The organism is Streptomyces hamibioticus (assembly GCF_047946815.1).
Lineage (GTDB): Bacteria > Actinomycetota > Actinomycetes > Streptomycetales > Streptomycetaceae > Streptomyces.
Genome location: NZ_JBKKQY010000001.1, coordinates 903,178 through 960,848 on the forward strand (window position 1 = coordinate 903,178; position 57,671 = coordinate 960,848).

Annotated in this window: 40 protein-coding genes and 8 pseudogenes (1 of these 48 running past the window's edge); 21 read left to right on the top strand and 27 right to left on the bottom strand. The window is 72.4% G+C overall.

The window, feature by feature from the left end:
* Positions 1–262, top strand: the 3' end of a protein-coding gene (locus ACLGIH_RS04150; protein WP_416523847.1) for a zf-HC2 domain-containing protein. 401 nt of this gene lie to the left of the window's left edge; 262 of the gene's 663 nt are visible here — the last part of the coding sequence; the start codon falls outside the window, past its left edge; it ends in the stop codon at positions 260–262.
* On the opposite strand, the gene ACLGIH_RS04155 is transcribed toward ACLGIH_RS04150, so the two are convergent.
* The 4 genes from ACLGIH_RS04155 to ACLGIH_RS04170 form a co-directional block, all read right to left on the bottom strand.
* Positions 240–1,106 carry a SigB/SigF/SigG family RNA polymerase sigma factor gene (locus ACLGIH_RS04155; protein WP_416523848.1) on the bottom strand — a complete coding sequence of 289 codons (867 nt, stop codon included), beginning with the start codon at positions 1,104–1,106 and terminating at the stop codon, positions 240–242. The genes ACLGIH_RS04150 and ACLGIH_RS04155 overlap by 23 nt on opposite strands.
* 175 nt (positions 1,107–1,281) lie before the next feature.
* Positions 1,282–2,145 (bottom strand): Fpg/Nei family DNA glycosylase, encoded by an 864-nt coding sequence (locus tag ACLGIH_RS04160; protein WP_416523849.1) that lies wholly within the window; start codon positions 2,143–2,145, stop codon positions 1,282–1,284.
* A 47-nt stretch (positions 2,146–2,192) separates the two neighbouring features.
* Positions 2,193–4,283 (bottom strand): SpoIIE family protein phosphatase, encoded by a 2,091-nt coding sequence (locus tag ACLGIH_RS04165; RefSeq protein ID WP_416523850.1) that lies wholly within the window; start codon positions 4,281–4,283, stop codon positions 2,193–2,195.
* Positions 4,284–4,395: 112 nt separating this feature from the next.
* Positions 4,396–5,595: a DUF6777 domain-containing protein gene (locus ACLGIH_RS04170; RefSeq protein WP_416523851.1), complete on the bottom strand. Its 1,200-nt coding sequence runs from the start codon at positions 5,593–5,595 to the stop codon at positions 4,396–4,398.
* 137 nt (positions 5,596–5,732) lie between these two features.
* On the opposite strand from ACLGIH_RS04170, the gene ACLGIH_RS04175 reads away from it, so the two are divergent.
* A complete protein-coding gene (locus ACLGIH_RS04175; protein WP_416523852.1) occupies positions 5,733–7,154 on the top strand; it encodes a lipase maturation factor family protein in 1,422 nt (473 codons plus the stop codon).
* Positions 7,155–7,173: 19 nt separating this feature from the next.
* Here ACLGIH_RS04175 and ACLGIH_RS04180 read toward each other — a convergent pair whose 3' ends face one another.
* The 3 genes and pseudogenes from ACLGIH_RS04180 to ACLGIH_RS04190 form a co-directional block, all read right to left on the bottom strand.
* Positions 7,174–10,200 carry an alpha-mannosidase gene (locus ACLGIH_RS04180; RefSeq protein WP_416523853.1) on the bottom strand — a complete coding sequence of 1,009 codons (3,027 nt, stop codon included), beginning with the start codon at positions 10,198–10,200 and terminating at the stop codon, positions 7,174–7,176.
* Positions 10,201–10,230: 30 nt separating this feature from the next.
* A pseudogene (locus ACLGIH_RS04185) lies at positions 10,231–12,248 on the bottom strand (endo-beta-N-acetylglucosaminidase).
* Positions 12,245–12,477, bottom strand: a pseudogene (locus tag ACLGIH_RS04190) (glycosyl hydrolase); the annotation flags it as partial. The pseudogenes ACLGIH_RS04185 and ACLGIH_RS04190, both read right to left, overlap by 4 nt.
* On the opposite strand from ACLGIH_RS04190, the pseudogene ACLGIH_RS04195 reads away from it, so the two are divergent.
* A pseudogene (locus ACLGIH_RS04195) lies at positions 12,477–13,142 on the top strand (LacI family DNA-binding transcriptional regulator); the annotation flags it as partial. The pseudogenes ACLGIH_RS04190 and ACLGIH_RS04195 overlap by 1 nt on opposite strands.
* A 186-nt stretch (positions 13,143–13,328) precedes the next feature.
* A complete protein-coding gene (locus tag ACLGIH_RS04200) occupies positions 13,329–14,672 on the top strand; it encodes an amidase (protein WP_416523854.1) in 1,344 nt (447 codons plus the stop codon).
* 43 nt (positions 14,673–14,715) lie between these two features.
* Here the strand turns inward: ACLGIH_RS04200 and ACLGIH_RS04205 are convergent, their stop codons facing one another.
* Entirely contained in the window at positions 14,716–15,198 is a 483-nt protein-coding gene (locus ACLGIH_RS04205; protein WP_416523855.1) for a GNAT family N-acetyltransferase, read from the bottom strand.
* 53 nt (positions 15,199–15,251) lie between these two features.
* Entirely contained in the window at positions 15,252–15,425 is a 174-nt protein-coding gene (locus ACLGIH_RS04210) for a hypothetical protein (RefSeq protein ID WP_416523856.1), read from the bottom strand.
* A 472-nt stretch (positions 15,426–15,897) separates the two neighbouring features.
* Between ACLGIH_RS04210 and ACLGIH_RS04215 the strand changes: the two genes are divergently transcribed.
* Positions 15,898–16,347: a hypothetical protein gene (locus tag ACLGIH_RS04215; RefSeq protein WP_416523857.1), complete on the top strand. Its 450-nt coding sequence runs from the start codon at positions 15,898–15,900 to the stop codon at positions 16,345–16,347.
* A gap of 64 nt (positions 16,348–16,411) precedes the next feature.
* Here the strand turns inward: ACLGIH_RS04215 and ACLGIH_RS04220 are convergent, their stop codons facing one another.
* From ACLGIH_RS04220 to glgA, 6 genes and pseudogenes are all read right to left on the bottom strand, one after another.
* The gene (locus tag ACLGIH_RS04220; RefSeq protein WP_416523858.1) at positions 16,412–17,896 is read right to left on the bottom strand and encodes an SDR family NAD(P)-dependent oxidoreductase; all 1,485 of its coding nucleotides are present in this window, start codon (positions 17,894–17,896) and stop codon (positions 16,412–16,414) included.
* A 106-nt stretch (positions 17,897–18,002) separates the two neighbouring features.
* Positions 18,003–19,343 (bottom strand): wax ester/triacylglycerol synthase family O-acyltransferase, encoded by a 1,341-nt coding sequence (locus ACLGIH_RS04225; protein ID WP_416523859.1) that lies wholly within the window; start codon positions 19,341–19,343, stop codon positions 18,003–18,005.
* A gap of 251 nt (positions 19,344–19,594) precedes the next feature.
* Positions 19,595–20,374 (bottom strand): annotated as a pseudogene (locus ACLGIH_RS04230) (glycoside hydrolase family 2 TIM barrel-domain containing protein); the annotation flags it as partial.
* Positions 20,366–21,024 (bottom strand): annotated as a pseudogene (locus ACLGIH_RS04235) (transposase); the annotation flags it as partial. The pseudogenes ACLGIH_RS04230 and ACLGIH_RS04235, both read right to left, overlap by 9 nt.
* Positions 21,025–21,097: 73 nt before the next feature.
* A complete protein-coding gene (gene glgC, locus ACLGIH_RS04240; RefSeq protein ID WP_416523860.1) occupies positions 21,098–22,318 on the bottom strand; it encodes a glucose-1-phosphate adenylyltransferase in 1,221 nt (406 codons plus the stop codon).
* A gap of 54 nt (positions 22,319–22,372) precedes the next feature.
* A complete protein-coding gene (gene glgA, locus ACLGIH_RS04245) occupies positions 22,373–23,545 on the bottom strand; it encodes a glycogen synthase (protein WP_416523861.1) in 1,173 nt (390 codons plus the stop codon).
* Positions 23,546–23,938: 393 nt separating this feature from the next.
* On the opposite strand from glgA, the gene ACLGIH_RS04250 reads away from it, so the two are divergent.
* On the top strand, positions 23,939–25,168 hold the full coding sequence (locus ACLGIH_RS04250; protein WP_416523862.1) for a DMT family transporter: 1,230 nt from the start codon (positions 23,939–23,941) through the stop codon (positions 25,166–25,168).
* Here ACLGIH_RS04250 and ACLGIH_RS04255 read toward each other — a convergent pair.
* Positions 25,158–26,297, bottom strand: a pseudogene (locus ACLGIH_RS04255) (transglycosylase family protein); the annotation flags it as partial. The gene ACLGIH_RS04250 and the pseudogene ACLGIH_RS04255 sit on opposite strands and share 11 nt — an antisense overlap.
* 437 nt (positions 26,298–26,734) lie before the next feature.
* Between ACLGIH_RS04255 and gndA the strand changes: the two are divergent.
* Positions 26,735–28,174 carry an NADP-dependent phosphogluconate dehydrogenase gene (gene gndA, locus ACLGIH_RS04265; protein ID WP_416523863.1) on the top strand — a complete coding sequence of 480 codons (1,440 nt, stop codon included), beginning with the start codon at positions 26,735–26,737 and terminating at the stop codon, positions 28,172–28,174.
* A 687-nt stretch (positions 28,175–28,861) separates the two neighbouring features.
* Here the strand turns inward: gndA and ACLGIH_RS04270 are convergent.
* The 3 genes from ACLGIH_RS04270 to panD are packed head-to-tail and all read right to left on the bottom strand — an operon-like array spanning position 28,862 to position 29,883.
* Positions 28,862–29,053 carry a hypothetical protein gene (locus ACLGIH_RS04270; RefSeq protein WP_416523864.1) on the bottom strand — a complete coding sequence of 64 codons (192 nt, stop codon included), beginning with the start codon at positions 29,051–29,053 and terminating at the stop codon, positions 28,862–28,864.
* Positions 29,054–29,085: 32 nt separating this feature from the next.
* On the bottom strand, positions 29,086–29,430 hold the full coding sequence (locus ACLGIH_RS04275; protein WP_416523865.1) for a GNAT family N-acetyltransferase: 345 nt from the start codon (positions 29,428–29,430) through the stop codon (positions 29,086–29,088).
* Positions 29,431–29,463: 33 nt separating this feature from the next.
* The gene (panD, locus tag ACLGIH_RS04280; protein WP_416523866.1) at positions 29,464–29,883 is read right to left on the bottom strand and encodes an aspartate 1-decarboxylase; all 420 of its coding nucleotides are present in this window, start codon (positions 29,881–29,883) and stop codon (positions 29,464–29,466) included.
* A gap of 389 nt (positions 29,884–30,272) precedes the next feature.
* Here panD and ACLGIH_RS04285 point away from each other — a divergent pair, with 389 nt between their 5' ends.
* Complete coding sequence (locus tag ACLGIH_RS04285; protein ID WP_416523867.1) at positions 30,273–30,398, top strand: hypothetical protein; 126 nt, start codon at positions 30,273–30,275, stop codon at positions 30,396–30,398.
* A 73-nt stretch (positions 30,399–30,471) separates the two neighbouring features.
* The gene (locus tag ACLGIH_RS04290; RefSeq protein WP_416523868.1) at positions 30,472–33,933 is read left to right on the top strand and encodes a hypothetical protein; all 3,462 of its coding nucleotides are present in this window, start codon (positions 30,472–30,474) and stop codon (positions 33,931–33,933) included.
* 1,912 nt (positions 33,934–35,845) lie between these two features.
* Here ACLGIH_RS04290 and ACLGIH_RS04295 read toward each other — a convergent pair.
* Positions 35,846–37,180, bottom strand: coding sequence for a YopA family protein (locus ACLGIH_RS04295; RefSeq protein ID WP_416523869.1), 1,335 nt, complete (start codon positions 37,178–37,180; stop codon positions 35,846–35,848).
* A 330-nt stretch (positions 37,181–37,510) separates the two neighbouring features.
* Here ACLGIH_RS04295 and ACLGIH_RS04300 point away from each other — a divergent pair, with 330 nt between their 5' ends.
* The 3 genes and pseudogenes from ACLGIH_RS04300 to ACLGIH_RS04310 all read left to right on the top strand — a co-directional run bounded on the left by ACLGIH_RS04300 (position 37,511) and on the right by ACLGIH_RS04310 (position 40,775).
* Complete coding sequence (locus ACLGIH_RS04300) at positions 37,511–38,641, top strand: hypothetical protein (protein ID WP_416523870.1); 1,131 nt, start codon at positions 37,511–37,513, stop codon at positions 38,639–38,641.
* Positions 38,638–39,015: an AAA domain-containing protein gene (locus ACLGIH_RS04305; RefSeq protein WP_416523871.1), complete on the top strand. Its 378-nt coding sequence runs from the start codon at positions 38,638–38,640 to the stop codon at positions 39,013–39,015. The genes ACLGIH_RS04300 and ACLGIH_RS04305 overlap by 4 nt, the downstream gene beginning before the upstream one ends.
* Positions 39,016–39,589: 574 nt before the next feature.
* A pseudogene (locus tag ACLGIH_RS04310) lies at positions 39,590–40,775 on the top strand (IS701 family transposase).
* Positions 40,776–41,089: 314 nt separating this feature from the next.
* On the opposite strand, the gene ACLGIH_RS04315 reads toward ACLGIH_RS04310, so the two are convergent.
* The 3 genes from ACLGIH_RS04315 to ACLGIH_RS04325 all read right to left on the bottom strand — a co-directional run bounded on the left by ACLGIH_RS04315 (position 41,090) and on the right by ACLGIH_RS04325 (position 43,508).
* On the bottom strand, positions 41,090–41,785 hold the full coding sequence (locus ACLGIH_RS04315) for an HNH endonuclease (protein WP_416523872.1): 696 nt from the start codon (positions 41,783–41,785) through the stop codon (positions 41,090–41,092).
* Between the two features lie 704 nt (positions 41,786–42,489).
* Complete coding sequence (locus ACLGIH_RS04320) at positions 42,490–43,149, bottom strand: nucleotidyl transferase AbiEii/AbiGii toxin family protein (protein ID WP_416523873.1); 660 nt, start codon at positions 43,147–43,149, stop codon at positions 42,490–42,492.
* Positions 43,146–43,508, bottom strand: a complete 363-nt coding sequence (locus ACLGIH_RS04325; protein ID WP_416523874.1) for a hypothetical protein — start codon at positions 43,506–43,508, stop codon at positions 43,146–43,148. The genes ACLGIH_RS04320 and ACLGIH_RS04325 overlap by 4 nt, the downstream gene beginning before the upstream one ends.
* 1,033 nt (positions 43,509–44,541) lie before the next feature.
* Between ACLGIH_RS04325 and ACLGIH_RS04330 the strand changes: the two genes are divergently transcribed.
* Genes ACLGIH_RS04330 through ACLGIH_RS04340 form a run of 3 tightly spaced genes read left to right on the top strand, consistent with a single transcriptional unit; the run spans position 44,542 to position 45,859 of the window.
* Positions 44,542–44,877 carry a DUF262 domain-containing protein gene (locus ACLGIH_RS04330; RefSeq protein ID WP_416523875.1) on the top strand — a complete coding sequence of 112 codons (336 nt, stop codon included), beginning with the start codon at positions 44,542–44,544 and terminating at the stop codon, positions 44,875–44,877.
* On the top strand, positions 44,874–45,593 hold the full coding sequence (locus tag ACLGIH_RS04335; protein ID WP_416523876.1) for an MGMT family protein: 720 nt from the start codon (positions 44,874–44,876) through the stop codon (positions 45,591–45,593). The genes ACLGIH_RS04330 and ACLGIH_RS04335 overlap by 4 nt, the downstream gene beginning before the upstream one ends.
* Positions 45,590–45,859: a hypothetical protein gene (locus ACLGIH_RS04340; protein ID WP_416523877.1), complete on the top strand. Its 270-nt coding sequence runs from the start codon at positions 45,590–45,592 to the stop codon at positions 45,857–45,859. Before ACLGIH_RS04335 ends, ACLGIH_RS04340 begins: the two co-directional genes overlap by 4 nt.
* A 121-nt stretch (positions 45,860–45,980) precedes the next feature.
* Here ACLGIH_RS04340 and ACLGIH_RS04345 read toward each other — a convergent pair whose 3' ends face one another.
* On the bottom strand, positions 45,981–47,384 hold the full coding sequence (locus ACLGIH_RS04345; protein ID WP_416523878.1) for a DEAD/DEAH box helicase: 1,404 nt from the start codon (positions 47,382–47,384) through the stop codon (positions 45,981–45,983).
* A gap of 361 nt (positions 47,385–47,745) precedes the next feature.
* On the opposite strand from ACLGIH_RS04345, the pseudogene ACLGIH_RS04350 reads away from it, so the two are divergent.
* A pseudogene (locus tag ACLGIH_RS04350) lies at positions 47,746–47,922 on the top strand (AMP-binding enzyme); the annotation flags it as partial.
* A 141-nt stretch (positions 47,923–48,063) separates the two neighbouring features.
* On the opposite strand, the gene ACLGIH_RS04355 reads toward ACLGIH_RS04350, so the two are convergent.
* Positions 48,064–48,924 carry an endonuclease/exonuclease/phosphatase family protein gene (locus tag ACLGIH_RS04355; protein ID WP_416523879.1) on the bottom strand — a complete coding sequence of 287 codons (861 nt, stop codon included), beginning with the start codon at positions 48,922–48,924 and terminating at the stop codon, positions 48,064–48,066.
* A gap of 140 nt (positions 48,925–49,064) precedes the next feature.
* Here ACLGIH_RS04355 and ACLGIH_RS04360 point away from each other — a divergent pair, with 140 nt between their 5' ends.
* Positions 49,065–50,408, top strand: a complete 1,344-nt coding sequence (locus tag ACLGIH_RS04360; RefSeq protein ID WP_416523880.1) for an MFS transporter — start codon at positions 49,065–49,067, stop codon at positions 50,406–50,408.
* 54 nt (positions 50,409–50,462) lie between these two features.
* On the top strand, positions 50,463–51,626 hold the full coding sequence (locus ACLGIH_RS04365) for an anhydro-N-acetylmuramic acid kinase (protein ID WP_416523881.1): 1,164 nt from the start codon (positions 50,463–50,465) through the stop codon (positions 51,624–51,626).
* Between the two features lie 142 nt (positions 51,627–51,768).
* Here ACLGIH_RS04365 and ACLGIH_RS04370 read toward each other — a convergent pair whose 3' ends face one another.
* Positions 51,769–52,659: an endonuclease/exonuclease/phosphatase family protein gene (locus ACLGIH_RS04370; RefSeq protein WP_416523882.1), complete on the bottom strand. Its 891-nt coding sequence runs from the start codon at positions 52,657–52,659 to the stop codon at positions 51,769–51,771.
* 263 nt (positions 52,660–52,922) lie between these two features.
* Between ACLGIH_RS04370 and ACLGIH_RS04375 the strand changes: the two genes are divergently transcribed.
* The 3 genes from ACLGIH_RS04375 to ACLGIH_RS04385 all read left to right on the top strand — a co-directional run bounded on the left by ACLGIH_RS04375 (position 52,923) and on the right by ACLGIH_RS04385 (position 57,245).
* Positions 52,923–54,611 (top strand): BCCT family transporter, encoded by a 1,689-nt coding sequence (locus ACLGIH_RS04375; RefSeq protein ID WP_416523883.1) that lies wholly within the window; start codon positions 52,923–52,925, stop codon positions 54,609–54,611.
* Positions 54,612–54,923: 312 nt separating this feature from the next.
* A complete protein-coding gene (locus tag ACLGIH_RS04380) occupies positions 54,924–55,553 on the top strand; it encodes a TetR/AcrR family transcriptional regulator (protein ID WP_416523884.1) in 630 nt (209 codons plus the stop codon).
* A gap of 33 nt (positions 55,554–55,586) precedes the next feature.
* Positions 55,587–57,245 carry an acyl-CoA dehydrogenase family protein gene (locus ACLGIH_RS04385; RefSeq protein ID WP_416523885.1) on the top strand — a complete coding sequence of 553 codons (1,659 nt, stop codon included), beginning with the start codon at positions 55,587–55,589 and terminating at the stop codon, positions 57,243–57,245.
* 117 nt (positions 57,246–57,362) lie between these two features.
* On the opposite strand, the gene ACLGIH_RS04390 is transcribed toward ACLGIH_RS04385, so the two are convergent.
* The gene (locus ACLGIH_RS04390) at positions 57,363–57,491 is read right to left on the bottom strand and encodes a hypothetical protein (RefSeq protein ID WP_416523886.1); all 129 of its coding nucleotides are present in this window, start codon (positions 57,489–57,491) and stop codon (positions 57,363–57,365) included.
* Positions 57,492–57,671 lie beyond the last annotated feature (180 nt).

Sequence of the window (57,671 nt, forward strand, 5' to 3'; positions counted from 1 at the left end):
GCAGGTCACCACCGAGGACGAGGTCTGGGGCAGCGATGTGCGGCTGACGGTGCAGGACGGCGCGGGGCCGCGTGACTGCCTGCTCGTCGCCGTCGCCCACGACGGCTCGGAGCAGACGGTCACCAGCTGGAACGCGCCGCGGGGCGACCCCCCGCCGAGCACCATGCGCGGGGGCGCCGCCCTGCACCCCGACCAGATCGCCCGCTACGAGGTCCGCACGGCGGACGGGGAGCGCCTGGTCATCCTCGAACCGCCGCGCTAGCGCGGGCGCCGGCGGCCCCGGGCGCCGGGTCGAGCGTCTCCGCCCGGATGCGGGCGCAGGTCTGGCCGAGCAGGCGGGAGACGTGCATCTGGGAGATCCCCAGCCGCTCGGCGATCCGGCTCTGCGACCACTCCTCGAAGAAGCGCAGGTAGAGGATGGCCCGCTCGCGCGGGGGCAGCCGGCGCACCGCCGCCTTGACGCTCTCGCGGTCGACCACGAGCTGGAAGGCGGGGTCCGGTTCGCCGAGGACGTCCAGCAGGCTGGTCCCGTCGGCCTCCGCGCCGCCGTCACCGCCCACCGCGTCCAGGGACAGCGCCCGGTAGCTCTCCAGGGCCTCCATGCCCCGGGCGACCTCCTCCTCGGAGAGCCCGGTGTACCGGGCCAGGTCGGTGACCGTCGGGCGCGGGCTGCCCGGCGTGAGGGCGAGTTCGACGTAGGCGGCGCGCACCGTGTTGCGCAGTTCCTGGACCCGGCGCGGCACCCGCACGTCCCAGGTGCGGTCGCGGAAGTGCCGCCGCAGCTCGCCCCGGATCGTGGGTATCGCGAAGGGCTCGAACGGCCCCCGGCCGGGATCGAACCGGCGGATCGCCTTCAGCAGCCCCAGGGCGGCGATCTGGCGCAGGTCCTCGGCGGCCTCGCCCCGGTCCCGGAAGCGTCCGGCGAGGCGGTGGGCCATCGGCAGCCACGTCCGCATCAGCTCCTCCTGGAGCCGGTCCTTCGCCGGGCCGTCGTCCAGGGCGGCGAAGCGGACGAAGGCGGCGGTGACGTCCTCCGGAGTGTCGGGTCCGGGCCGCCGGAGGGCGGCTGCGGACGAGTGCGGGCGTGCGGCGACTTCGGTCGGCATGACTGGGGTGTTCCTCGCTGTGAGCCGGGTGGTGTGCTCTCACCGACCTTTTGTGCCCAAGCTCACCCTTGCCCCATTCGGGACTTTGGTCCTTTTTGTTATCTTTATGTCTGCGCCGCTACCCATCTGCCCCGTGCCCGGGCGTCCGGCGTCCGGCGTCCGGCGTCCGGCCGGTCTACTTCAGCAGCCGGGACAGCCTCCGGTCGGCCAGCGGCCTGCCGCCCGTCTGGCAGGTCGGGCAGTACTGGAGCGAGGAGTCGCTGAAGGAGACCTCACGGACGGTGTCGCCGCACACCGGGCAGGGTTCACCGGTGCGGCCGTGCACCCGCAGGCCGCTCTTCTTCTCGGCCTTGAGACGGCCGGCGGCGAGCCCGCGCGAACGCTCGACGGCCTCGGTGAGCGTGGCGCGCAGGGCGGCGTACAGATGTGCCGTCTCCTCGGGCGTGAGGGACGAGGCGAGCTTGAACGGGGACATCCTGGCCGCGTGCAGGATCTCGTCGCTGTACGCGTTGCCCACGCCCGCGATCAGGGTCTGGTCGCGCAGGGCGCCCTTGAGCTGCCGCCGCTCGCCGTCGAGCAGGGCGGCGAAACGCGCCTCGTCGAAGTCCCCGGCCAGCGGGTCCGGGCCGAGCCGGGCCACCCCCGGCACCTCGTGCGGGTCCCGCACGACGTACACCGCGAGCCGCTTCTGCGTGCCCGCCTCCGTGAGGTCGAAGCCGGCGCCGTCCTCCAGGGCGACGCGCAGGGCGAGCGGCCCCCTGCCCGGGCGGGGGACGCCGTCGGGGAGGCGGTCCTTCCACTGCAGCCAGCCCGCGCGGGCCAGGTGGGTCACCAGACGCGGGCCGCCGGCGGTCTCCACGTCCAGGAACTTGCCGTGCCGGTGCACGGCGGCGACCTCGTGTCCCTCCAGGGCGGTGAGCGGAGGGTCGTAGGTCTTCAGGACGCTGACCGCCACCGGCAGCACCCGGACGATCTCATGGCCGGCGAGATGCTCGGTGAGGAACTCCCGCAGCGCCTCCACCTCGGGCAGTTCGGGCATACGTCCAGACTGCCACCGAGGGCGCACGGTGGCAGCGGGAGGGGCTCTCAGGGCTCGCGTTCGGGCACCACGAACTCCGACCAGACGCACTTGCCGCCGCCGCGTGCCTCCACCCCCCACGCGTCGGCGAGCATCTCGACCAGCATCAGGCCCCGGCCGGAGACCCCGGACTCCCCCGCCTCCCGGCGGCGCGGCAGGGCGCTGGAGGAGTCCTCGGCCTCCACGCGCAGCCGGCGGTCGGTGCCGCCCAGCATCCTGAGGGTGACGACCGCGGAGCCCTCGGTGTGCATGAGCGCGTTCGTGACCAGCTCGTCGGCGACCAGTTCGACGGAGTCGGCCTGGTCCTCGGCGCCCCAGGCGCGGACGGCGGCCCGGATCATGTGCCGCGCCTCGGTGAGGGCCTCGGGGTCGCCGGGGGCGACGTGCTGCTGGAGCCGGCCGGCGGTCCGCGGGGCGTCCGGCTCCCGCCGGCGCAGCAGGAGCAGCGCCGCGTCGTCGTCGCCGCGGCGTTCCTCGGCCACGGCGATGAGGCGGTCGGCGAGTTCCCGGACGTCGTCCGGACCGGACGCGATCAGCGCCGTGAGGACCTCCATCCCCTCGTCCAGATCGGCGCCGGGCTGTTCGACCAGCCCGTCGGTGCACAGCAGCAGGGTGCAGCCGGCGTCCAGCTCCAGGGTGGCGACCGGGTAGTCCAGGCTCCCGAACTCGGCGGACAGCCCGAGCGGCAGCCCGCCCTCGACGGAGACGCGGCGGCAGGTGCCGTCGGTGCCGCGCACCAGCGGGTCGATGTGCCCGGCCCGGACCACCTGCACGACGCCGGTGGCCAGGTCGGCCTCGGCGTACAGGCAGGTGGCGAAGCGGTCGGTGTCGAGTTCGTGCAGGAAGACCGAGGCCCGCGCCATCACGGTGGCCGGGGTGTGGCCCTCGGCGGCGTAGGCGCGCAGCACGATGCGCAGCTGGCCCATGACCGCGGCGGCGTGCGTGTCGTGGCCCTGGACGTCGCCGATGACGGCGCCGACCCGGCCTCCGGGCAGCGGGATCAGGTCGTACCAGTCGCCGCCGATGTCCCGGCCCAGCATGCCGCCGATGCTGGCGGCACGGTAGCGGACGGCGACGTCGCAGCCGGGGACGCTGGGGATGGTGCGCGGCAGCATGGCCTGCTGGAGACCGGCGGCCAGGTCCATCTCCTGCTCGTAGAGCATGGCCCGTTGCAGGCTCTGCGCGATGCTGCTGCACAGGGCGACCAGGACGTTGCGGTCCTCGGGGGAGAAACCCCTCCGGTCGCTGTAGAGCAGCCCGATCGCGCCGATCGGCCGGGCCTGGGCGATCAGTGGCAGATAGGCGGCGGAGGTGATGTCCAGGCCGGTCAGGTGCGGCCAGAGGACGGGGTAGCGCTCGGCGAACTCCTCCGGCGACTCGATGTACCGCGGGCTCAGGGTCCGCACCGCCTCGCTCATCGGGTACGGCTCGTCGATCCCGGTCAGGTCGGTGCCGGGGACGAAGCTGCCCTCCGGACCCTCGGCGATCAGCCGGATGCGGCCGGCCTCGACCAGTCCCACGACGATGCTGGCGACGCCCAGGTGGCTGAGTCCGTGGGTGTCCTTCAGCACGTCGACGACGTCGTCCACGGTGCGGGCGTGGGCGAGGGCGGCGGTGGTGAGCTGGACGATGCTGGTCTGCTGCCGGCGGGCCGCGTCCTGGTCCTGCTGCGCGCTGCGTGCCTCAATCTCGGCGAGTTCCTGGGTGGCGTCGCGGACGATGCCGACGATCCGCCGGGGGCGGCCGGTCGCGTCGCGCCGGATGTAGCCCTGGGTGTGGGTCCAGCGCAGCGTGCCGTCGCGGCAGCGGAGCCGGAAGTACGTGCCGTAGTTCTCGCTGCCGTCCTTCATGGCCTGGGCGACCAGCTCGTCCAGGCGGTGCGCCTCGGCGGCGGGAACCCGCAGCGACAGCGACTCGGGGCGCCCGTCGTATTCGTCGGGGCGCAGGTCGAACACCTCGTGGGCCTGGGCGTCCATGTGGAACGCGCCGGTGTCCAGGTCCCAGTCGAAGCTGCCCATGCGGTTGAGCGCGAGGATCGGGTCCGGGTGGGCGGGCCAGTCCTCCGGGGGTGACAAGGCGCTCGCTCCCCGATCAGCCATGGGCCCACCTTGCCAGGATTCGTCCGATTCTTCGACTTGTTCTGCGGCTTGTTCTGCGGCTTGTTCCTCGGCTGCTTCGCCCCTCGAGTACATCGGCCCGCCGGGGTGTTCGTCAGCCCGTGAAGACGTCCACGGGACTGCCGAAGATGCTGTCGGCCGCCGGGTCGTCGGCGTCGGGGATCAGTCCGCCGCCGTCGGGCCGGTCGGGAGTCTCCGGCAGGGACTCGGGTCCGACCTCGTCGGCGGGGTCGGGGGCGGGTGCCTCCGCGGGCGGGGACGCGGCGGCGTCCTGCGGTCCGGCGGGGTCGGCGGGCGGTTCGGCGGGCTCGGCGGCCTCGGCGGGCGGGGGCCCGGTCGGCGGCGCGTCCGGAAGGGCGCTTCCCCCACCGGCGTACACCCCGTTCTCACTCGGCTCCCCGCTCTCACTCGGCTCCCCGCTCTCGCTCGGCGCGCCGCCGTCCGGGCTCGCGGTCGGTGCACCGGTGGCCCACTCGGGCGGCGGGACGCGGCGGTCGCGGCGGGCGTCGGGGCCGATCGGCCGCTCGATCCAGGAGTGGTCGGCGACGTCGACGATCGTCAGCTCCTCGATCGCCCGCGGCGCCGGGGTGACGACGATGACCTCGGCGGACCGGTAACCGGGCCAGGCCCGCCCGCGCACGGCGGCGTCCGGCCGGACCGGTGCCGGTGGCTTCAGCGGGTTGCCGCAGGCACAGCGCACGCGCGGGACGCCCCGGTCGTCGACGAGGACGGCGGTGCCCGCCTGGAGGACGGACTGCCGGCCGGTGGCCCGGCCGTCCCGGAAGCCGTGGTCGGTGACGCGGGTGTCGGCCCGCAGGACGACCGGCGTCAGCCGTCGCAGGTATGCGGGGACCGCGGCCGGGGAGACCTCCACGGCCTCGGCGAAGGCACGGGACCTGGCCCGGTCCGCGGTCAGGTGATGTATCTGCCGGCCCACGTCACAGCTGTCCCGCCGGGCGGTGCCGCCGTACAGGCCGGGTGTTCCGCCGGACAGTGAGCGCAGCTCGCCCGGGACGGCGGGGGCCCGGCCGCCCGAGGGCGGCCGGTGCGGCGTTCGGGTGACCGCGGAGGGGGTAGCCGTCGGGGTGGCCGTGGAGTCCGTGAAGGGGTCCGGCCCCCGGGCCGCGACCGGCTGGAGGCGCAGGGTCGCGGCGGCGGCCCCGGCGTCCTCGTCGGCGCCGGCCACACCGCAGCCCGTGGCGGCGGCGAGGACGGCAACGGTGAGGGCACAGGCCGGCGCGCAGGTCGCGAGGAAGGACCCGGTCGAGGTCCGCACCGCCTTCTCCCGTCTCATCTCGTTACTCCCGCCTCAACGATCACAGTCATGACATTCCGGACAACCAGCCACTATTGTCTGCGTCACTCGCTTGGGTCACGCAAGCGGAACGGCCGCACACGGAGAGTGACACGAACGGAAGGGAGGGCGGCAGCGTGGAGTGGTTCACCGCGCCCGACTACTGGCTGAGCCGGCTGGTCTTCCAGAAGGCCTTGGCGGCGGTGTACCTGGTGGCGTTCCTGACGGCGGCCCTGCAGTTCCGCGCGCTGATCGGTGAACGCGGCCTGCTGCCCGTGCCCCGCTTCGTGGAGCGGGTGCCGTTCAAGCGGGCGCCGAGCCTGTTCCACTGGCGCTACTCCGACCGTCTGTTCGCCGGGTGCGCGTGGGCGGGCTGCGCGGTCTCGGTCGCCCTGCTGGCCGGTCTGGACGCGGTGCTGCCGCTGTGGGGCGCGATGCTGCTGTGGCTGGTGCCGTGGGCGCTGTACCTGTCGATCGTGAACGTCGGGCAGACCTGGTACTCCTTCGGCTGGGAGTCGCTGCTGCTGGAGACCGGGTTCGTCGCCGTCCTGCTCGGCAACGACGAGGTGGCGCCGCCGATCGTGGTGCTGTTCCTGCTGCGCTGGCTGCTGTTCCGCGTCGAGTTCGGGGCGGGGCTGATCAAGATGCGGGGGGACGAGTGCTGGCGCAAGCTCACCTGCCTGGACCACCACCACGAGACCCAGCCGATGCCGGGCCCGCTGAGCTGGTTCTTCCACCACCTCCCCCGGCCGCTGCACCGCGTCGAGGTGGCCGCGAACCACGTCACCCAGCTCGTGGTGCCCTTCCTGCTGTTCACCCCGCAGCCGATCGCCACGGCCGCCGCCGCCCTGATGATCGTCACCCAGCTGTGGCTGGTGCTGTCGGGCAACTTCTCCTGGCTGAACTGGATCACCATCGTGCTGGCCCTGTCGGCCGTCGAGTTCCCCGCCGATCCGCCGTCGGTGCCCGCCGCGCCGCTGTGGTACGAGATCGTCGTGCTCGCCGTGGCCGCCCTGCTGGTGGCCCTCAGCTACCGCCCGGTCGCCAACATGCTCTCCCGCCGCCAGGTGATGAACCGCTCCTTCGACCCGCTGCACCTGGTCAACACCTACGGCGCGTTCGGCAGCGTGAGCCGGGTGCGGTACGAGGTGGTGATCGAGGGCACCGACGAGGAGGTGCCCCGCGAGGACTCGGACTGGCGGGAGTACGAGTTCAGGGGCAAGCCCGGCGATCCGCGCCGCTGGCCGCGCCAGTTCGCGCCGTACCACCTCCGGCTGGACTGGCTGATGTGGTTCGCGGCGCTGTCCCCCGCCTACGCCGGGGCGTGGTTCGGCACACTGGTGGAACGGCTGCTGGAGAACGACCGGGCCACGCTGAAGCTGCTGCGCCGTTCGCCGTTCCCGCCGGACGCGCCGCCCCGCTTCATCCGCGCCCGCCTGTTCCGCTACCGGTACACCACCTGGCGCGAGCTGCGGGAGACGGGCGCCTGCTGGCAGCGGACGTACGTGCGGGAGTACCTGCCGCCGACCCGGCTGGCGAGGGCCCGGCCCACGGAGTGAGCCGGGCCCCCGACCGCGCCTAGGCCCGCTTCAGCCGCAGCGTCATCAGCTGGAAGGGCCGCAGCCGTACGGCGATCCGGTCGCCGTCGGCCCGCGGCGCCCCCTCCTCGCCGGGCAGCGGGCGCTCCAGCAGGTCCGTCGCCGTCACGCGCGCGACCGGGAACGAGGCCGTGAGGGTGGCCCGGGCCCGGCCGCCGTGCGCCTCGTGGAAGCGGACCACCACGTCGCCGCTGCCGTCGTCGGCCAGCTTCACGGCGGTGATCACCACCGCGTCCCGGTCGACCGTCACCAGCGGCGCGACCTCCCCGGCGCCGGTGAGGCGCCGTTCGGGCACGTTGATCCGCCAGCCCTCGCGCACCGCGTCACCGATCCCGGCCCCCGGCACCAGCGCGTGCCGGAAGCGGTGCACGCCCTGGTCGGTCTCCGGGTCGGGGAAGCGGGGGGCGCGCAGCAGGGAGACGCGGACCGTCGTGGTCGTACCGCCGCCGGCGCGGACGGTGCGCGTGACGTCGTGCCCGTAGGTGCTGTCGTTGACGATCGCCACGCCCCAGCCGGGCTCCTCCAGGTGGACGAAGCGGTGGTTGCAGGCCTCGAACTTGGCGGCCTCCCAGCTGGTGTTGGTGTGGGTGGGCCGGTGGAAGTGCCCGAACTGGGTCTCGGAGGCGTAGCGTTCGGCGTGCACGTCGAGGGGGAAGGCGAGCTTGAGGAACTTCTCCGTCTCGTGCCAGTCCACCTCGGTGTCCACCTCCAGGCGCCGCTCCCCCGGCGCCAGTGTCAGCACCTGGGTGACCTTCGAGGACCCGAAGGACCGCACGACCCGCACCGATGCCCCGGTCTCCCCGGTCTCCCCGGCCGTCACCGACTCGGCGTCGGTCAGGTCGGTGACGGTGTTGCGGTAGAAGGCGTCGACGTCCCAGGCGTCCCACATGTTCGGGAAGTCGGGGTGCAGCTGGAGGAGGTTGGCGGCCCGGCCGGGGGCGATCGTCTCCCGGTCGGCCTCGATGTCGTGGGCGGAGACGACCAGGCCGCGTTCGTCGATCTCGACCCGCAGCAGGCCGTTGTCCAGGATGTGGCCGCCGTCGGGGCGGGGCCGCAGCTCGGTCCGGCCGTCGGCGGCCGCGGGGCGCGCGCCGCCGGCCGGTACGCCGGCCCGGGCGTGCGGGGCGGCGTTGAAGACGAGCGGGGTGTCCCCCTCGCCGGCCAGGGCGCGCTGGGCGGTCTCGACGATCGCGGTCAGCTCGGCGGCGACCCGCTCGTAGGCGGCGCGGGCCTCGCGGTGCACCCAGGCGATGGAGGAGCCGGGCAGGATGTCGTGGAACTGGTGCAGCAGCACCGTCTTCCAGATGCGGTCCAGGTCCTCGTACGGGTAGGGGAAGCCGGTGCGCACGGCGGCCGTCGCGGCCCACAGTTCGGCCTCGCGCAGCAGGTGCTCGCTGCGCCGGTTGCCCTGCTTGGTCTTCGCCTGGCTGGTGAGGGTGGCGCGGTGCAGTTCGAGGTACAGCTCGCCCACCCACACCGGCGGTTCGGGGTTCTCGGCCTCGGCCTTCTCGAAGAAGGCCTGCGGGGTCTCCCAGGTGACCGTCGCCGAGCCCTCGAGGTCGCGCAGCCGGGCCGCCTTGGCGATCATCTCGCGGGTGGTGCCGCCGCCTCCGTCACCCCAGCCGGTGGGGGCGAGGGAGTGCCGGGCGACGCCCTTGTCCTTGAAGTTGCGGGCGGCGTGGGCGATCTCGCTGCCCTTCATGGAGCAGTTGTAGGTGTCGACGGGCGGGAAGTGGGTGAAGATCCGGGTGCCGTCGATGCCCTCCCAGCGGAAGGTGTGGTGCGGGAACCTGTTCGTCTGCGACCAGGAGATCTTCTGGGTCAGCAGGTACTTGGCCCCGGCCGCCTTGATGATCTGCGGCAGGCCCGCGGCGAAGCCGAAGGTGTCCGGCAGCCACGCCTCGTCGTTCTCGATGCCGAACTCGTCGAGGAAGAACCGCTTGCCGTGCACGAACTGCCGGGCCATCGCCTCCGATCCGGGCATGTTGGTGTCCGATTCCACCCACATGCCGCCGGCCGGCACGAACCGCCCGTCGGCCACCGCCTTCTTCACCCGCGCCCAGACCTCGGGCCGGTGGTCGCGCACCCAGGCCCACTGCTGGGCCTGCGACATGGCGAAGACGAACTCGGGCTCGTCCTCCAGCAGTGCCGTCATGTTGGAGGTGGTGCGGGCCACCTTGCGAACGGTCTCGCGCAGCGGCCACAGCCAGGCCGAGTCGATGTGGGCGTGACCGACGGCGCTGATGCGGTGGGCGGAGGGGACGGCGGGGGCGGAGAGCACGCCGGTCAGCTCCGCGCGGGCGCGCTCGGCGGTGCCGCCGACGTCCTGGAGGTCGATCGCGTCCAGTGCCCGGTCCACCGCCCGGAGGACCTCCCAGCGGCGCGGCGACTCCACCGGCAGCCCGGCCATCAGCTCGCCGAGCACCTCCAGGTCGATCACGAGCTGCCACACCGTCTCGTCGAGGACGGCGAGGTCCATCCTGGTGAGGGTGTACTGCGGCTCGCCGCCCGCGGTGTCCTTGTCGCCGAGCGGGGTCGGCACGAAGGGGTGGTAGTCGAGGATGACGGGGTTGGAGGCGGCCTCGATGTGCAGGCGGACCTCCTCGCCGCCCTCGACGGGGGCGCCGATGCGGACCCACTGGTTGCGCGGGTTGAGCCCCTTCACGGGGGTGCCGTCGGGCCGGTGGACCAGGCCCTCGCACTGGAAGCCGGGCATGTTCTCGTCGAAGCCGAGGTCGAGGATCGCCTCGACGGTCCTCCCGGCCCACTCGGCCGGCACGGTGCCGGTGACGCGGAACCAGCTGGTCCCCCAGGGAGCACCCCAGCGGGCGCCCACCGCGATGGGCTCGGGTTCGGCCGCCAGTCCCTCGGCGACCGGCACGGGTTCGCCGGGCGCGTGCCAGACCGCGACGTCCAGCGGCACGGACTCGGGGTACACGGCGGGGCGGACGCGCTCGTCGAGGACACGCTTGAGGCGGGCTTCGACCAGGTTGCGGTCGTCATGCATGCGGGATGCTCCGTGGTCGGGTGCGGGTGGTCACCAGGTGTGGGTCACGACGGCGGGGGCCGATGTGGTGTACAGCTCCCCCACGGCACGCAGTTCGAACCGCGCCCCGCGTTCACCGGCCTCGGGCCGCAGCCCGTCGGCGAAGAAGGCGCGCTGGCAGGTACCGCCGAGGAAGCGCCGGGTGCCGTCGGCCAGGACGCGGTGGAGGGCGTAGTGGCGTACGTCGTCGCGCCGGCCGCGGCCCCAGGCGAACCGCAGGTCGCCGCCGCTCGCGCCGGTGATCCGCAGGCCGGCCGGGGCGGCGGGCACCGGCCGGGCCGCGCCGCGCACGGCGAGGCCGCCGAGCCGCCAGCGCACGGGGCCCCCGGCGGCGGTGAGCCGGACGCCGAGGGCGTGCACGGTGCCGGTCAGCCCCGTCAGCGGCACCGTCACCGTCCGCCAGGAGCCGCCGGCGGGCACCGGCAGGTACGTGTACGACGGCGGTGCCCCGGCGCCGTCCGGCTGCCGCGTGGCGACCGCCAGCTCGACGGTCAGGTCTCCCGCGTCGGCGCGGTGCGTCACCTCGACGACCGTGTCCGCGCCGAGAGGCAGGCGGGTGGCGTACAGGTCCACCTCGGCCGGTGCGTCGAGGGCGCCGTCGACCAGCAGGCTGCTGCCGCCGCGCCAGGCGTCCGCGAAGTCGAAGCCGACCGCGGGCCGCTCCCCCGCCGTGCGCACCACCCAGCGGCGGGACGGCAGCCGGTCCTGGAGCCCGAGGTGGTTCCAGGGCGCGTCCGAGGTCACCGCCCCGTCCTCCCACCAGCGCAGCCCGTGCCCGGTGTTGAACACGGTCGCGAAGGGCACGGACGTCACCGTCGACCGGTCGGCGACCGACACGGCCGGTGCCCGCCAGCCGTCGGTGTCGTCCGGGCGGGACGGGTCCAGGGAGCGTCCGGTCCAGAACCGGTCGTCGGCGGCGTGGAAGTCGCCGGGCGCACGCCGGTCGGCGGGGAGGTGGTTACGGGTCCACTCGGGCCGGTACAGGCCGATCGAGGTGACGTGCGGCCGGTCCTCCGGCACGATCGCGTCCCAGTTCTCGGACGTGTTCCAGCCGTTCGCCTCCACGTCCACGCCCGCCCACAGCTCGTACCGGCTGCGGCCGAGGCGCTCGGCGGTGCGGCCGGAGGAGACGAGGCGGTCCGGCGTCCAGCGGAAGTCCACGAACATGTCGTCGGCGGCCTCGAAGAACGGCTGGTTGTGGTCGGTGAGCCCGCCCTGCCAGCGCACCGCCCCGTCCACGGTCATCGAGTCGTACCAGGTCACCCGCTGCCCCTTGGCGCGGGCGAGGGCCTTCAGCTCCCGCACGAAGCCCAGCATGTCCGCGCCGAGCGCGGCGTCGCCGCCGCCGGTCTCGGCGTTCACGAACCAGCCGTCGAAGCCGTGGGCCTCCGCGACCGCGACCAGCCGCTCCGCCAGCGGGTGGCGCCCGGCGGGATCGCGCTGTACGAGGTCCCGGGTCCAGCGCAGCTGCCCGCCGTAGGCGACGGGCGGCAGGAAGACGTTGCCGAGGACGGGCACACCGTGCCGGTGGGCGGCGTCGACGACGGGCGCGTTCGGCGCGAGGATCAGTCCCTCGCCGGACGATCCGCCCAGAAGACGAGTTCGTCGATGTACGCCCAGTGGGTCAGGGCGTAGAAGTCGGCCGTCGCCGAGCCCTGCGACGGGTTGCCGGACGTCGGCCCGAAGGAGACCAGGGCCTGGACGCGGGCCTGCCCGGAGCGGGCCGTGGGGGTGGCCGGGACCGGGGTGAAGCGGTCGGCGAGCGGCACGGTGGCCGCGTTGAAGGCGAGGTCCGGGTCGGTGTCGGCCCGCCATTCCGTCAGGCTGCGCCAGGTGATGCCGGGACCGGGGCGGCCCGCGGGCAGGGAGTCCGGGTACCAGTAGGCGGCGTACGGCCGGGGTGCGGTGGCCCTGGGGCGGGCGTGTGCCGGGGCGGCCTGGCCGGTCAGGGCCAGGGCGGCGCCGGCGGCGAGCAGGACGGTGCGTCGGGTCGGTCCGTCGGGGTTCACGAGCGGGTCCCTCCTTGGTGGGTGGGGAGTACCTGTTCGGGAGTGACGACCTCGGTGATGCCGCGCGCGGCGAGGTGACCGCCGTCCTGCGCGCGGGTGTCGAGGACGGTGGTCGGGCGGGCGCCGTCGGCGACCAGCCGGAAGAAGGCCTCGAAGACGGGGCCGCCGGGCGCGCAGCGGGAGCGCCGCCCCGGGTCGGCGGGACGACGAGGGCGGTGCTGCGAGCCGCACCGGGTGGACGGTGTCCTGGTGGTCGACCCGCGCTCCGCGGACCCGCGGCCGGACCTGCTGGACGAACTGGGCCTGCCCGCCGTGGTGATCGGCGGCGCCCCGGCCGAACGGCACCCCGGGCTGTCGACGGTGTGGGCGGACGACGCGGGCGCGATGGCCGCCCTGGTGGACGGGCTCTACGCGCGCGGCCACCGGCGGATCGCGCACATCGCCGGGCTGCCGGGCCTCGCGCACACCGAGCGCCGCATCCGGGCGCTGCGCGCCGAAGCGGGGCGGCGTGGCCTGACCGAGGTGCGGTCGGTGACGACCGACTACTCGGACGCCGAGGGCGCCGCCGTCACCCGGCGCGTCCTGCGGGGCGCCGCTCCCCCGACCGCCCTGATCTACGACAACGACGTGATGGCCGTGGCCGGGGTCGCCGCCGCGGCCGGCCTGGGGTTCTCGGTACCGGCCGACGTGTCGGTGGTGGCCTGGGAGGACTCGGCGCTGTGCCGCATGGTCAAGCCCTGGCTGTCCGCGCTGTCCCGGGACAGCGTGGAGTTCGGCCGCACGGCCGCGACGGAACTGACGGCGCTGCTGGACGGCGGCCCCGCCCGCACGGTCCGGGTGCCGGTGCCGCGGCTGATCGAACGGGACAGCACGGGTCCCGCTCGGGGGACGTGAGCACCGCCCGCGACACCGGGCCCGGCCCGGCCGGGGACGCCTCGGCCGGCACGGCGTGGGCCCGGCGGCCGATCACGGCGATGCCCCGGACCCGGGTCGCGGTCTCGACGCGGGCCCCCTCCCCCAGGCACAGTGCTGTCTGCGTACTCACCAGTAGCCGCCGTACCGCACCCCGAGGAGCCTTCCGTGACCCACTGGGCCGGCCGGACCGCCGTCGAGATCGCCGCCGCCGTACGCGAGAAGCGGGTCACACCCCGGGAGGTGGTGGCCGAGCACCTCGCCCGGATCGAGCGGCTTGACGCACGCGTCGGCGCCTTCCGCACGGTGCGGGCCGGCGCGGCGCTCGCCGAGGCCGACGAGGTGGGCGCCCGGGGCGACCTGGCCGAACTGCCGCTGGCCGGCGTGCCGGTGGCGGTGAAGGACAACCTGGCGGTGCGCGGCGAGTCCAGCCGGGTGGGCTCGGCCGCGACGCCCGGCACCCCGGCCGGCGCCGATCACGTCACCGTGGCCCGGCTGCGGGCGGCCGGGGCGGTCGTGGTGGGGCTGACCAACGTGCCGGAGCTGTGCGTGTTCGGCACCACGGAGGGGGTGCACGGCACCGCCCGCAACCCGTGGGACCCGGCGCGCACCGCGGGCGGTTCCTCGGGCGGCAGCGCCGCCGCGGTCGCCGCCGGCCTGGTGCCGGTCGCGCTGGGCAACGACGGCATGGGCTCGCTGCGGATACCGGCGGCCAACTGCGGTCTGGTCACCCTCAAGCCGGGCCACGGCGTGGTCCCGGCCGGCATCGGCGCGGGCGACTGGTTCGGCATGGCGGAGAACGGGCCGCTGGCGACGACGGTCGAGGACGCCCGGCTGCTGCTCACGGTCCTCGCCGGCGACGCCGCCCCCCGGCGCCGGGAGCCGGGCATGCGCCGGGTCGCGGTCTCCCTGCGCAGCCCGGTCGCCGGGGTCACGGTGAGCAAGCCGTACGCGGCCGCCGTCCGCGAGGCGGCCGGGGTGCTGATGAAGTCCGGCCACCAAGTACGGCGGGCCGACCCGCCCTACCCGGCGACGCTCGGCCTCACCGCGCTCGTCCAGTGGACGGCGGGCGCCTCCGAGGACGCCCGGGGCCTGGACCCGCGGCTGCTGACCCGGCGCACCCGGGTGCACACGGCCGTGGGCCGGCGGTTCGTCCGCGCGGCGGCGGCCGGCCGGGGCCGGGAGCGGCTGCGCGGCCGCCTGGAGCCGTTCTTCGCCGAGTACGACGTGCTGCTCACCCCGGCACTGGCCCGCCGCGGCCCTCGCGCGGCGCCCTGGCACGAGCGCGGCTGGCTGCGCAACATCGCGGCGAACACGGCGTACTCGCCGTTCACCCCGCCCTGGAACCTGACCGGCTGGCCGGCGATGTCGGTGCCGCTCGGCGCCCTGCCCTCGGGTGCGCCCTGCGCCGTACAACTGGTGGGGCGGCCGGGGTCGGAGGGGGATCTGCTGGCGCTGGCGGAGCAGATCGAGCGGCTGCGTCCGTGGCGGCGGACGGCGCCGCTGGACTGAGGCCGCCCGGCCGGCAGGGGGCGTCCGGCCGGGTGGCCGGGGCTCACAGCGCCCGGTGCATGATGTGCAGCCCCACCGGGCCGAGACGCGGGTGTTCGAAGGCGTCCGGCACCGTGCCCAGGATCGTGAAGCCGAGGGAGGTCCAGAGCTTCACCGCGGGGTTGGTCTCGACGACGGCGTTGAACACCATGCCCCGGTATCCGTCCACCTTGGCGGCGGCCAGCACGTGTTCCGCGAGGGCACGGCCGGCACCGCGGCCCGCGTGGTCGGGGTCGACCATGAAGCCCGCGTTGGCGATCCGGGCGGCGGGGCCCGCGTAGTTGGGGGTGACGTAGGCGGAGGCGACCACGGTGCCGGCGTCGTCCTCCACGACGAAGACCCGCTTGGCGGGGTTCATCCACAGCTCCCGGGCCTGCTCCTCGGGGGTCTGCGGGTCCCAGGCGTAGGTCTCACCGGCGGCGACGATGCGGTGCCAGAAGGGCCAGATGCGCGGCCAGTCGTCGGCCGTTGCGTCCCGGATCAGCATGGGCGTGAGTCTCCCACGCCCATGCCGCCGGCGACCGCTGGGGGCGGCGGCTGTCAGTCCACGCTGGGCAGGATGTGGGGCTCGGCGAGGTCGTCCTCGTAACCCGCCAGGCGGATGGGGGCGGACCGGGCCCACACGTCGAGGCTGCCGATCTCCCCGGGCCGGCGGCCCGCGCGTTCCGGGCGTTCCTTGGGGCGCTGATCGAGATTCGTCTTCTCCGGTGTCACCGCGCACTCCTTATGTGTCGGTCACCCTCGGGCTTCGCCGGCCAGTCTGCTGTCCGGCGTCTGACGCCCGCTCGGGTTTCGGTCAAGAGCAGTTCGGACGCGGTGGCGCCGGTAACTCGACTGGGAGCAGGCCGTTGTGCCCCGGCTCGTCCCATGACGGGCCGTGGGTGTGGGTAGGACCCGTACTGCTGCCCGTCCGCTCCAGATTAACCAAATGAGCGGGGGTCCGCTCTATGGGGCTGAAAACTCGGTGTAACCATTACACGTCCTACCGCGCACAGTTGGGCGCGTTCCGCCCTGGTTCGCTCCGGAATGCCCAGGATTCGACTCACCCGTTCGGCCCACACCGCCGCTCGCGTCTTCGAACGCCGCCGGGGCCTTGGCCGGGCCGTTCAAGTGCCGTTGGCCGCGCCGCAAGCTCGTCATGGTCTGCTGACGGACCGCAACGGCTGTCTCGCGGGAGGACCGACGCATGGAGCTGCGCAGCGTCGAGGAGCTGATGGACCTGCTGTACGCCTGCCGGGGCTCGCGCGGCCCGGCCGGGCACAGCGGCGGACCGGTCGATCTGCACGACCACGCGCTGCGGACCGCCGCGCTGCTGCGCCGCAGCCGCCCCGCCGACAAGGAGCTCCAGGTGGCGGGACTCGTCCACGCCGTGGGCAGGCTGCTGTGGCCCGGTGATCCGGCCGGCGGTGCGGACCGGGCGGCGGAGGCGGTACGCCCGCTGCTCGGCGAACGCGTCGCCGGTCTGCTGCGCCGTCACGCCCGCACCGACGCCCCGGCCGACGACGACCTGCTCCGGCTGCGCGAGGCGCGCGAGGAGGGTCGCGTCACCGTCTTCGACGCCGGGGTCCTGGAGGACTGGCGCACGGTACTGGAGCTGCTGGCGGCACGGCACTCACGGCTGGGCGCCGTCGACTGACCGGTCCGTCCCCCTACCCGCCCGAACGGGACGGGCCCCCGGCGCCGTTGGGGCGTGACCGCCCCTACCACTTCCCGGGCGCGTAGTCCTTGAGGAAGACGCCGTACAGGTCCTCGCCCGCCTCGCCGCGCACGATCGGGTCGTAGACCCGGGCCGCGCCGTCGACCAGGTCGAGCGGGGCGTGGAAGCCGGCCTCGGCGAGGCGGACCTTGTCGGGGTGCGGGCGCTCGTCGGTGATCCAGCCGGTGTCGACGGCCGTCATCAGGATGCGGTCCTTGTCGAACATCTCCTGGGCGCTGGTGCGCGTGAGCATGTTCAGGGCGGCCTTGGCCATGTTGGTGTGCGGGTGGCCGGCGCCCTTGTAGCCGCGGGCGAAGACACCCTCCATGGCGGAGACGTTCACGATGTAGGTCCGGCGGGCCGACGAGGCCGCCATCGCCGGGCGCAGCCGGCTGATCAGGATGAACGGCGCCGTGGAGTTGCAGAGTTGGACCTCCAGCAGCTCCACGGGGGTGACCTCGTCGACGGTCTGGATCCAGCTGTTGGTGTCGTGCAGGTCGGGGACGAGTCCGCCGGCGTCGATGGCCGTGCCGGCCGCGATGCGCTCCAGGGAGGCCGAGCCGGAGACCAGCGCCAGGTCGGTGACGTCCTGCGCGGTGAGCGCGCCGCCGCCCGCGACCGGCAGCTCGGTCACCGCGCCGGAGCCGAAGGTGCCGATCACCTCGGCGGCGGGCAGCTCACCGGCGGGCAGCGGCCCTGACTCGGCGGCGACCAGCTCGCTGTAGGCCTGCGGGGAGCGCCGTACGGTCTGGGCGGCGTTGTTGATCAGGATGTCCAGCGGGCCCTCCGCGGCGACCGAGTCGGCGAGGGCGACGACCTGGGCGGGGTCGCGCAGGTCGATGCCGACGATCTTCAGCCGGTGGATCCAGTCGGCGCTGTCCGGCTGGGCCTTGAAGCGGCGGATCGCGTCGTTCGGGAAGCGCGTGGTGATCGTGGTGTGGGCGCCGTCGCGCAGCAGCCGCAGGGCGATGTACATGCCGATCTTGGCCCGGCCGCCGGTGAGCAGCGCCCGCTTGCCGGTGAGGTCGGCGCGGGCGTCGCGCCGGGCCCGGTTCTCCGCGGCGCAGGCCTGGCAGAGCTGGTGGTAGAAGTAGTCGACCTCGACGTAGCGCTGCTTGCAGACGTAGCAGGAGCGGGGGCGCTGGAGTATCCCCGCGATGGTGCCTTCCTCGGTGCGGGAGGAGGGCAGGATGCCCTCGGTCTCGTCGTCGATGCGCTGGGCGGAGCCCGTGGCCGTGGCCTCGGTGACCGCCTTGTCGTGGGCGGTCTTGGCGGCCCGGCGCTCCTGACGGCGGCGCTGCTTGACCGTGCGGTAGATGTGCGAGGTGGCCCGGCGGACCCTGACCGCGTCGGGGTGGTCGACGTCCAGCTTGTCGAGTTCCTCGAGCACGCTGAGGCAGACGGCCAGCCGCTCCGGGTCGATGCCGGGTCCGTACGCGGACCCGGTCATCCCGTCCGTGGTCGCCGAACCGTCCTGTGTCACCGTCATCGCCGCTGCCGTTCCCTGGTCACCCGTCGCGGCGCTCCGGTTCGCGCCCGCTTTCGACCGGGCGATTTTACGCGAGCCCCGCGCCGGGCCGCCAAACCGCCCGGGATCAGGGATCGCAGACGGTGATCAGCGCCGCCACCTCCTCGGACAGGGCGCGGGCGAGGAGGTCCAGGTCCGGCACCGCCCGCGCGTCGGCGACCAGCCCGAAGTGGACCCGCCCTCGGTACGTGGAGACCGCCACCGCCAGGGAGTGCCCGCGGGCCAGCGGCGCGAACGGGTAGACCTCGGTGAGCGGGTTCCCGCCGAGCCGCAGCCCGAGGCTGGGCAGCGGCACGCTGGTGACCAGGATGTCGAACCAGAGCCGGGCGGCCCCGGAGACCAGCGGTCCGCCGAGGCGGTGCCCGAGCGCCGGGACGTGGTCGGCGAGCAGCGCGACGGCACCGGCGCCCCGGCCGGGCCCGGCGTCCTTGTTGCGGTCCATGGCGGAGCGGACCGCGCCGAGGCGGCCGAGCGGGTCCGGGTCGCCGACCGGGAGCCGTATCAGGTAGCCGGAGAGCCGGTTGCCCGGTGGCTGGGCGGTGCGCGGACGGCGGTTGGACACCGGGATCAGGGCGCGCGGCGCCACGCCCTCGCTGCCGTCGCCGCGCTCGTCGAGCCAGCGGCGCAGGGCGCCGGCGACGACCGCGATGAGGACGTCGTTGACGGTGCCGCCCTCGGCCTTGCGGACGCGGTGCACGTCGTCCAGGTCGACCACCACGCCCGCGGTGCGGCGGGTGCCGGAGGGCTCGGCGGTGAACGCGGGCGAGGAGCGCACGTCGAGGCCGGACAGGGCGGCACAGGCGCCGATGTCGAGGGCGCGGCCCGCCTCGGACAGCGCGCCGCGCAGCAGCTCCGGCATCTTGCGCACGTCGGGGAGCAGACCGCGGCGGGGTTCCTCCGGGCGGGGCCGGGGCGCGGGCATGTCGAGCGGGTCGAGGATGCCCGCGGCGAGGGTGAGCGCGCGCAGCCCGTCCGCCAGCGCGTGGTGGAACTTGAACAGCACGGCGAAGGACACGCCGTCCTCCCCCGGCAGCACGTGGGCCTCCCACGGCGGCCGGTGGCGGTGCAGCGGACGTTCCATGAGGCGGCCGGCGCCAGCCTGGAAGTCGGCCGTGGGGGCGTGCAGCCGGATGTGGTCGAGCGGGTCGAAGCCGGGGTCGGGCTCCCGGGCCGCGCCGCCGAAGGAGAACGGCCGGCGCAGGGCGAGCGGCGGCTGCCAGACGTCCCGGATCCGCATCCGCAGTCCGGGCACCCCGGCCGCACGCGCGGCGAGCAGGTCCGCGGCGTGGGCCCCGGCGGTGGGCGAGCGGGCCGAGAAGACGCCGAGCGCACCGAGGTGCATCGGGTGCTCGGGGGATTCGATGTTCCAGAACGCCAGGTCGAGGGGAGCGAGCAGGTCAGGGGTCACGGGCTTGCCTCGCGTCGACGAACGGGTGGACCAGCAGTCAATCGCCCTTCGCCGATTACGGTCAAGTACGATCAGGCTACGTACAGTTAACACCAGATTAAGTGCCGCCGCCGGTGAAGGCATGGGGCTCCTGGGGCGTACGCGGCCGGATTCCGGCAGGTGGCGTCGGCGGCGGCGCGGATTCCCCACCCGGACGGCCGTCCTCCGACCGTGCGTCCGGCGGGCGCGGACCCGCCGGACGCCGGGCGTGCTCAGCCGGTCGGGCACCCGGCCGGGGCCGGGCGGGAGGCGTCCCTGATCAGCGCCTCGTGCGCGGCCCGCATCCGCTGGACGTCGGGCTTGAGGATCTCCCGGTCGTAGGTCGTCAGCCCGTTCAGCTCTCCCCCGACGTCGGATATCTGGGTGCAGACGGCGCCGTTGCCGCCCCGGCACACCAGGGCCCGCACCTCGTCGAGCTCGGCCAGGTAGTCGTCGGTGTACGTGGCCGGGTCGACGTCCACGTACGACTGCTGCACCGGCCAGGCGTGCCCGGGCACGGCCAGGCCGAGGCCGCCGTACTCGCCGCTGACCAGGGCGCGCTCGCCGTCCGGCCGGGGCGGCAGGGCGGGGCTGGGGTAGCCGTGCTCGTCCATGATGTCGCCGGCGTGCCCGTCGGCGCCGAGGTTGAGGCCGGACTGGTTGTTGACCAGGCGGGTCGGGTCCCAGCTCTTGGCCTGCTCGGCGATCCGGCCGATGTCGTACTGGCCCCAGCCCTCGTTGAAGGTGACCCACATGATCACCGACGGGCTGCCGACGTGTTCGGCGATCATCTCCTTCATCTCGCGCTCGTACTGGGCGCGCGCCTCGGCGCCCGGGTTCACCCCGGCGGTCATGGACGGCATGTCCTGCCACACCAGCAGGCCCAGCCGGTCGGCCCAGCAGAACCAGCGGTCGGGTTCGACCTTGATGTGCTTGCGCACGGAGTTGAAGCCGAGCTTCTTGTGCAGCTTCAGGTCGTACGCGAGCGCCTCGTCGGTCGGCGCGGTACGCAGTGCCTTGGCCAGCTCCCGGCGCAGTTCGCCGCGGCCTTGGACATAGAGTGCCTGGTAGACGGTTTCGTGGGTCGCGTGCGTCTCCGGCCGGTCGGGGAAGCGTGTCCGCAGAGCCTGGCAGATCTGCTCGGGGCTCCACCGGCGTTCGAGGTGGTGCTGGACGAAGTCCCGCAGTTCCGTGTTCTGGCCGATCTTTCCCGGCTTCGGCCGAGGCCGGCGGGCATCGGCGCGGGACTGCGCGGCGTGCGGGCGGTAGGCCCAGCGGGAGGCGTCCCCGCGCAGTGGCGTACCGTTGGAGCGTATCTCCCGCTGATGGTGGAAGGGCTCCGGCCCAGCTCGGAGGCGATCTGCCGGATCGACGCCTTCTCCCTCAGGCGGTCGGCGATGTGGATGCGATCGGCCTCGCCCAGATACCGCGACGGGCCGGCAGAGCTGAGCGGTCGGCGGATCGGCGGCGCACCACGCGTGCTTCCCGTGGCCTGGCGTCCGTTACGCCACCGCTTCCCGGTACGCCGGTTGATGCCGACGATCCGGCAAGCCTCCATGCTGCTGACGCCCTGGTCCATGAGCCGGGAGTGTTCCTCCCGCTCACGGACCAGGGCCTTACGGCCTGGCGCCTGCCCCCGGTCCTCCCGGATCTTGAAGTCCATCGCATCCCCTGAACTGGGGTGTTGCGACGACCACTGGAACGGAAAGCGCACGCCCCGGGGCCGCCGCCCGGCACTACGGCACCCGCTGCCCCTTGCCCAGGGCGATCACCCCGCCCTTGGAGACCGTGTACAGCTCGGCGTCGCGCTCGGGGTTGACCCCGATCGTCGCGCCCGGCGGCACCTCGACGTTCTTGTCCAGCACCGCCCCGCGCACCACCGCGCCCCGCCCGATGTGCACGTTGTCGTGCAGCACCGAGCCCTGCACCACCGCGCCCGGGTCGACCAGGACGCCCGGCGACAGCACGGACCGCGTGACCTGCCCGCGGATCAGGCACCCCGCGCTGATGATCGACTCGCTCGCGATGCCCCCGGCGTTGAACCGGGCGGGCGAGAGCTGGCCGGAGTGGGTGTAGACGGGCCAGTCCCGGTTGTACAGGTTGAAGGCGGGACGCTCGGCGATCAGGTCCATGTGGGCGTCGTAGTACGCGTCGAGGGTGCCGACGTCCCGCCAGTAGCCCTGGTCGCGGCTGGTCTCGCCGGGGACGTGGTTGTCGCTGAAGTCGTAGAGCGCGGCCTCGCCCCGGTCGGTGAGCTGGGGCAGGATCGAACCGCCCATGTCGTGCACGGAGTTCTCGTCCTCGGCGTCCCGGTGCAGCGCCTCGATCAGGGCCTTGGTGGTGAAGAGGTAGTTGCCCATCGAGGCGAACACGCACTCGGGGTCGTCCGCCAGGCCGGGCGGATCGGCGGGCTTCTCCAGGAAGCGCTCGACGGTCCGGCCGTCGGAGCCCGGGGTGATCACGCCGAAGGACGACGACTCGGCGCGCGGCACCCGGATGCCGGCGACGGTCACGCCCGCGCCGGAGTCGATGTGCTGGGCGAGCATCTGGCGCGGGTCCATGCGGTAGACGTGGTCGGCGCCGAACACCGCGACGTACTCGGGCTGTTCGTCGTGGACCAGGTTGAGGGACTGCAGGATGGCGTCGGCGCTGCCCAGGTACCAGCGGGGCCCGAGGCGCTGCTGGGCCGGGACCGGGGTGACGTAGTTGCCGAGCAGGCTGGACATCCGCCAGGTGGTGGTGATGTGCCGGTCCAGCGAGTGCGACTTGTACTGCGTGAGCACGCAGATGCGCAGGATGTCGCCGTTGACCAGGTTGGACAGCACGAAGTCGACGAGCCGGTACGTCCCGCCGAAGGTGACCGCGGGTTTCGCGCGGTCCGCCGTCAGCGGCATCAGGCGTTTGCCCTCGCCGCCCGCCAGGACGATGCCGAGTACCGAAGGACCACCACGCCGCATGGCCGCTCCCCTCACCCTCGCTGTGGGCCCATGCCTGCCCCTGGGCCGGTCCGCCTAAGCCTGTCCTGCCTGCGCCAGGACGTCCTCATAGAGCCGGACCGTGCGACGGGCCACCGCGTCCCAGCCGAATTCGCCCACCGCACGCTCCCGGCCCGCCTCGCCCATCCGGCGGGCGGCCTCCGGATCGCCGACGACCGCGTCCAGGGCCCGGGCGAGCCCCGCCCCCAAGTCGTCGTCCGCGTCGACGAGTACCCCGGTTTCGCCGTCCGCCACGACCTCGGGGATGCCGCCCACCCGGGAGGCCACGACGGGCGTGCCGCAGGCCATCGCCTCCAGGTTGACGATGCCGAGCGGCTCGTAGACCGAGGGGCAGACGAAGACGGCGGCGTGGGTGAGCAGCTGGATCACCTCCGCGCGCGGCAGCATCTGCGGGATCCAGTGCACGCCCTGGCGGACCCGGCTCAGCTCCTGGTAGAGGTCGCGGAACTCGCGGTCGATCTCGGGGGTGTCGGGTGCGCCCGCGCACAGCACGACCTGCACACCGGGGTCGATGCCCCGCACGGCGCGCAGCAGGTGCGGCACCCCCTTCTGGCGGGTGATGCGGCCGACGAACAGCACGTACGGGCGGGAGCGGTCCAGGCCGATCCGGTCCAGGGCCTCGGTGCCGTGGTCGGGCCGGTAGAGGGTGGTGTCGATGCCGTTGTGCACCACGTGCACCCGGTCCTTCTCCAGCGCCGGGTAGCAGGCGAGGATGTCCTCGCGCATGGCGGCGGAGACGGCGATCACCGCGTCGGCGGCCTCGAACGCGGTGCGCTCGGCCCAGCCGGAGAGCGCGTAGCCGCCGCCGAGCTGCTCGGCCTTCCAGGGGCGCAGCGGCTCCAGGGAGTGGGCGGTCACCACGTGCGGGACGCCGTGCAGAAGGCCCGCCAGGTGGCCGCCGAGATTGGCGTACCAGGTGTGCGAGTGGACCAGGTCGCGGCCCTGGAGGGCGGCGGCCATCGCCAGGTCCACGGAGAAGGTGCGCAGGGCGTCGTTGGCGCCGTCGAGGGCGGACCAGGGGCGGTGCCGCAGCACACCGGTGCCCTTCTCCGCCGTGCTGGCCTCGCCCCAGCAGTGCACGTCCAGGTCGACGAGGGCGGCGAGTTCCCGGGCGAGGAACTCCACATGGACACCCGCGCCGCCGTACACGTCCGGCGGGTACTCCCGGGTCAGCAGTCCCACTCGCACCCGGAACCTCCCGTGTCGGCGGCTGGTCCTCTCATGGTCACCCAGGCGAGGCCTGTGCGGAAGAGTGCGACGGGGTGCACCTGTGGCCGGGGGCCACGGACGGCCGCGGGCCACGGACGGCCGGGAGGGGGCTCACGAACGGCCGGGGGGCCGGGAGGAGCGGCCCCCTAGGGGCCGCGGGGTGAGGCGGTCAGGGGCGTCCGCCCGGTCGCGCCCACCCTGGGGATGACCGGCCTCCCGTCGTACTCCATCGGCAGTAGGACCCAAAGAATGCTCTGGGACGACGACGGCAAGAGCGCGGCACGGCAGGGTGTTGTTCATGGAAGCCGACCGATCGCCGCGCCGTGCCGGGCAGGCCGCGCCCAGCCCTCGCCTCACGCAGAGGAGACGCCGATGAGCGCCCTCGCGTTGTCCGTGCTCCTGTCGCTGGTCTCCGCCGTCGCCTACGCGGGCGGGGCGATCGTGCAGGAGCGCGTCGCGGTCTCCGCCCCCGACCGGCAGTACGCGCCGCTGCGCCACCCGGGCTGGTGGGCGGCGGTGGCGCTGAACGGCCTCGGCGCACTGCTGCACGTGGTCGCGCTCGCCTACGGCCCGCTCAGCGTGGTGCAGCCGCTGGGTGCGCTGACCATCGTGGTCGCGCTGCCCATGGCGGCGCTGTTCGCCGGCCGCCGGGCCGGGGCGACCGCCTGGCGGGGCGCCATCATGGCGACGGTCGGTCTCGCCGGTCTGCTGGCCCTGGTCGGTGCCTCCGACGCGCAGTCGCTGACCACGGCGGAACGCACGGCGGTGGCCCTCGTCACCGTGGGTGTGGTCGTGGCGCTGATGCTCGCCGCCCGTGCCGTGCACCGGCACCCGGCAGTGCGCAGCATGCTGCTCGCGACCGCGTCCGGCATCGCCTTCGGCATGTCCTCGGTGTTCACCAAGACCGTCGCGGTCGACTGGACCGGCGGGGTGTCGGGGGCGGACGTGCCGTCCCTGGCCGTCATCGGCGTGCTGGCCACGGCGGGCATGCTGCTGTCCCAGGCGGCATACCGGGGCGCGGGCCTCGCGGCGCCCCTGGCCACGCTGACGGTCGTGAACCCGGTGGTGGCGGCGGCGATCGGGATCACGCTGTTCGGCGAGACATTCCGCTACGGCACGACCGGTACCGCGCTCGCCCTGAGCTGCGGTGTGGTGGCTGCGGGCGGGTTGATCCTGCTGACGACGGAGCGGATCGCCCGGACGGGGCGAGGGGCCGCGGCAGGGGCGGTTCCGGCGGCACCGGCCGAGGCCCTGTGGCCCGAGGCGGCCGCCTTGTCCGAGAGGGCCGTGCGGGCCGAGGCTGCCGTGCGGGCCGGGACGGACGTGCGGGCCGAGGCTGCGCTCGTCGCGGGCGTGCCCGGGCAGCGGGTCCCGGCGCTTGGCGAACAGCGGGTCCCCGCGCTGCCCGGGCAGCGGGCCGCGGCGCTGCCCGGGGAAGGCGCGGAGCCCGACGGGAACGTCCTGTTCGTGCCGGACGTGCTGCCGGCCTGGGCGCGGCCCGCGCCGGAGCCGGGGCCTCCGGTCTCGTACGGGCTCTTCTACGGCGGCCCGTACGTCCCGCTGCCGCTGCTCGACCCGCGCCGGGCGCGGGTCAGATCCTGACGCCGCCCGCCCGCAGGTAGGCCACCGGGTCGACGTCCGTGCCGAATCCGGGCCCCGTCCGCACCTCGAAGTGCAGATGCGGGCCCGTGCTGTTGCCGGTGGACCCGGAGCGCCCGATGCGCTGCCCGGCGGTCACCCTCTGCCCGTCCTTCACGGAGATGGCGGACAGGTGCGCGTACTGGCTGTAGCGGCCGTCGGTGTGCCGGATCACCACCTCGTACCCGTAGGACCCCGCCCAGCCGGCGCTGACCACGCTGCCCGGCGCCACCGACTTGACGGACGTCCCGGTGGGCACGGGGAAGTCGACACCGGTGTGGTAGCCCTTGGACCAGGCGGACCCCGCCTGGCGGTACGGCGTGCCGGTCGAGGCGTCGACGGGGGCGGCGAGAGAGCGGCCGGCGGTTTCCTGGCTCCCGGTCTTCCGGTCTGCTCTGCTGCCCTTGCTGCTCCGGCCGTCGTCCTCGCCGGTCCTGGCCTGGCTCTTCTCGCTCTTCTTACCGGGCTTGGCCTGCGAGGCCGCCTTACCGGGCTTGGCTTGCGGAGACGCCTTGCCGGGCGCCGCACCGCCGCCGTCCAGCTTCAGACGCTGGCCCGGCAGGATCAGGTCGGGATCGGCCCCGATGGCGGCGCGGTTGGCGGAGTAGAGCCGCTCCCAGCCGCCCCGGACCCGCTGGGCGTCCGCGATGCCGGACAGCGTGTCACCGGTGACCACCGTGTACATGCGGGCCTTGCCGGCGCGTGACTGGGGTGTGGTCTGGGGCCGGACGTCGGCGGCGGCGCGCTGCTGCTCCTTCTTCTTCGCCCGCTCCTTCGCCTTGTCGGCCGCGGACGCGCCGGTCGGCCGGATGTCGGGGTCGCTGCCGTCCCGGGTCAGTCCGGCCCGCACCGAGCACGTCGGCCAGGCGCCGGGCCCCTGCCCGTCGAGCACCTTCTCCGCGACGGCGATCTGCTGGTCCTTGGTGGCGAGGTCCGCGCGCGGCGCGTACCGGGTGCCGCCGAAGGCCTCCCAGGTGGACTGGCTGAACTGCAGGCCACCGTAGTAGCCGTTGCCGGTGTTGATGTCCCAGTCGTTGGTGGACTCGCACTCGGCGACCCGGTCCCAGGTGTCGGCGTCGGCCGCCTGGGCGCTGCCGGTGCCGATGAGCGGGAGCGCCATCCCGGCACCGCCTGCGGTGACGGTGAGTGAGGCGCGGTTGATCCTGTTCGGCTGGTACCGGCGGTGCCGGCCGCGTGCGGCCATGAACGTCCCCCTCGACAACGCGTCAGGAGGGGCAAAAGTAAGCGCTGCGAACGAGCCATGACAAGACGGCAACCGGCCGCTTGACCGCGCCAAGTGGCCGGGAGCGGACGTTGGTTGGCCGGACGCGCGGGTGCTCCTGCGGTGACGGCTGAGGCGGCCGGCCCCTTCCCTGCGTACGGGAGTACGTCGCGTCCAGAGGTGCGGTCGGGGTACCGGCACGTCAGGATGGCCGAATGGCGGTGCCGGGTCGGAGGGCGATGCCGCAGGGCGATACTGGCGGGCACGACCGGCACCGCAGCCATCCAGGTCACTAGGGAGCCAACCCAATGAGCAATACGGCGCAGATCGGCGTCACGGGTCTCGCGGTCATGGGCCGCAACCTCGCCCGGAACTTCGCCCGCAACGGCTACACGGTCGCGGTGCACAACCGGACGGCGTCGCGTACCCACGCGCTGGTGGAGGAGTTCGGCGGCGAGGGCGAGTTCGTCGCGGCCGAGACCGCGAAGGAGTTCGTGGCGGCGCTGGAGCGGCCCCGGCGCCTGGTGGTCATGGTGAAGGCCGGTGAGCCGACGGATGCGGTGATCGAGGAGTTCGCGCCGCTGCTGGAGCCCGGCGACATGATCATCGACGGCGGCAACGCGCACTTCGCGGACACCCGGCGCCGGGAGCGCGAACTGCGCGAGCGCGGCATCCACTTCGTCGGCACCGGCATCTCGGGCGGCGAGGAGGGCGCGCTGAACGGTCCCAGCATCATGCCCGGCGGGTCGCCGGAATCGTACGGCTCCCTGGGACCGATGCTGGAGAAGATCTCCGCGAAGGCGTCGGACGGCGCGCCCTGCGTGACCCATGTCGGTCCCGACGGCGCCGGGCACTTCGTGAAGATGGTGCACAACGGCATCGAGTACGCCGACATGCAGCTGATCGGCGAGGCGTACCAGCTGCTGCGGGACGTCGCGGGCTACTCCCCCGCGCGGATCGCCGAGATCTTCCGCACCTGGAACACCGGCCGGCTGGACTCCTACCTGATCGAGATCACGGCGGAGGTGCTATCGCACGTGGACGCGGCGACGGGGCGGCCGTTCGTGGACGTGGTGCAGGACCGGGCGGAGCAGAAGGGCACGGGCCGCTGGACGGTGCAGATCGCCCTGGACCTCGGGGTGCCGGTGTCCGGCATCGCAGAGGCGGTCTTCGCCCGTTCCCTGTCGGGGCACACGGCGCTGCGGGAGGCCTCGCGCGGGCTGGCGGGGCCGAAGGCGGCGCCGCTGCGCGAGGCGGAGGCCGGGGCGTTCGCCGACCGGGTGGAGCAGGCGCTGTACGCCTCCAAGATCGTCTCGTACACGCAGGGCTTCCACGAGATCGCGGCGGGCAGCGAGGAGTACGGCTGGGACATCGACCTGGGCGCGGTGTCGGCGATCTGGCGCGGCGGCTGCATCATCCGGGCCGCCTTCCTGGACCGCATCCGTGCCGCGTACGACGCCCGGCCGGACCTGCCGAGCCTGCTGGCCGACGAGACGTTCGCGCAGGAGATCGCCGCCGCGCAGGACGACTGGCGCGAGGTGCTGGTCGCGGCGACCCGCCAGGGGGTGCCGACGCCGGGCTTCGCCGCGGCCCTCGCCTACTACGACGCGCTGCGCGCCGAGCGGCTGCCGGCCGCGCTGACGCAGGGCCAGCGGGACTACTTCGGTGCGCACACGTATCGGCGGACGGACCGGGAGGGGTCCTTCCACACGCTGTGGGGCGGGGACCGGTCGGAGGTGACTGCGTAGGGCGGGGACCGGCCGGAGGCGACCGCACAGGGCGGGGACCGGCCCGAGGCGACCGCACAGGGCGAGGACCGGCCCGAGGCGACCGCACAGGGCGAGGACCGGCCCGAGGCGACCGCACAGGGCGAGGACCGGCCCGAGGCGACCGCACAGGGCGGCAGCCGGCCGGTCCGTGCGGCGGCGCTCCCGTGCTGGGTACCGCCCCCACTGGTCGCTGCCGCCCGCGCCCGACCGGCCCCGGAGGACGCCTGGCCACGCCCGACGCCCTGTACGGCGTCGGGCGTGACGCGTCAGGTGAGCGGTGGTCCCGGTTCCGGGTTCGGCACCGGCTCCGGGCCCGGCGGGATCGGTGACGGAGGCGGGCCCGGCGGCCCCGGGTGCGGAGGCGCCGGAGGTGGTTCCGGGCCGGGGCCCGGAGGCTGGGGCGTCGGCTCCGGTCCCGGGCCGGGAGGCGGTGGCGTCGGCTGCGGCCCCGGGCCCGGTGGCGGCGGAGGCGGAGGCGGCTGCGGGGCAGGGGGCGGCTCCGGGGTCGGGACCGGATGCGGCTCGGGGTGCTGGGGCTCCGGGCCCGGCGTGGGTCCCGGTGAGACGGGATCCGGGTACGGGTTGGTCATGGCGCGTGTCCTCCGGCCAGTCGGTCGACGTCGGCTCTGGACTACTCCCCCGCCTACCCGACGGCCCCGCCGCCACTCACCCGCCCGCATGAACGGCGCGGGCCCAGGTGGACCAGGTGCGCCACGGCCGGGACGCCCCCGGCCGCCGAGCCGGCGAAGTGCCGCAGCGCCAGGCCGGGTGGTGGCCGTCGCGCAGGGCGTCGAGGACCGGGACCTGAACGGGCGAGGTGTGCGCCAGGGCGGGCACCCGCGCGGCAACCCTGGTCACGACCGCCAGAGCCGTGAGACCCCTGAGGACCGTCAGAACCGCCCGGGGTGCGCCGCGAGCCACTCCCCGGCCGCGCGCCGCAGCGCCGGGTCGGCCGCCGGGGCCTCGTCGGGGTGGCGTTCTGCCCACCGGACGACGTACGGACACAGCGGGGCGACGGGGACGCCCTCGCGGCGCGCGGCGGCGTACAGTTCGCGGACCAGCGAACCGGCGACGCCCTTGCCCTCGTGGGCCGGCTCCACGACGGTGTGCACGGGGACGAGGGCCCGCTCGGGGGACTCCAGGACGAAGTACTCGATACGGCCGACGGTCTCGTCCCCGGCCGTCGCGGTCAGCAGGCCGGCCGCCCGGTCGTCGCGGATCTCGATGTCGCTCACGGGCACGCTCCTTGTCCGGAAACGGGGCTGTGGTCAGCCTGCCACGGCCTGCGGGCTGCGCTCCTGGTCCGAGCCCGGCACCGGCTCGGAGGGGTCGGCGCCCAGGGCGACGATGCGGTTGTCGCCGTCCACGTGCACCACCCGCGGCTCGAGTGCCCGCGCCTCGGCGTCGGTGACCTGGGCGTAGCTGATGATGATCACCAGGTCGCCGGGGTGGACGAGATGGGCGGCGGCCCCGTTGATCCCGATCACACCGGAGCCCCGCTCGCCCTCGATGACGTACGTCTCCAGCCGGGCGCCGTTGGTGATGTCGACGATGTGCACCAGCTCACCGGGCAGCAGATCGGCGGCGTCCAGCAGGTCGGCGTCGATGGTCACCGATCCCACGTAGTGCAGGTCGGCCTGGGTGACGGTGGCGCGGTGGATCTTGGACTTGAACAAAGTACGCAGCACTTTGGACTCCTGGATGACGGCTCCCTGCCTGCTTTCTGCAGGTCAACGGCGTCTTCACTCTACAACTGGCACGCGCCTGACTCGAAGATTGTGAGGAACATCGCTTCACTCCGGTAAGCAGGCTCCTGCCTGGGCTTAAGCGCGAACACGGCTGTTGTGGCTCGTCGAAGGTGCACCTACTCGAACGCTCTTCGCGGAACTTGCCAGGATCGATGCTGACGAAACGCTGACTTACCTGACGGCATATCAGGAGATTTAGGGGTGCCATCGGGTCACTGCTCAAGGGGCCGCGCCCTTCGTTCCTCGACGAGCCGCGTCGCCCGGACGAGACGGACTTCTGCACCGCCGGTACAGAGGACCGCTACCCGGATGCGTTCGGGCTGCTACCCATGACCGGCGGCTCCGCCCGCCTCACGGAGCGGCTCGCCGCCCTCCCGTACCAGACCCTCGCCCTCGGCCACGATACGAACACCAACGCCCTCCTGGAGAAGACTGCCTTCAACCTCCTCACCTGAGACGGGTCGTGGCACCGAACCGCGCGACGTCGTGCCCGCCTGCACTGTCGGTGGCGCGTCCTATGATGCGGAGATGGTGGGGCGCGACGCAGCAGAGCAGGTGGCCAGCCCGTACGCGACCGGCGGCGGTGGCACGGTCTTGGAGCACGACTTCGGTGCCGTCCTGCTGGCGCACCTCCTCCTCGGCGATCCCGTACCGGCACTGGGTGATGACGTGACGCCGGTGTCCGTACGCTTCCAGGACAGCAGTTTCAGCCCCGTGGACGACCTGATCGTCGTTGGGGACACGGCCGACGGAGCACAGCGGCGGTTGTCGATCGGTGTGCGCCGGGCCCCGGCATTCACGACCAGCGACGACTCCACGGCGGACCTGCTCGTGTCCTACCTGCGGATCGTCACGGATCACTGGGCCGAGGCCGGCGCGGGGCATTGGCGGCTGGCGCTCGCTGTGGCCAGCACCAGTCCTGCCGTACGGCAGGTGCATGAGCTGGCCGTGATCGCACGGGGGCAGCCCGACGAGGAGTCGTTCCGCGCGGTAGTGAAGCAGCCGGGACGCACGACTGAAGCGATTCGCAGGCGGCTGAGCCATCTGGACGCGTTGATCGCTCAGGCAGCCAGCAGTCCGAAGGTGAGTACTGAAAGGCCTGCCGCCGAGCTGACCTGGCGATTCCTGCACGTGCTCTGGTTGTGGCAGCTGAGGCTGGAGGGGGCCGACGAGTCCGACCGTACGGCGGCTGTGGCCCGCCTGCGGAGTGTCGTCCCCGATGCCTCTGTGGAGGGTTCCGCCACCCTGTTCGAAGCTCTGGGGAGACTGTCCCGGAGTCACGCCCCGACAGCGGCCACCGTCACCGAGAGCATGCTCCGGAGGCAGCTCTCTGGGGCTGCGGTCGTTGACCGCTCCCCGTCCTACGCCCCGGCGTGGCGGGCCCTCGACGCCCTGTCGGAGACGGCCGAGAACCTCGTCCGGTTCCGGTTGACCGGTGCCGGCGAGAACCTCGAGTTGGAGCGCGCCGAAGCCGGAAATGCTCTGGCCGCCGAAGCGAGGGCGGTCGCCTCGCGGGCGACCGCGCTGGTCGTCCACGGGGAGCCCGACGCCGGCAAGTCGGCTTTGGCCCTGCGTACCGCTGGGCGGCTGCGAGCCGACGGAGTCGCGGTCACCGTGCTGAACCTGCGGGAGATCCCCGCAACGCTTGCGGAATTCGAGGCGCTGCTCGGCGCCCGCCTCGCCGCGGTGCTGGGTGCCTCTGCGGTGGGTAAGGGGCGTCTGCTGGTCGTCGACGGCGCGGAGTCGGTGCTGGAAGGACGTGCCCAGCTGCTCTCGGACCTCGCGCGGGCGGCCATGGCCGCCGGACTCGGCGTGGTGGCGGTCACCCGTGCCGACGGTTCGGGAGCCGCACGTGACGTGCTCGTTCAGGCTGCGGAGAGCGTGGCGCAGGACGGCGGAATCGTCGAGGATCTCGTCCGCGAGCACGAGGCCCCCCGGCTGACTCCAGCCGAGACCACGCGGCTCGTCGAGGTCTTTCCGCAGCTGCGGCAGTGGGCCGGTGACGAGCGGACGCGGTGGTTGCTGGGCAGACCTGGTCTGGTGGACATGCTGTTGCGCGCGGGCCCGGGCGTGGCGGCCCCTCAGGGAGCGGCGTCGGAGGCCGACCTGTTCGCCGCCGTCTGGCGCAACCTTGTACGCCGCGGAGAGATGATGACGGCGGGAGGCCCCTCCCCCGACGCTCGCGACCAGTCTCTCCAGGCACTGGCCAGACGCCAACTACTTCCCCGCGAAACCGCCGTGCCACCGGACCCGGCCGCCTTGCCCTCCCTGCGCTCCGACGGTCTGCTGGCGCCGCTCGGCGCGACCAGCGCCTGGAGCCCGTCTGATCGGTTCGCCAGCGATCTCGTGCGAGACATGGCGGTGGTGCGGCTGCTCGTCACGGACGGCTTCGCTCTCCTCTCAACCGCCGACGCGCCGCGCTGGGCGCTGCGTGCCGCACGCATCGCGTGCCAGGCGCATCTACTCGGCGCCGATGACGTCGAACGGTCGCTCGCCCACCTGCGCACCGTCTTCGACGGGATCGCGTCCGACCACGGCGAGCGGTGGTCGGACGTGCCGTGGGAGGCAGTGCTCACCCTCGGTGCCGCCGGAAAGGTACTCGGCCGTGCATGGCCCGCGCTGCAGATGGACCAGCAAGCCGGCTTGCGCACGGTAATCCGGCTGGCCATGCAGCGTTACGCGCCCCATGGCGTCGGCGACCCGCTGATACTCGCGCCCCTGGTCGAGCTGGCCTTCTGCCACCCACACGACACCGGCTCCGACAGCGACTCACGGACCGCCCACGACGTGGGCCGCAGAGTCCGCGAACTGGTGCTGGCGTGGCTGTGTGGACTAGTGCAGGCCGAGACAAGCGAGCCAGTCCCGATCCGGCAGGCGCTGCGGGACCGCGTGCTCGCATCCGATCCGGAGCACTCGGACGAATTCGCAGTGGAAGCCCTGGCGATGCTCGGCACCGACCTCGACAGGCGCGCCGAGGCGTTCCTCAGGGGAATCGCCGACGACGGTGCGCGTCTCGAGCCCGCCGTGGAGAGCTTCTGGGCCGCGACGGAGATGGCCAGGCATCAGCCGGATCTGCTGCTGGCCCTGGCCGAGTCCTACTACATCGAACAGCACGACCCTGAGGAGGACAGATACGGCTGGTCCCACTCGTACCCGTTCGACGACGGCATCCGACATCACCGCGCCCGCGGAAGCATCACCGAACAGATGGCGGGGTGGTATCGGGGGCCCTTCTGGCCGCTCCTGAAGGCGCACACCCTCCCTGCACTGGCCCTGATCAACCGGATGCTCGACCACGCTGCGGCCGTCCGGGTCGGGGTGCACGGCGACGATGTCCGAGCACCCGCTGACGAGCCGACCGGAGCAGGACTGGATCTGCCGGGTGTGGGAGTTCGGCACTGCGTCGGGGATGAACACGTCTGGGCCTGGTACCGGGGAGGGTCGATCGGCCCGTACCCGTGCGTGAGTGCGCTGCTCGCGGTCGAGCGCCTCGCGGACCAACTCGTGGCCGTCGTCGGCATCTCTCCCGCCCAGGTCGTGGAGCTTTTGTTGCGCGACTGCAACAACTTGGCCATGCCCGGTCTGGCCGTCGGGTTCCTGGTGCGCCATCTGGAGCAGGCCGGCGATCTGCTGATCCCCTGGATGCGGGATCCGAACGTGTGGCAGCTGGAGTTCGTCGAGTCGCCGGTGAAGGAGTACTGCACGTACAAGGCCCGGACGAGACCGATCTCGTGGGGCGGTCCCGTCGCCGAAGCAGCCCGCGCGATGTCGCCGCCGAACTCACTATGCGCGCGGTCCTCTCGGGGGACCAGGGCCGGGTGGACGAGCTCGCGGCCACCGGAGAGGAACTCGTCCGCCGCGCGGAGGAAATGGTCGCCGACTCCCAGGATGACTCGGAGGCCGACCACTTCCTCGCCTCGGTGCAAGTGTGGGCAGCGACGTTCAGGCCGGAGAACTTCCGCCTGGAAACCGCCGGATCCGGCAACTTGACCGTGCAGTACCAGCATCCCGAGCCGCTGGCGACTCGCATGCGGCCCGACACCGAGATGCTCGACCGGGCCGGCCGGGCCCTGCGCCTGCAGAACACCTACGCCGGATCCGACGGTCGCACCGCCCCTCCCGACACGCTTCTGGCCGACATAGCCGAGGCGCGGTCCTTGGGCGACGACACACCCGGTCTTCCTCTCGACCGGCTTGACCCGATCGCCGCCGTCGCCGCCACCGCTGCCGTTGCACAGGCTCGCGGACGGCTCCGGGTTCCGGTCGACGACCTGCGATGGGCGACGACCGTCCTGATCGAGGCGATCACCGAACCGAGCCGTACCGGGTACGCCGCCTCCTCCTACTACTCGATGGGGGCCGACCGGTCCGCGGCGACCGGTCTGGCGGCGCTCCTAGCGGTGACCTCCGACGACGCCGTCCTCGACCGGCAGGCGATCATCGACGTCTTGACCCGCTGCAGCACGAACCACTTCGACGAGGTGCGCATGGCGTTCGCCCGGGCTCTCGAATACGTCTGGGCCGCGCCATGCGACACCGACCGACAGCCGGGCCCGTGCCGCCACCAGGTGGCGCTAGACGCCGTGGAGGCGGGACTGCGGGACTGTCGACTGGGCGACTGGGACCCGAAGACCGGCACACGGGAGCGTCCCCGGCTCGACGGCCCCTACGAGCGAACGCTGCCCGAGGTCGATACGGAACAGCTGTACCTGATCTCGCTGATCCCCCCGCTCGTGGCCGCCGGCGCGGCATCCCTCAGCGACAGTTGTGTGGCGGATCGGGCGAACAGGCTCACCGAAACCCTGCTCGCCGCCCACGCCCGCGCCACCGACCACTGGGCCAAGGAGGGGTACGAGAACCGGCACAGCAAGCGAAGCGCGCGCGTCATTGTCGACCTAGCGGTCAGTGGCAACACCGAGCCGCTCAAAGCACACGCACAACACTTCGCCGCTAACAGCCGCGCCCTGCACCAGTTCCTCCGCGACCTCGCCGTACTCTTCACCTACGACGACGGCCTGCGCCCGTCCCTCCCTGCCGTCTGGCCCGTCGTCATGGAGGCCGCCCTCGACGCCATCGGCGACGGCACCGGGCTACGCACCAGCCATCACTGGGACGGCCTCGCGCTGGGGTCGCTCCTGCCCGCGCCCGAAATCGACATAAGTGACACCGACATCGACGCGACCCTGGCTCGCGCCCGGCAGGACTGGCTCCATCCCGACATCCTCACCAGCCTCCTGGACCGCTGGACAGTACTCGCCCGTCAGGAACCGAAGGCCCTCGATGCACTCGCACAACTCGGCAAGTGCGCCCCGCTCACATGGCAGAGGGACACGGGACTCCGCCTGGCGGAGCGACTGATCGACGGCAACCATCGCATCGCCGCGAACAGGTGCTGGCACCTCCCCGACTGGCTCCGGACGCTTCACTCACGTGATGCCATGACACCGGACCAGATCGCACGGTGGCGACGCCTCGTCGACGGGTTGGCGTCCGCGGGTGACCACCGGGCGGCCGACCTGCAGCGTATGGAGGAATGACCCCGGCGCGGGGCCCCCGGGGTGCGGGGGCAGCCGGCCTTGTGTTCGCCCAGGACCGGCTCCGGCGCCAGGGAGCACGTTCCGGCGAGGTGCTGATCCGCCTCTATCTCCCACACGGGGCACCTTCAAGTTCGCGGCTTCATCCCGGTGCCAAAGGTTGGCATGGCTGGAGGCCACAGTCGGCCTCCGGTCACCGAATCGGGACTCGGACGCCGCCGTCATCAATAGAGGATGCGGTCGCACGATCCGCGAGGCTGCGACTTCGCAGGACATCAGCCGCAACGATGTCGCCCAGCACCTCGTACGACCGCAGGGGCCTCCAAGCCCGGAAAGAGCGCTGTCGGCTCCTGAAGGCTTGCTCGACCTCACGCCCATGGGACGGGCTCGGTCTCACCGACCCACCTGTTGGTCCTGGAGAGGTCCTGGTAGGAGCCTCGGTAGCCGATCGAGCGGAGCACCAGCAGCGCGAGGTAGTGGCGGGTCAGGAGCCAGGTGTCGGTGACCAGTCCTTTGACCCCGTAGACGGGCTCTTGTGTCTCCTTGGGATGCACGAGACGGTTACGGACTCGGGTGACGACGTCGGCGCCGTCCGCCGGCCGAGTGCCGTCTACCCGCTGTCTGGCCGCATAGGCAGCGGCTGCCGGCAGACGGTCTGCGCGCACCCTCAGATCGACCCCGGACTCCGTCAGGACCATACGCAGTTTGTCATGAGCCGGCCGTGCGCGGGATGTGTACTCGGCTTCCGTGAGCCGCCCGCTGAGCACGAGTTCCTGCCACATCACATGCTCCAGTCCGGCAGCTCCGCTCATGATCCGCTGCTCGACGAACCCTCGATCGACTATGGCAGTGATCGCGTACTGCATCTGCAGGCGAAGCGCCTGCCCCTTGCCGGGATCGCGGAAGGTGGGCAGGAGGCAGGCCAGCAGATCTGCCAAGGACTTCTGGTCTTCGGGGTACCACCAGCCGGAGCTGATGCGGCGTGCCGGGTCGCAGAGCATCGGGCCCCACTGGCCCCACACCGTATGCTCCTGGTCGTTCAGGCCGACGGGCAGGGCGGGGGCGACCCACCGGCCGAGCGCGAAGGACAGTCCGACGTGCAGCGCACTGAGAACCGGGGTGACCTCGGCGGCCGTGAACGTGGATCCGTCCAACCGACGGATCTCCATCACGTGAGTCATGATGTAGACGTCAGCCTGGCGCACATCAGAGAAGACGGCCTTGTGATCGGGGCGGACGTCGAGCGTGATCCTCCACCCGTCCGCCTCATACACACTGCGTCCGGCCGACACCAGTCGCGGCGTCCCATCAGCAGCATGAGCCTCGAGGTGGGCTGATCCACGCCATCGGGGCAGATTGAACCAGTGGGCAACAACACGGTCGAGCGGGGCGGTGGGGTCTCCGTAGGAAGTGCCGTTGGACCAGCCGCTCACAGCGTCTCTGGCGGACACCGGCAGGTCGATGCCGGGGTTGAGCAGACTCAGCTCAGTCCTGTCCATAGAGGTGGGGTCATAGTCTTCGGTACGCAACCGCCAAGAGATCCCGGGCTTCGGGCAGCAGTCGTACTGGACAACCCCGGGCACCTCAGCCCCGGCCGGTCCAATGGGTCCGTCGTAGAGGGTGATCGGCTCCCCTGGCGCATTGAAGGGGTACACCGGCGCCAGGGGCTCCTCAGCCTTGAGCTCAGTTGACGAAGCAGACATGTGCCGCACTCTAGACGTTGCCACCGACATTGGCCGCGCAGTGCCGCCGGGCGCTGCGCGGCTCCCCCCTGCAAGCTCAGCTCTCCACAACGCGTTCTCGGACGACAACCCGAGAAGGGCCCTAAAGGAGCGCGGTGCAAGGACCTGAATCGCTACGCAACGACCCCACTCTCTGCACGGGCCCCTCAGAAGCGAACCCCTCACCGTCCAACTACAGTGCGTCAATCCAGCCTATACAGCGTGTGGATCACGCCATTCTCCCGGACCGCGTTGTCGTGCCTCCTCAGCCACCCGATTCTGGAACGTTCGTCACCAGCTGAGGGGAGACAGGTGAAGGTGCCACGACACGCCGCGAACAGCCCTGATGTCATCGGGCAGACCACCGGACTGATCGGCTTCTTGCGAGAGGTCGTCCAAAGCAGCCACCAGCGTCTACGGGACGACCGGCGTTCGCGGGAGCGTTCGCGGGAGCGTTTGTGGCTCGCCAGTCTGCCGGCCTCCGTACGACGCCCCGTCGACCGGCCCGACGGCATCCTGCTCACCCTCGACCACGGGCCCCAGGCCGCCCCGCCGCCGCTGCCGGAAGTGCTGGACGGGTGGGTGTCCCCTGAACTGTGCCGGGACGCGGACGGTGAGGATCCGCCGCTGGCGAGCGAGGGACCGGGGAAGGAGTTGGTGCGGGCCGAGGACGGCCGCCAATGGCGGGAGGAGGCCGACGACCACAGCGTCCGCCGCGAAGACGCGGCCGAGGTGTTGCGGGCCTACGGACCGTGGCTGGCGCGGTGGCGACGCTGGGCCGAGCGGGAGCGCGCCGAGCGGGCCCTGCGGGAGCTGTACGAGCAGGTCTACCACTGGCACCAGAAACTGACCCAGCAGGACGACCAGCTCGAACTCATCCTGGTCACAGGCCTGTTGACCTGGAGTGACCCACGCGGCGACACCGTTCATCGCCACATCCTCACCCACCGGGTGGAGACTTCGGTGGACCGCAAAACCGCCCAGCTCACTGTCCGGCTGACGGCCGAAGGAGCGGTACGGCTGGAGGACCAGGCGTTTCTCGACACCGACGACGGCTGGGCCCCCGAGCGGTCGGCCGCGCTCGCCGAGGAGATCGCAGCCCAGTCTCTACACCTCCTCGGCTCGGAAACCTTGGAACACCTGGCCCAATGGCAGGAACGCGTGCTGCAGCGTCCCGTGACGTTCAGCGCCGAGTGGCAGCCTCCCCGCGAGCCGGAGCCGGGGGCACGCCTCACGTACGCCCCGGCGTTGGTGCTGCGCCCCCGGGACCGAAACGCCCTGCTGAATTTCTACGAGCGGATCGCCGACAGCGTGGCCTCGGAGGCGCACGCGCCGCTGGCACTGGCGCAGCTGGTACTGCCCCTGGACGCCGAGGCTCGTGCGAACTGGGACGGGCGAGAGATCCTGCCCTGTTCGGGGACGACCCGCTCTTCCCGGGCATGACCAACGAACGCCAGCGCAGTGTGCTGCGGCGCCTGGAACACGACACCGGCGTGGTCGTGCAGGGCCCGCCGGGCACCGGCAAGACGCACACCATCGCCAACCTTGTCTCGGCATTGCTGGCCCAGGGGCAGAGGGTCCTGGTGACCAGCGCCCGCGACCAGGCCCTGACCGTCCTGCGGCCTCGATCTCGCGGTCGGACTCCCCAAGCCACATCACGGCACCGACAACATCCTGTGGGTCGTCGTCCTCAGGGGCCTCGTTCGGCAGGGGCTCCCAGCCCGCGCTCCTGGCTGCCTTCAGCACGGCCTGCTCGTCATGTACGTGGAACTCGCGGAGCGTCGCTACTCGGACGACCGTGCCTGTCAGGTCCATGAGACGTGCGTCCTTCGGGGTGCGCAGGGCGCGGGTGACCCCGTAGGCGTCACTGCCTTCGTCCCCGTCTTCGTCGACGTCATCGGCGATCTGCTCCCACTTCAAGAAGCTGCCGGGAAGCATGGGCCAGACGCCCGCGAGCGCGTGCTGTACGGCGCTACGGAGGGATGAAGCCGGAGCATCCGGCAGCTGTGCACACAGATTCTCCAGCAGCTCGGGTTCCCAAGCGGCCGAGGAAGAGCGGATGGCCTGCTGGAGGATGCGCACTGCCTGCTGCGCGAGCTCGGGTTGCCGGCAGGTGAGAACAGCCTGCAGTGAGGCAGGGCCTTCTCGGTGGTGGACGAGAGCGAGGATGCGGCTCTTGCTGGGGGTGTGCTCGCAGTGGAAGCCGCGGAGCGCGGCGAGGGTCGGCTGAACAGACATGCGGAGGACTCCGACGGGGGCACGGAAAACGTGCGTGCAAGCGGGTGGAGTTCCGCTGGTGGGCACGCTGCTTACGCGCCTCCGGACGGTAAAAGACTAGTACTGCAACGGTGCTTGCCGTGACTGCTGACCAGCTCGGTCGTTGATGTGGTCATGGGTGGGGACCTTGCTGATGTCAGGTTGTGGGCGCATGAACTCGAGGCGGTGCATGAGCGGTTCGTGCACCGGTTCAACCGGGAAGAGCCGCGTCAGTCAGCGCTTGCCTATATGCGGGGGCTGGTAGCTCCGCTGGAGCGGAAGAACGGCTGGACGCTGGCGGAGGAGGCCGGGCACGCGGGGCCCGATCGCATCCACCGGCTGCTGAACCGCATCGAGTGGGACGCCGACGAGGTCCTGGACGACGTACGCGACTACGTCGTCGAACACCTCGCAGACCAGGAGGCCGTCCTGATCGTCGACGACACCGGGTTCCTGAAGAAGGGCATCCGCTCGGCCGGCGTGCAAAGGCAGTACTCCGGTACCGCGGGACGCACCGAGAACTGCCAGATCGGCGTCTTCCTCGCCTACGCCACGAGCCGCGGACGCACCCTGATCGACCGGCGACTGTATCTGCCCACGTCCTGGACGGACGACCGGGAACGCTGCCGCCGGGCCGGCATCGACGACAGCGTCGCCTTCGAGACGAAGGTGGCCACGGCCAAGACGATGGTCCGCCGGGCCATCGCCGACAAGATTCCGTTCGGCTGGGTGACGGCGGACGCCGCCTATGGCTTCAGCAAGGGCTGGCGGTCCGAACTGGAGCAGGCTGACGTCTTCCACGTCATGGCCACCACCCGCCACGACACCGTCGTCACGCGCTGGTCCCTCGACCATCCCGTCCACGACCTGTTCCCCGGCCTGCCGCGGCAGAAGTGGAAACGCCGTTCCTGCGGCGACGGAGCTCACGGCAGGCGGATCTACGACTGGGCCCGCGTCGAGGTCCGGCCCTGGCACCGCGAGGACCGCCGGCACTGGGTTCTCGCCCGCCGCAGCGTCAGCAGACCCGAGCCAGATCTCCTACTACATCGCCTACTGCCCGGCCGGCACCACGCTGGACGAGCTGATCCGCATCGCGGGCAGCCGCTGGGCGGTGGAGGAATGCTTCCAGACCGCCAAGCAGGAGTGCGGCCTGGACGACTACCAGGTCCGCCGCTATCCCGGCTGGCACCGCCACATGACCCTGGCCATGGCCGCCCACGCCTGCCTGACCGTCCTGCGAGCCCGACAGCTGGACGCGGACAAAGCAGAAACGGATCCTCCCAGCTCATCCACCTCAGCCTCGCCGAGATCAGACGCCTGATCACCCGACTCACCGACCGCCGCCCCACCCCGGCCGACCACATCCTGCACTGGTCGACATGGCGCCGCAGACGGCAATATCAAGCTCGGTTCAGTCACTACAAACGACGTGGACACAGCCCCTGAAAACTGCCCAGCACCCAGAACAAGCACCGTTGCAGTACTAGAGCGCTTGGCTGGTTCCCCCGGTGCTGCCGGGAGTCCGGACCTGGCTTCCACAGCTTACTCACACGAAACCGTCGAGTGCGATGGAGAGCGACGGGAACGCCCTCGACCGGCTGGAGTCCGAAGGGGGTTGTGCCCCCTCCCCTGCAGCTACGCCACGCCATGGCGGTCGCGCTCTCTGGCAGACAGGTACTCACGGATGAGCCGACCGAGCACGTCCCCCTCATGGACGCGCTCGTTGAACACAGCTCGCTTGAAGGCAGCACGCTCCTCAGGTTCCAGGAAAGCCACCAAATGCTTTGCCTTGGGATGCTGGTAACCGCAGCAGATCAGGCGCGTACAGACGGTCCGCGAAGTCCTCAGTTTCGGCGTCCGCCAAGGATAGTGGGGGTAGCCTCGCAGCTCGGCCTTGCAGCGATCGAGGATTTCGAACAACTCTGCCTTGTTCCGGTGCTTCTCACTGCCGTAGTGCAGCTGGAACCACTCGCGCCGGTCCGTGTCGGCTCTCTCTCGCTGCACACGCTCCACACGTCTTGTGATGCCGACGTACACCCTGGGAGGCATAACTCGAGTTGCGAAGCCTGCCTCCGGATACCTGCGATGGAGATCCATGTCGGCCACCCATCGCCGCGCGGTACGGCCCCTCTTCCAGCGATTGCAGTCTTCGCAGGCTGGAACGAAGTTCCAGCAGACGTCTGCTCCGGTATCAATGATGGGCTTCTCGTGGTCAATCGTGGTGGCCGCAGAACGACCGCAGTAGACACACAAGCCTCGATGCGCCGTCAGGACCATGAGCCACTGCCAGGTCTTCTGCTTGCCTCGCTCGCCGCGACGGATCTCGTCCATCACACCCCCTCCGTTGCTGCAGGCTGATCAGCGGCGATCGTAGGAGGCGGCACTGACAATCGGAGGGGCGCGCCGGACGTCGCGGTGGACGTCCCCGCTCCCCCGTCTCCGAGGCGGCAGCGGGCAACTTTTCAGATCCAACCTCGGCACCGCCCCGACTCGATACCGTGTCGCTCCAGTCGGCTGGAGGGGGCTCAGATGAAGTACGGAGATGCGGACTACATGGCTGCCCGGGACGCCATGGTGACGATTCTGAAGGGGTGGGCCCGAGAGGGCCGGACCGACACCTACAAGGCGCTGAGCGAGGCCGTGGCACCGGAGCACCGGGTGCACTACCACGGCCGGATGATGTCGCTTCTGCTGGCAGACGTCTGCCGCCGGGACAGCACCGGTCCCGAGCCGATGCTGTCAGCGCTGGTAGTCAATGGATCCAGCCGGGAAGCCTTCCGACCAATTCTTCGTGCTGGCCGTTACCGAGTTCCACCGTCGGGACCCGGACTGGACCTGGGAGTGGGATGCAGTGTTTGACCGTTACCGCAGCCCGGTTTCGCCGTGAGTCCACTGCAGGGTATCGCTCGGCTGCCCTGCACATCCGCCGTGCAAGGCAACCACCCACCGTGAACGGCTCCAGGTTGGAACCTGCTGGCTACACCGCATCCTCTCGTTGCAACGGCGGTAGAGGGGATGGACGCGATGACCGCCTCTCAGGCGTTCTCGTCATGGATCCGCGCACCCAGATCCTCCGCCCACTCCAGCGCCCACGCCTTGAGTTCTTCGATCTGCCGGGAGGTGAGCCCATATGCGGTGTAGTCCTCATCCTCGTACCAGTCCGCGCCGATCAGCCGGTCCCGGAGGTCTTCGAGGCTGAACTCGTCGTGGGCGCGACGGCGGCCCAGGGATTCGAGGTCGGCGGTGGAGCGGTGGCGGGAGGCAGCCTGGACGTCGATGAGGTCGCGGACGGTGCCGCGGTCGGCGAGGGCACGGACCTTGGTGCCGATCACGTCGTCGAGGGAAAGAACGGGGCCGTAGGGGGTCTGGGCAGGCGGAGCCCAGAACGCCTCCTTGAGGACGTCAACCTCACACTCCTCGCCGGTGTCCGGATCGGTGACGAGAAACCGGCCGCTGAGCGGATCGGTCTGGACGTGCGTGGTCCGCCATCCGCGCGCGCTGAGGCCGGCTGTGAGTGCGGCGACGATCTCCTGCATCGGAGCGGGGTTCTCGGTGGCGACGTCGAGGTCACGGCTGAAGCGTTCGACCAGGCCGTGGGCCTGCACGGCGTATCCGCCGGTGAGGACCAGAGGGTAGGGGGAGCCGAGGTCGAGGATGTCGGCAAGGAGACGCTCGTGGAGCGGAGTGAGCTTCACGCGGCGGTCGTGTCGGCCGGAGCGGTGCGGAGCAGCTCGGGGAAGGCGTCCTCCCAGACCTCGCGGATGTAGGGACTGATCAAGCGCCGCAGCACGGGCCACTGCTCGGCGAGCAGCCGGTGGTGCAGGAGGGTCACCAGGTCCTCGCGCAGTCCTTCGGCGAGGACGGTCCGGTAGAGCGTCATGCGGGCCTTTGGACGGTCCAGGCTGTAGCTCGTCCGCCCGGACCAGACGATGTGGAGCGGCAGATCCACGTTGCCCTCGACAGGGCCGGCCAGCTCCTGCAAGCGCTCGGGCAGTCGGCTGCGGTAGCGGTCCCGCAGCACCTCGGCGCGGGGTGCGGTGATCGTCGTGTCCATGCATCCAGTATCGCTGCTGGGAGGCGACGGCATGGCGGATACGGGACTCCCCTGTCGTACGTACGGGTCGGGCGGCCGACCGCCCTTCCCTCGGACATCTCACCCAGTGGGCGCTTAGCGCATCATCGCCTACCCGCGCAGGCCCCCAGGTCGCGCGGCAACCGGCTGCCCTGCAGACCCGGGACCAGCCCCGCTCGCGGGCGCGGTGATCATGACGCAGTAGGTCACGCGGAGGGCCGCCGCAGTGGAGTCGGCTGCGGCTTCGGTCTCGCTGTACGACGGTGCCGAAGCCGAAGCCGGGGCCCATGGCGCCGGCGCAATGGACGAGAAGGACACCGGGGCGGGCGAGGTGGCGGTAGCGGCCGGAGGGGGCAGGCGGCATCCACAGGGCAGGCCGCTTCGGCCTCGAACGCAGCCCACTCGCTCAGAACCCATGCCGCGGACGAGCTGTCGAGTAACGCAGCGAGCGTCCCAAGCGGGAGCCAGGCACCTGTGTCCAGATCCCCGTCATGGCGGCCACCAGGTCAGCAAGCTGGGACGCTCCCGCGCCCGATGCTGACCGTTTGCTGACCTGAACGGGGCCATCGAGCCTCTGACCTGCAAAAACACCCAAACGCTAGATCTTGGACTTGAACATGGTACGAAGCACGGAGAAACTCCCGGTTTGTCTGCTCCCTGCCTGCTTCTTGCAGGTCAAGGGCGGCATTCGCAGCGTACAACCATTCGCATGTTCGGTCAGCTGGCGCAAGGTGTTTCAGGACTCACACTGAGCTGACCAGGTCCCGGTCCGGCAGGCGGCAGGCCCCGGCGGACGCCCACGGGCGATCCGCCCGCCACGGTCTCCGCTCCCGGCGCCTACTCGTGGCCAGTGGCACTGAGATCCGGGTGAGTCAGAGCTGCCCCGGTACCGCGGCGCCGTCCGGTTCTCCGACGGTCCCCCATTTCGTGGGACTTCCGGTACGGGTTCGCCCGGGCCTGGTGTAATCGGCGGCGGACGACCGAGGGCCAACCGAGGGCCAAGGGGGGCCGTCATATGCAGGCCAAGGAGACGTTGTTCGCCGATCTCGTGCAGGGCCGGGCCCAGCAGTTCCAGGTGCCGCTCTACCAGCGGACCTACTCCTGGACCGAGAAGCACCTCAAGCAGCTGTGGAGCGACATCCTGGAGCAGGCCGGGCTGCTCGAGTCAGCGGAGGAGAAGGGGACGACGCACTTCCTCGGTTCGGTGGTGCTCGCGCCGTCACCGCAGAACGACGCGACGTTCCCCCGTTGGCTCGTCGTCGACGGCCAGCAGCGGCTGACCACGCTGTCCCTGGCCCTGGCCGCCATCCGCGCAAACAGGACCTGCTGCGGAGCAGCCACCTGGAGATGAACCGCCGCATCGCCGCCACCGAGCGCTGGGGCGTGCGCGAGATCCTGGCCCGCGCCGACGAACTCGCCGACCGCGCGATCGCGTTGTGGCCGTCCCCGCTGCGCGGAGTCGGCCGCGCGGAGCGCAATCGCGACTGGCAGCTCGCCCACCAGGTCCTCGCCGCGCTCCCCCACGGCACCTGGACCTCGTACGGCGACCTCGCCGCGTTCCTCGGCTCCGGTGCCCAGGCCGTGGGCAACCACCTGGCCAACACTCCCGGAGTGGTCAACGCGTACCGCGTCCTCACCTCCGAGGGCAAGGTCTCCGACGGCTTCCGGTGGGCGACGCCCCAGGATGCGGGAAGCGACGACGTCCGCGCCCGGCTGGCCGCCGACGGTGTCCGCTTCACGATCACCGGGGCCGCCGACCCGGCCCAGCAGCTCACTGCCGAGGACCTCGCCGCGCTGCTCGCCGGCACGCACGACGACGGGCGGACGGCGAGGACACCGCGCAGCAAGGAGCCGCGGGAACGCCAGGAGAGGAGACCCGCGCCCAACGGTTCTTCCGCCGGCTCGCCGCCGACGACTCACCCGAGACGGTCGAAGCGGTCCGCGCGCTCTTCGCCCACTGGGAGGCGCTGGGCGGCTGGATCGGCCACGGCGCGGGACACGTCACCACGAGCGCGTACCTCATGCTCGGCGAGGCGGGCGGCCCCGGCCGCTGCATCTGGCCGATGACGCTCTACCCGGGTGCCGGGCGCGGGGGCACGGCGGAGGTGGTGTTCCAGTACATGGCCGCACGGGAGCCGTTCACCGACCGCGCGCTGCGCGCCGGACTCCTGACCCGCCTCAACGCCCTCGACGGCGTCGACCTCCCGGAGGGCAAGTTGGAGCTGCGTCCCAACATCCGGCTGTCCCTACTGGAGAAGGGCCGCAACCGGGAGCTGCTCATCGAGACGCTGACGTGGTTCCGGGACCGCTGGGAGAGCCGGGGCTCGTCCTGAGGGGTGCCCGCCGGGCGCACTCCGCCCGCACCCTCTTGCCGCCCGGCGGGTACGGCTCGCAGCCCCGGCGTCCACGATCGGGGCGACCAGGAGCAGCCTCCGTCCGGACTCGCCGTCGGTGTCAGCCGTTGCGGCGCACGAGGGCGGCCTTGCGGGCCTCGGCGAGCTTGCGGGCCTCGCCGGTCTTTCGGGACTTGCCGCCGGTGCCGCGGGAGGGGTCCTTGCTGGTGCCGAGGCCGCGGAAGGGCGCGTTGGTGTTCTTGGGCCGGGGGGCGGCGGGCCCGCCGTCGAGCGGGGTGCCGGAAGGAGCCCTGGCGCCGGTGATCCGGCTCAGCTCCGCCTCGCCCGAGCGCACCTTGGTGACGGTCGGCTCGATGCCGGCCTCGGCCATCATGCGGCTCGTCTCGCGGCGTTGGCCCGAGAGCACCAGCGTGACCACGCTGCCGGACTCACCGGCGCGGGCGGTGCGGCCGGCCCGGTGCACGTAGTCCTTGGGGTCGGTGGGCGGGTCGACGTTGACCACGAGATCGAGGGCGTCGACGTGCAGGCCACGGGCCGCGACATCGGTCGCGACGAGAACGGTGATCTGGCCGTTCTTGAACTGTGCCAGGGTCCGCGTGCGCTGCGGCTGGGACTTGCCGCTGTGCAGGGCCCCGGCGTGCACCCCGCTGGCCCGCAGATGCCGGGTGAGCTGGTCGACGGCGTGCTTGGTGTCGAGGAACAGCAGTACGCGGCCGTCGCGGGCGGCGATCTCCGTGGTGACGGCGTAGCGGTCGGGGCCGTGGACGACCAGGACGTGGTGCTCCATCGTCGAGACCGTGCCCGCGGACGGGTCGACCGAGTGGACGACGGGGTCGTGGAGGTAGCGGCGGACCAGCTGATCGACGTCGCGGTCCAGGGTGGCCGAGAACAGCATCCGCTGACCGTCGGGGCGCACCTGGTCGAGCACGTCGGCGACCTGCGGCAGGAAACCCAAGTCGCACATCTGGTCGGCCTCGTCCAGCACGGTGGTCCTCACCCGTCCCAGGCGGCAGGCGTTGCGCTCGATCAGGTCGTGCAGGCGTCCGGGGGTGGCGACGACCACCTCGGCTCCCTCGCGCAGCGCGGCGACCTGCCGGCCGATCGACATGCCGCCGACGACCGTGGCCATGCGCAGCCGCAGTGCCTCGGCGTACGGCGCCAGCGCCTGGGTGACCTGCTGGGCCAGCTCCCGGGTGGGCACGAGGACCAGGGCGAGGGGCTGTTTCGGTTCGGCACGCCGCCCGGCCGTACGCGTCAGCAGCGGCAGGCCGAAGGCGAGCGTCTTGCCCGATCCGGTGCGCCCGCGCCCCAGGACGTCGCGCCCCTGAAGAGCATCGGGGAGTGTGGCGGCCTGGATCGGAAAGGGTTCGCGCACCCCGAGTCCGCTCAGCGTCCGCAGCACCTCCACCGGCAGTCCCAGGCCGGCGAAGGAGACGGCCGGGGGCGTGGCCCCGGGCTGGGCGGGACCGCCGTGAGCGATGCCGGAGTCGTCGGGATGCTTCATGAAATGCCTTCCGCAGGGAAACGTACCGAGGAAGGCCCGGCAGGAGTGAACAGTTCACGCGCAAGCGGAACCGAACAGGCAGAATCGTCCGCCGCGACGACCACGCAAACGCCTGACACTAACACAAGGAACGGCATCGCGTCGGGAGGAGCACAGGCACGGGCACGTCCGCGACCTGTCGACGCGACGGAGGCCGAGGCGCCGCCCGAGGCACTGGCCCTCGCCCGCCGGGCCGCCCGGCACGGGGTGCCGATCAGCCGGTTGATGCGCTCCTACCGCCTCGGCACATGATCCTCGTCCGGCTGATCCAGGGCGGGGCCGCCCGGCTCACCGACGACCGGGAGCTGGTGAACGCCACGGCGAGGAGATCAAGGCCTACGTCGTCCTCGGGCCCGGTTCCTCCGTCACCGCCGACAAGCTCGTCGCCTGGGCCAAGGGTGAGATGGCGTCCTACAAATACCCGCGCATCGTCGAGTTCGTGCCCCGCCTGCCGATGACCGCCACCGGAAAGATCCTCAAGCGTGAGCCGGCCCGCTGAACAGGGCGGCGACGCGCAAGACGCGCGAGCACACATCGTGGACGACACCGGACCGGCCGGTGCCACGGAATCACGTCGCGCCGGGACGGCTTCGTCGGCCGAGCCACCCACCGCCGGGCTCTCGTCCTTCTGCGGCCTGCCTCAGGCCGCGTCCAGGTCGGTGCGCAGCACGTGGTGGTCCGAGTACGGAGTCGGATGCACACGGTGCCCGAGCGGGACGATGCCCCGCAGGAAGACGTAGTCGAACTTGCTCTGCCAGTCGGTGGTCGGCTCGCAGGCGCCGGTGTGTGAGGGACGGCACCGGGGGTCAGTGTCCGCGGCCAGTGCCCACATCCCGCTGAGTTCGGGGGCGTCCGGCGCGGCGTTGAAGTCGCCGAGAACGATCGCGCGGTCGTGCCGGGCGACGGCTGCGGCGAGTACGCCGGCCTGGTCCGCCCGGACCGCCTCCTGACGTCGCTGGGCGAGGTGGGTGTTGAAGACCCGGACGGGCCGGCCGTCCACCGTCGTGGTGACGGCCATGTACCCGCGGTCCTCGCTTCCGCCGTCGGGGTATTCGACGTTGACGGGGTCCTTCATCGGTGCCGCCGAGAGGACCGCCTGTCCGAAGGCCCCCGGCCGCCACGGCAGCCCTCCGCAGCGGCTCCAACTCCGGAGCACCGTCCCGTACTCGACGTGGTAGACCAGCCCGTGAAGTCTCTTCAGATGGCCCCGGACCCGCTCGACGTCGCGCACGCACGCTTCCTGAAGACCGATGACCTGGGGTGCGTACCTGGCGATCTCCGCCGCCCGGTCGGCGTCGCTCTCCTCGCAGGGGTTGCAGATGTTCCACGTCATGACCCGGTTCGGTACGACGTCCCTGACGGCCTCGACGGGCAGCGAGCCGCCGAAGGGGCCACCCGGTGCACTGGGGCCGACGAGCGCCATGCAGGCCACGACCATGACGCCCGCCAGCAGACGTGTGCCCCTACCGGCCACCATTGCCCCCTCGAAGTGGTCACCCATGCCGTCTGGCGTCTCCGTGTACGAGGTTATGGGACGGAGCCGGATGAAAGTTATTGACAGGGCACCGGCGATCCACTGAAACTAACTGCCACCCGGCTTGCCCGGCTCCGCAGGGCATCCGCGTCCGCGAAGGGGGCCGTATGACCACCCCGGTGCACGAACCGGCCGAGGGGACCGCGAAGCCGCCTCGGGCGCGCAGGGCACTGGTGGCGGGGTCGGTGGGGAACTTCATCGAGTGGTACGAGTTCGGCGTCTACGGCTACCTCGCCACCGTCATCGCCGCCAACTTCTTCACCCCGGAGGGCGGCAGCGACGTCGAAGGGCTCGTCAGGACGTACGCGTCCTTCGCGCTCGCGTTCTTCTTCCGCCCGGTCGGCGCGGCGGTCTTCGGCCGCCTGGGCGACCGGATCGGACGGCGCCCCACGCTGATCCTCGTCGTGCTGCTGATGACCGTCGCCACCACCCTGATCGGCCTGCTGCCGACGTACGCCACGGTGGGTGCCGCGGCGCCCTGGCTGCTCACCCTGCTGCGGATCCTCCAGGGCCTGTCCGCGGGAGGCGAGTTCGGCGGTGCCGTCTCGATCATGACCGAGTTCGCCCCGCCCGGCAGGCGCGGCCTGTACGGCTCCTGGCAGTCCTTCACGGTGGCGCTCGGTCTGCTCGCCGGAGCGGGCATGGCGGCGCTGCTGGCCACCGTGCTGAGCGAGTCGGACCTCAGCGGGTGGGGCTGGCGGCTGCCGTTCCTGCTGACGCTGCCCCTGGGACTCGCCGCCCTGTGGCTGCGCCTGAAGCTGGAGGAGACGCCCTCCTTCCGGCGGACCGCGCGGGCCCGGACCCCGGACGCGGGAGGCACCCCGCGCCCGGAGCCGGTGGCGGCCGCCCCCGCGCGCGAGACCGCCAAGGCCATCGCGCTCGGCACCGGGCGGCTCATGGGCTGGTCGGCGGCCGGCTACACCTTCCTCGTCGTCATGCCGTCCTATCTGCAGAGCACGTTGAACGCCACGTTCCAGCAGGCCCTGATCGCCACGGTCGTCGCCAACCTGGGCTTCGCGGCCTCCATCATCCCGGCGGGCGCACTGAGCGACCGGATCGGGCGACGCGCCGTGATGGTGGCCGGGGCGGCGCTCGTGGCCGTTCTCGCGTTCCCGCTGCTGCACCTGTTGCAGGACCCTGACGCCTCGACGGCCGCCAAGGGCATCGCGGTGTTCGCCGCCGGCGCCGTCGTCGGTCTGATGGCGGGGCCCGGGCCCGCGATGCTCGCCGAGATGTTCCCCACCAGCGCCCGCTACACCGGTCTCGGGCTGGCGTACTCGCTGTCGAACGCGGTGTTCTCCGGATGCGCGGGCCTGATCATCACCGAGGCGGTCGAACGGACCGGCGACATTGACATCCCCGCGCACTACGTGGTCGTCACCTGCGCCGTCAGCACGCTGGCCCTGCTCACCCTGCGCGGCGACGACCACCGGCGCGCGTTGCGCGACTGACGGCCCGACGGACCGGGACAACGGGCCGGATCAGGCGGGAGGAGAGGAGCGACGATGCGGGTCATCGGGCTGATGTCGGGGACGTCCCACGACGCGGTCGACGCCGCCGCGGCCGATCTCACGCTCCAGGGGGACAGCCTGCTGCTGAGTCCCCTCGGGATGGTGAGCGCCCCCTACCCGGAGAACCTGCGGACCGCCCTGACCGCCGCGCTGCCGCCCGTGCCGACCACGATGCGGGACGTGTGCCGACTCGACACATGGATCGGCCAGGCCTTCGCCGCGCTGGCCGTCCGGGCCGACCGCGAGTTGTGCGACGGCCGCGCCGAACTCGTGGTGTCACACGGCCAGACCGTCTACCACTGGGTCGAGCAGGGCCGGGTGCGCGGCACACTGCAGATCGGCTCGGCCGCCTGGATCGCCGAGGCCACCGGTTGCCCGGTGGTGTCCGACCTGCGCAGCCGCGACGTCGCCGCCGGCGGTCAGGGCGCACCCCTGGTGAGCGTCTTCGACGTCCTGTGGCTGCGCGGGCGGCCCGGCGTGCCCGCCGCCCTGAACCTCGGCGGCATCGCGAACCTGACGGTGGCCGCCGGGACGGCCGAGCCCCTCGCCTTCGACACCGGCCCCGCCAACGCCCTCATCGACGCCGCCGTGCACGCCCTCGCCGACGGGCGCCCGGACTACGACCGGGACGGGGCCATCGCCGCCCGCGGCAGTGTCGACGCCGCTCTGCTGCGGCGGCTCCTCGACGAGCCGTACTACGCGAAGCCGCCGCCCAAGACGACCGGCAAGGAGCTGTTCCACTGGCCCTATCTGCGGGACGCCCTGGCCTGCCACGGCCGGCTGCCGGCCGAGGACGTGGTGGCCACCGTCACCCGGCTCACCGCCCGCACGGTCGCCGACGCGGTCCGTTCGGCGAACGCGACCGAAGTCATCGCCTCGGGCGGCGGGACCCGCAACCCGACCCTGATGGCCATGCTCCGCACGGCACTGGACGGTATCCCGCTGCGGACCTCCGACGACCTCGGACTGCCGGCGGCGGCCAAGGAGGCCTGCGCCTTCGCCGTCCTGGGCTTCCTGACCGCGCACGGACTGGCCGGAACGGTCCCCTCGTGCACCGGCGCCCGCCGTCCCAGCGTCCTCGGCTCGATCACACCCGGCCGCCGGGGCCTGCGCCTGCCGGAGCCGGCGGCGATCACGCCCGTGCGAGTAGTCGTGTGAGCTGCTGCCGCCGCGGAGCGGACTCCCCGTACGGCGACCGGGGATTCGGTCGTCCCCCGGGCGGACCGACCACCGAGCTCCGCCTGCCCGCCGGGGGCCGGCTCCGGGGAGGTGCCGTCCCCGGCGGCCGGCGGCCGGTGGTTCATCCGTGGCCGCGCCTGTGCAGGTTGAGGTCCGTGACCACGGGCCGGTGGTCGGAGGCGTCCGTGGCGACGGTTCGGGCGCCGGTCACGGTGACGCCGGGCGAGACGGTCACGGAGTCGATGCGCTTGACGGGGCCGACCGCCGGGTACGTGCCCCCGCCGTCGGGAGAGGCGTCGCGCAACTCCCGCCACAGCGGCGCCAGTTCCGGCGCCGTGGCCTCGGCGTTGAAGTCGCCGACCAGGATCTTCGGGCCCCGGTCGGCGGCCAGCACCTGAAGCATGTCCGCCACCTGGGTCGCACGGACCGACGGGTCGGACCGGTAGTCCAGGTGCGTGGAGTACACGTGTACGTGCGAGCCCTTCACGTTGACCACCACCTCGGCGAAGCCGGGCGCCGGTGCCGGCACGGAATCGGGCGCCTGGGTGGAGAGCCGGGTGATCTCGTGGTTCTCGGCCTCCAGCACCGGGTGGCGACTCAGGATCGCCACGCCGTACTGACGGCGCTGCCCGCCCTCGGCGGCCGGGTCCAGGTCGTAGATGGGCGCGAAGAACACCCGCATGCCCAACTCCGCGGCGAGTTCCCGGGCTTCGTCCACGAAGCCGCTGCGGGCACCCCAGTGGACGTCGACCTCCTGAAGGCCGATCACGTCGGCGTCCAGGCCGCGTACGGCCTCGGCGGTGCGGTCGAGATCGAAGACCCCGTCCTGGCCTGCGCCGGCATGGATGTTGTAGGTCGCCACCCGTAGCGGCACCGGCGGGGCCTGCGCACCGGGAACACCGGTGTCCGCGGCCGCCGTCGGCGCCGGTGCTGCCGTGGCGAGCACTGCGGCGGCGAGCACGGCGAACGCCGCACGGCCGCGCCCGGGGAGACGTCGGGAACTGGGCTTCATGCCTTCTCCGGATCAGGGGGAGCGAGACTTGCACCGGCCTGTCTGACAAGGACTCAGGCACCCCTGCATTCTGCTCGGCTGACGGCCCGCCCACTCTCGTTCGGTGCGGCCGAAGGTCCTCGCCGCATCGCCGCGGCGCGGGCAGCGGGAGCCGGAGGGCGGGCCGGTGGACAGCCAGCGGCCCACGGGCGGGCGCCTCGGACGTACCGCGTACGGCGCGCCGACCTGCGTTGTCGCCCTTTTTCGCACCATAGTGGGGCTCCATGAGCACGGAACCGATCGAACAGCCAGAGCCTCCGCTCAACGCTCATGCCACCGGCGCGCCCGACCGCATCCTGGTCGGCATCGGAATGGCCGCCGTCGTCGCCCTGGTCCTGTGGGCGTGGCTCGGCGACGAGTCCTTCGACAGCGTCTCCACCACGAGCCTCGCATGGGTCCTGGACAACTTCGGCTGGCTGTTCGTGGTCGCCGCGGACGTATTCCTGGTCCTGTGCCTGGTGATCGCGTTCAGCCGGTTCGGCCGGATCAGGCTGGGCAGGGACGAGTCCGAGCCCGAGTTCGGGAACCTCGCGTGGATCGCGATGATGTTCAGCGCGGGCATGGGCATCGGTCTGATGTTCTACGGCGTCGGGGAGCCGCTCACGCACTATCTCAACCCGCCCCCGGCCAGCGGTGTGCAGAGCGAGTCCGCGGAAGCGGCGCGTACGGCCATGCAGTACTCGTTCTTCCACTGGACGCTCACCCCGTGGGCGATCTACGGGATCGTGGGGCTGGCGCTGGCGTACGCCACGTTCCGCAAGGGCCGCGGCAACCGGCTCAGCGCCGTGTTCGTGCCGCTCATCGGGGCCCGGCGGGCGGTGTCGTGGCAGGGCAAGGTGATCGATCTGCTCGCCGTCTTCGCGACCGTCTTCGGTACGGCGACGAGCCTGGGCCTGGGCGCGCTCCAGGTCGCCGAGGGGCTCGATCTCACGGTGGGGGTGGACGCCACCCTGTCCTCGGAACTGGTCATCATCGGCGCGCTGTCGGCGGCCTTCGTCGTCTCGGCCTTCTCCGGTCTGCACCGGGGCATCAAGTGGCTGTCGACGCTGAACATCCTGCTCGCGGCGGGCCTGATGGCGTTCGTCTTCCTGCTCGGTCCGACCGTCTACGTCCTGGACACGATCCCGGCCTCCGTCGGCGGCTATCTGCAGAACCTGCTGCCGATGGCCACCCGCACCGGCGCCTTCTCCGACCACGCCTGGCTGGGCAGCTGGACCATCTTCTACTGGGCCTGGTGGCTGTCGTGGGCGCCGTTCGTGGGGACGTTCATCGCCCGCATCTCGCACGGCCGGTCCGTCCGCGAGTTCCTCATCGGCGTGCTGCTGGTGCCGAGCGGCGCGACCGTCGTCTGGTTCTGCGTGATGGGGGGTTCGGCGCTCCGGCTGGACTCGACGGGAGAGGCGGACCTCACGGCCACGGTGGCGGACGGCGCCGAGGCGTCGCTGTTCGCGATGCTGGACGCGCTGCCGATCGGCACGGTCACGTCGTTCATCGCGATGATCCTGGTCATGACCTACTTCGTCACCAGCGCCGACTCGGCGTCCCTGGTGATGGGCTCCCTGACCAGCCGCGGTGCGCTGCATCCCCCGTCGTGGCTCGTGGTGGTGTGGGGGGTGCTGATGGCGTCGGTGGCGGCGGTGCTGCTGGTGGTCGGCGGGCTGGACTCGCTCCAGACGGCCACGATCCTGGTGGCGCTGCCGTTCGTGGTCGTCATGCTGGTGCTGTGCTGGGCGCTGCTGAAGGAACTGCGGGAGGATCCGGGCGCCGGCCCCGCCCGGCACCACGGGCTGCACGGGCTGCGGGACGTCGTACGGACGATGGTCGGCGACGTCGTCACGGAGCAGGCCCCGGCGCGCCACCACCGGCTGCGGCGGGCGGCGAAGGCGCGCTCGGAGTCCGAGGAGCAGGGCTGACCGGCCCGGGCGGTGTCCGGGGCGGGCCCGCGTCAGCCGGGCTCTGACCCCCGCACGCGCCAGGGCGGGGACCGGCCGCCGCCCGGGGCAGGACTCCTCGGACGGCGGCTCCCCGGTCTCCCGTTCCACCGGCGGCCTCGCGTACCCGCTGCGGCCTCCCGTACCACCTGCGGCCTCGCGTAACCGGTGCGGTCTGCCGTACCACCTGCGGCTCGGAGCTCCTGTCCCGGCGTCGGCCGGCTCGGCGGGGAGGCGGGAGCGCACGTTCCCCGGTGCCTGGCGCGAAGGTGTGAATGGTGGTTCACTTCTTCCATGGCCTACCGGAAGACCCCTGCCGAGATCCGCCGGCTGGAAGCCGCCCGGGACCGTCTCGTCGCCTGCGCCACCGCCGTGGTCGCCGAGGTGGGATGGGCGCAGGCCTCGGTGACCGCGGTCGCCGGGGCGGCCGGGATGGCGGCCGGCTCCGTCTACCAGCACTTCCCGTCCAAGGCGGCGCTCGCCGTCGAGGTGTTCCGGCGGGCGGCGGAGCGCGAGGTCGAGGTGCTCGGCGCGGTGCTGCGCGGTGACGGCGATCCCGTCGAGCGGCTCGCCGCCGGCGTGCGGGTCTTCGCCCGCCGCGCGCTGGAGAACCGCGGCCTGGCCTACGCGCTGCTCGCCGCCCCGGCCGAACCGGCGGTCGGCGCCGAGCGCCTGGACTTCCGGCGCCGCTACCGCGCCCTGTTCGCGGAAGTGGTCCGCGAGGGCGTCGGGAAGGGCACACTGCCGCCGCAGAACGCCGAGGTCACGGCCGCCGCCCTGACCGGTGGGGTCGGCGAGGTCCTGGTCGTACCCCTGGGCGAGGCGGAGAGCGGCGACACCGGCGAACTGCTCACCGAACTCACCGCCATGGCCCTGCGGTGCGCGGGCGCCGCACCGGACGCGCCGACCGCGCCGACCACCTGAACCCGCCGCCACCCGTCATCCGGAGGGAACCCCGTGACCGCATCCGCCGCACCGCGCAGCACCCCCACCGCCGTGACCCACGAGGTGACCAACCAGCCCCCGCCGCTGACCGGGCACGACGTCGCCGAGGACCCGGTGCTGATCGAGGGCGTGCGCCGGGAGGGCGCCGACTGGTACCTCGCCGACCTGCACCGGATCGGGCGGCTGGCCGGCGGTGAGGAGGCGCAGCGCTGGGCCGAGGAGGCCAACCGCCACGAGCCGGTGCTGCGCACCCACGATCGCTACGGCCACCGCATCGACGAGGTCGACTTCCACCCCTCGTACCACGCCCTGATGAACGTGGCCGTCGGTGAGGGCCTCGCCGGGTCGGCCTGGGCGGACGAGCGGGCCGGTGCCCATGTGTCGCGGGCCGCCGGGTTCATGGTGTGGAGCAGCACCGACGCGGGACACGGCTGCCCGGTCTCCATGACGTACGCCGTGGTCCCCGCCCTGCGGCACGCCCCCGGCCTGGCCAAGACCTACGAGCCGCTGCTCACCAGCCGGGTCTACGACCCCGGCCTGCGCACGCCCACCGGCAAGCGCGGACTGCTCGCCGGGATGGGCATGACGGAGAAGCAGGGGGGCTCGGACGTGCGGGCCAACACCACGACCGCGGTGGAGCGGTCCGACGGGACCTGGCGGCTGCGCGGGCACAAGTGGTTCACCAGCGCCCCGATGAACGACCTCTTCCTGGTGCTCGCCCAGGCGCCCGGCGGGCTCTCCTGCTTCCTCGTGCCGCGCGTGCTGCCCGACGGCAGCCGCAACACCTTCCGCGTCCAGCGGCTCAAGGACAAGCTCGGCAACCGCTCGAACGCCAGCAGCGAGCCCGAGTTCGACGACACCGTGGCCTGGCTGGTCGGTGCCGAGGGCAAGGGGGTGCGCACCATCATCGAGATGGTCACCATGACCCGGCTCGACTGCGTGCTGGGCTCCGCCGCCGGTACCCGCACCGCGCTGGCGCAGGCGGCCCACCACGTACGGCACCGCTCCGCGTTCGGCGCCAAGCTCATCGACCAGCCGCTGATGCGCAACGTCCTCGCCGACCTGGGCGTCGAGTCGGAGGCCGCCACCACCCTCGCGCTGCGCCTGGCCGGGGCCGCCGACCGGGCGGTGCGCGGCGACGCCCGGGAGCGGGCCTTCCTGCGGCTGGCCACGGCCGTGGCCAAGTACTGGGTGTGCAAGCGCCAGCCCGCCGCCGTCGCCGAAGCGCTGGAGTGCCTCGGCGGCAACGGCTACGACGAGGCCTCCGGCATGCCCCGCCTCTACCGGGAGGCTCCGCTCAACGGCATCTGGGAGGGTTCGGGCAACGTCAACGCCCTCGACATGCTGCGGGCGCTGGCCCGGGAACCGGAGTCCCTCGACGCCTTCCGCGCCGAGGTCGAGGCCGCGGCCGGCGCCGACCGCCGGCTGGACACGGCCTGGCGCGAGCTGCGGGCGGAACTCGTTCCCACGGAGGACGCCCCGCTGCGGGCCCGCCGGGTCATCGAGCGGGCGGCGCTGGTGCTCCAGGGCTCCCTGCTCGTCCGGCACGCCCCGGCCGCCGTCGCGGACGCCTTCTGCGCGTCGCGCCTCGCCGGGGACCGTGGCCTCGCCTTCGGCACGCTGCCGCCGGCGACGGACTTCGCGGGGGTGCTGCGCCGTCTGCCCTGCTGACGGTGCCGGGTCCTGTCCCGGCCGCCGGGGTTCGTGGCGGTCCCGGCCCGGCCACCGGGTCTTTGACGGTCCCGGCCCGTCGGCCGTCCGGTCCGGACGTGCCCCGTCGCCCTCGGGTCAGGTCCGCCAGGCGTCGGCGCCCGCCCCGCGCCATTCGATCAGCGAGGAGGCCACCGCTTCGTCGGGGTCGAGTTCGATTCCGACGCGGCGCACCAGCGCCACGACGTCCGCGAGGCTCGTCGCCACTCCCGCCGGCGCTCCTCCGACGGACACCTGGCGCCCGGGGGTGTCGCCGGGCCGGTGCACGACCACGGGAGCGACCCTGCCGCGCCGTCCGCCGGGAGGCCGCGGGCACTCCCACGGATCCGGCCCCCGTCCCTCGGATCTCGCACGCCACCTGGCGGACATCTCATCACGCACCCCGGC

Coding starts and splice junctions, on each gene's coding strand:
- ACLGIH_RS04170 (WP_416523851.1), bottom strand. CDS start 5,595: ATGAGACGGGAGAAGGCGGTGCGGACCTCGACCGGGTCCTTCCTCGCG.
- ACLGIH_RS04380 (WP_416523884.1), top strand. CDS start 54,924: ATGGCCTACCGGAAGACCCCTGCCGAGATCCGCCGGCTGGAAGCCGCC.
- ACLGIH_RS04155 (WP_416523848.1), bottom strand. CDS start 1,106: ATGCCGACCGAAGTCGCCGCACGCCCGCACTCGTCCGCAGCCGCCCTC.
- gndA (WP_416523863.1), top strand. CDS start 26,735: ATGAGCAATACGGCGCAGATCGGCGTCACGGGTCTCGCGGTCATGGGC.
- ACLGIH_RS04345 (WP_416523878.1), bottom strand. CDS start 47,384: ATGAAGCATCCCGACGACTCCGGCATCGCTCACGGCGGTCCCGCCCAG.
- ACLGIH_RS04315 (WP_416523872.1), bottom strand. CDS start 41,785: ATGGACGAGATCCGTCGCGGCGAGCGAGGCAAGCAGAAGACCTGGCAG.
- ACLGIH_RS04355 (WP_416523879.1), bottom strand. CDS start 48,924: ATGGGTGACCACTTCGAGGGGGCAATGGTGGCCGGTAGGGGCACACGT.
- ACLGIH_RS04305 (WP_416523871.1), top strand. CDS start 38,638: ATGACCAACGAACGCCAGCGCAGTGTGCTGCGGCGCCTGGAACACGAC.
- ACLGIH_RS04250 (WP_416523862.1), top strand. CDS start 23,939: ATGAGCGCCCTCGCGTTGTCCGTGCTCCTGTCGCTGGTCTCCGCCGTC.
- ACLGIH_RS04285 (WP_416523867.1), top strand. CDS start 30,273: ATGACCGGCGGCTCCGCCCGCCTCACGGAGCGGCTCGCCGCCCTCCCG.
- ACLGIH_RS04325 (WP_416523874.1), bottom strand. CDS start 43,508: ATGGACACGACGATCACCGCACCCCGCGCCGAGGTGCTGCGGGACCGC.
- ACLGIH_RS04360 (WP_416523880.1), top strand. CDS start 49,065: ATGACCACCCCGGTGCACGAACCGGCCGAGGGGACCGCGAAGCCGCCT.
- ACLGIH_RS04295 (WP_416523869.1), bottom strand. CDS start 37,180: ATGTCTGCTTCGTCAACTGAGCTCAAGGCTGAGGAGCCCCTGGCGCCG.
- ACLGIH_RS04205 (WP_416523855.1), bottom strand. CDS start 15,198: ATGCTGATCCGGGACGCAACGGCCGACGACTGGCCGCGCATCTGGCCC.
- glgC (WP_416523860.1), bottom strand. CDS start 22,318: ATGCGGCGTGGTGGTCCTTCGGTACTCGGCATCGTCCTGGCGGGCGGC.
- ACLGIH_RS04220 (WP_416523858.1), bottom strand. CDS start 17,896: ATGACGGTGACACAGGACGGTTCGGCGACCACGGACGGGATGACCGGG.
- ACLGIH_RS04365 (WP_416523881.1), top strand. CDS start 50,463: ATGCGGGTCATCGGGCTGATGTCGGGGACGTCCCACGACGCGGTCGAC.
- ACLGIH_RS04335 (WP_416523876.1), top strand. CDS start 44,874: ATGAACCGCCGCATCGCCGCCACCGAGCGCTGGGGCGTGCGCGAGATC.
- ACLGIH_RS04340 (WP_416523877.1), top strand. CDS start 45,590: ATGACGCTCTACCCGGGTGCCGGGCGCGGGGGCACGGCGGAGGTGGTG.
- ACLGIH_RS04290 (WP_416523868.1), top strand. CDS start 30,472: ATGGTGGGGCGCGACGCAGCAGAGCAGGTGGCCAGCCCGTACGCGACC.
- ACLGIH_RS04180 (WP_416523853.1), bottom strand. CDS start 10,200: ATGCATGACGACCGCAACCTGGTCGAAGCCCGCCTCAAGCGTGTCCTC.
- ACLGIH_RS04330 (WP_416523875.1), top strand. CDS start 44,542: ATGCAGGCCAAGGAGACGTTGTTCGCCGATCTCGTGCAGGGCCGGGCC.
- ACLGIH_RS04375 (WP_416523883.1), top strand. CDS start 52,923: ATGAGCACGGAACCGATCGAACAGCCAGAGCCTCCGCTCAACGCTCAT.
- ACLGIH_RS04370 (WP_416523882.1), bottom strand. CDS start 52,659: ATGAAGCCCAGTTCCCGACGTCTCCCCGGGCGCGGCCGTGCGGCGTTC.
- ACLGIH_RS04160 (WP_416523849.1), bottom strand. CDS start 2,145: ATGCCCGAACTGCCCGAGGTGGAGGCGCTGCGGGAGTTCCTCACCGAG.
- ACLGIH_RS04165 (WP_416523850.1), bottom strand. CDS start 4,283: ATGGCTGATCGGGGAGCGAGCGCCTTGTCACCCCCGGAGGACTGGCCC.
- ACLGIH_RS04215 (WP_416523857.1), top strand. CDS start 15,898: ATGGAGCTGCGCAGCGTCGAGGAGCTGATGGACCTGCTGTACGCCTGC.